At 67.3% G+C, this 56,372-nt stretch carries 49 protein-coding genes (2 of these 49 cut by a window edge); 23 read left to right on the top strand and 26 right to left on the bottom strand.

The features are described 5' to 3' along the window. The 3 genes in view from ACSQ2F_RS16655 to ACSQ2F_RS16645 are tightly spaced (at most 58 nt apart) and all read right to left on the bottom strand, a layout consistent with a single transcriptional unit that may run on beyond the window. A protein-coding gene (locus ACSQ2F_RS16655) for an ABC transporter substrate-binding protein (protein WP_436024801.1) crosses the window boundary here: on the bottom strand, positions 1–635 show its beginning. The gene continues 1,057 nt to the left of window position 1, outside the view; 635 of the gene's 1,692 nt are visible here — the first part of the coding sequence; its start codon is at positions 633–635; the stop codon falls past the left edge of the window. Between the two features lie 58 nt (positions 636–693). Next, on the bottom strand, positions 694–1,614 hold the full coding sequence (locus tag ACSQ2F_RS16650) for an ABC transporter permease (RefSeq protein WP_436024799.1): 921 nt from the start codon (positions 1,612–1,614) through the stop codon (positions 694–696). Positions 1,615–1,616: 2 nt separating this feature from the next. Further along, entirely contained in the window at positions 1,617–2,573 is a 957-nt protein-coding gene (locus tag ACSQ2F_RS16645; RefSeq protein ID WP_436024797.1) for an ABC transporter permease, read from the bottom strand. Positions 2,574–2,897: 324 nt separating this feature from the next. Between ACSQ2F_RS16645 and ACSQ2F_RS16640 the strand changes: the two genes are divergently transcribed. Then, positions 2,898–4,130, top strand: coding sequence for an acyl-CoA dehydrogenase family protein (locus tag ACSQ2F_RS16640; RefSeq protein WP_436024795.1), 1,233 nt, complete (start codon positions 2,898–2,900; stop codon positions 4,128–4,130). Between the two features lie 16 nt (positions 4,131–4,146). Here ACSQ2F_RS16640 and ACSQ2F_RS16635 read toward each other — a convergent pair whose 3' ends face one another. After that, positions 4,147–5,046, bottom strand: coding sequence for an SDR family NAD(P)-dependent oxidoreductase (locus tag ACSQ2F_RS16635; RefSeq protein ID WP_436024793.1), 900 nt, complete (start codon positions 5,044–5,046; stop codon positions 4,147–4,149). Positions 5,047–5,201: 155 nt separating this feature from the next. On the opposite strand from ACSQ2F_RS16635, the gene ACSQ2F_RS16630 reads away from it, so the two are divergent. From ACSQ2F_RS16630 to ACSQ2F_RS16620, 3 genes are all read left to right on the top strand, one after another. Next, positions 5,202–5,969, top strand: coding sequence for an SDR family oxidoreductase (locus ACSQ2F_RS16630; protein ID WP_436024791.1), 768 nt, complete (start codon positions 5,202–5,204; stop codon positions 5,967–5,969). A gap of 106 nt (positions 5,970–6,075) precedes the next feature. After that, positions 6,076–7,836 (top strand): class I adenylate-forming enzyme family protein, encoded by a 1,761-nt coding sequence (locus ACSQ2F_RS16625; RefSeq protein ID WP_436024789.1) that lies wholly within the window; start codon positions 6,076–6,078, stop codon positions 7,834–7,836. Continuing rightward, positions 7,833–8,900: an alpha/beta fold hydrolase gene (locus ACSQ2F_RS16620; RefSeq protein WP_436024787.1), complete on the top strand. Its 1,068-nt coding sequence runs from the start codon at positions 7,833–7,835 to the stop codon at positions 8,898–8,900. Before ACSQ2F_RS16625 ends, ACSQ2F_RS16620 begins: the two co-directional genes overlap by 4 nt. Here ACSQ2F_RS16620 and ACSQ2F_RS16615 read toward each other — a convergent pair. The 6 genes from ACSQ2F_RS16615 to ACSQ2F_RS16590 all read right to left on the bottom strand — a co-directional run bounded on the left by ACSQ2F_RS16615 (position 8,887) and on the right by ACSQ2F_RS16590 (position 15,198). Beyond that, positions 8,887–9,876: a tripartite tricarboxylate transporter substrate binding protein gene (locus ACSQ2F_RS16615; protein WP_436024785.1), complete on the bottom strand. Its 990-nt coding sequence runs from the start codon at positions 9,874–9,876 to the stop codon at positions 8,887–8,889. The genes ACSQ2F_RS16620 and ACSQ2F_RS16615 overlap by 14 nt on opposite strands. Positions 9,877–10,532: 656 nt before the next feature. Further along, positions 10,533–11,696 (bottom strand): ABC transporter substrate-binding protein, encoded by a 1,164-nt coding sequence (locus tag ACSQ2F_RS16610; RefSeq protein ID WP_436024783.1) that lies wholly within the window; start codon positions 11,694–11,696, stop codon positions 10,533–10,535. A gap of 141 nt (positions 11,697–11,837) precedes the next feature. Continuing rightward, a complete protein-coding gene (locus ACSQ2F_RS16605; protein ID WP_436024781.1) occupies positions 11,838–12,545 on the bottom strand; it encodes an ABC transporter ATP-binding protein in 708 nt (235 codons plus the stop codon). Further along, on the bottom strand, positions 12,532–13,296 hold the full coding sequence (locus tag ACSQ2F_RS16600; protein ID WP_436024779.1) for an ABC transporter ATP-binding protein: 765 nt from the start codon (positions 13,294–13,296) through the stop codon (positions 12,532–12,534). The genes ACSQ2F_RS16605 and ACSQ2F_RS16600 overlap by 14 nt, the downstream gene beginning before the upstream one ends. Then, on the bottom strand, positions 13,289–14,323 hold the full coding sequence (locus ACSQ2F_RS16595) for a branched-chain amino acid ABC transporter permease (RefSeq protein WP_436024777.1): 1,035 nt from the start codon (positions 14,321–14,323) through the stop codon (positions 13,289–13,291). Before ACSQ2F_RS16595 ends, ACSQ2F_RS16600 begins: the two co-directional genes overlap by 8 nt. A 2-nt stretch (positions 14,324–14,325) precedes the next feature. After that, positions 14,326–15,198 (bottom strand): branched-chain amino acid ABC transporter permease, encoded by an 873-nt coding sequence (locus ACSQ2F_RS16590; RefSeq protein WP_436024775.1) that lies wholly within the window; start codon positions 15,196–15,198, stop codon positions 14,326–14,328. Positions 15,199–15,794: 596 nt separating this feature from the next. On the opposite strand from ACSQ2F_RS16590, the gene ACSQ2F_RS16585 reads away from it, so the two are divergent. The 6 genes from ACSQ2F_RS16585 to ACSQ2F_RS16560 are packed head-to-tail and all read left to right on the top strand — an operon-like array spanning position 15,795 to position 21,896. Further along, complete coding sequence (locus tag ACSQ2F_RS16585) at positions 15,795–16,544, top strand: electron transfer flavoprotein subunit beta/FixA family protein (RefSeq protein WP_436021323.1); 750 nt, start codon at positions 15,795–15,797, stop codon at positions 16,542–16,544. Between the two features lie 49 nt (positions 16,545–16,593). After that, a complete protein-coding gene (locus ACSQ2F_RS16580; protein WP_436024773.1) occupies positions 16,594–17,526 on the top strand; it encodes an electron transfer flavoprotein subunit alpha/FixB family protein in 933 nt (310 codons plus the stop codon). Positions 17,527–17,562: 36 nt separating this feature from the next. Continuing rightward, on the top strand, positions 17,563–18,333 hold the full coding sequence (locus tag ACSQ2F_RS16575) for a class II aldolase/adducin family protein (protein ID WP_436024771.1): 771 nt from the start codon (positions 17,563–17,565) through the stop codon (positions 18,331–18,333). Positions 18,334–18,347: 14 nt separating this feature from the next. Next, entirely contained in the window at positions 18,348–19,274 is a 927-nt protein-coding gene (locus ACSQ2F_RS16570) for a 2-hydroxyacid dehydrogenase (RefSeq protein ID WP_436024769.1), read from the top strand. Between the two features lie 3 nt (positions 19,275–19,277). After that, the gene (locus ACSQ2F_RS16565; protein ID WP_436024767.1) at positions 19,278–20,339 is read left to right on the top strand and encodes a cyclase family protein; all 1,062 of its coding nucleotides are present in this window, start codon (positions 19,278–19,280) and stop codon (positions 20,337–20,339) included. Positions 20,340–20,360: 21 nt separating this feature from the next. Then, entirely contained in the window at positions 20,361–21,896 is a 1,536-nt protein-coding gene (locus tag ACSQ2F_RS16560) for a class I adenylate-forming enzyme family protein (RefSeq protein ID WP_436024765.1), read from the top strand. Between the two features lie 4 nt (positions 21,897–21,900). Here the strand turns inward: ACSQ2F_RS16560 and ACSQ2F_RS16555 are convergent, their stop codons facing one another. Beyond that, on the bottom strand, positions 21,901–22,218 hold the full coding sequence (locus tag ACSQ2F_RS16555; RefSeq protein WP_436024763.1) for a c-type cytochrome: 318 nt from the start codon (positions 22,216–22,218) through the stop codon (positions 21,901–21,903). After that, complete coding sequence (locus tag ACSQ2F_RS16550; RefSeq protein ID WP_436024761.1) at positions 22,218–23,417, bottom strand: sulfite oxidase; 1,200 nt, start codon at positions 23,415–23,417, stop codon at positions 22,218–22,220. The genes ACSQ2F_RS16555 and ACSQ2F_RS16550 overlap by 1 nt, the downstream gene beginning before the upstream one ends. 254 nt (positions 23,418–23,671) lie before the next feature. On the opposite strand from ACSQ2F_RS16550, the gene ACSQ2F_RS16545 reads away from it, so the two are divergent. Then, positions 23,672–24,817 carry a rhodanese-like domain-containing protein gene (locus tag ACSQ2F_RS16545; RefSeq protein ID WP_436024759.1) on the top strand — a complete coding sequence of 382 codons (1,146 nt, stop codon included), beginning with the start codon at positions 23,672–23,674 and terminating at the stop codon, positions 24,815–24,817. A gap of 93 nt (positions 24,818–24,910) precedes the next feature. Here the strand turns inward: ACSQ2F_RS16545 and ACSQ2F_RS16540 are convergent, their stop codons facing one another. From ACSQ2F_RS16540 to ACSQ2F_RS16510, 7 genes are all read right to left on the bottom strand, one after another. Further along, entirely contained in the window at positions 24,911–25,888 is a 978-nt protein-coding gene (locus ACSQ2F_RS16540; RefSeq protein WP_436024757.1) for a Bug family tripartite tricarboxylate transporter substrate binding protein, read from the bottom strand. A 131-nt stretch (positions 25,889–26,019) separates the two neighbouring features. Further along, positions 26,020–27,696: a long-chain fatty acid--CoA ligase gene (locus ACSQ2F_RS16535; RefSeq protein WP_436024755.1), complete on the bottom strand. Its 1,677-nt coding sequence runs from the start codon at positions 27,694–27,696 to the stop codon at positions 26,020–26,022. A gap of 152 nt (positions 27,697–27,848) precedes the next feature. After that, the gene (locus tag ACSQ2F_RS16530) at positions 27,849–29,075 is read right to left on the bottom strand and encodes an acyl-CoA dehydrogenase family protein (RefSeq protein ID WP_436024753.1); all 1,227 of its coding nucleotides are present in this window, start codon (positions 29,073–29,075) and stop codon (positions 27,849–27,851) included. Between the two features lie 29 nt (positions 29,076–29,104). Beyond that, positions 29,105–30,190 carry a phosphotransferase gene (locus ACSQ2F_RS16525; protein ID WP_436024751.1) on the bottom strand — a complete coding sequence of 362 codons (1,086 nt, stop codon included), beginning with the start codon at positions 30,188–30,190 and terminating at the stop codon, positions 29,105–29,107. 32 nt (positions 30,191–30,222) lie between these two features. Next, positions 30,223–30,996: an SDR family oxidoreductase gene (locus ACSQ2F_RS16520; protein WP_436024749.1), complete on the bottom strand. Its 774-nt coding sequence runs from the start codon at positions 30,994–30,996 to the stop codon at positions 30,223–30,225. A gap of 61 nt (positions 30,997–31,057) precedes the next feature. After that, positions 31,058–32,236 carry an acetyl-CoA C-acyltransferase gene (locus ACSQ2F_RS16515; protein ID WP_436024747.1) on the bottom strand — a complete coding sequence of 393 codons (1,179 nt, stop codon included), beginning with the start codon at positions 32,234–32,236 and terminating at the stop codon, positions 31,058–31,060. A 94-nt stretch (positions 32,237–32,330) separates the two neighbouring features. Beyond that, positions 32,331–34,430: a 3-hydroxyacyl-CoA dehydrogenase NAD-binding domain-containing protein gene (locus ACSQ2F_RS16510; RefSeq protein WP_436024745.1), complete on the bottom strand. Its 2,100-nt coding sequence runs from the start codon at positions 34,428–34,430 to the stop codon at positions 32,331–32,333. Positions 34,431–34,744: 314 nt separating this feature from the next. Here ACSQ2F_RS16510 and ACSQ2F_RS16505 point away from each other — a divergent pair, with 314 nt between their 5' ends. Genes ACSQ2F_RS16505 through ACSQ2F_RS16485 form a run of 5 tightly spaced genes read left to right on the top strand, consistent with a single transcriptional unit; the run spans position 34,745 to position 40,203 of the window. Then, positions 34,745–35,965: an acyl-CoA dehydrogenase family protein gene (locus tag ACSQ2F_RS16505; protein WP_436024743.1), complete on the top strand. Its 1,221-nt coding sequence runs from the start codon at positions 34,745–34,747 to the stop codon at positions 35,963–35,965. A 26-nt stretch (positions 35,966–35,991) separates the two neighbouring features. Next, positions 35,992–37,134 carry an acyl-CoA dehydrogenase family protein gene (locus tag ACSQ2F_RS16500; RefSeq protein ID WP_436024741.1) on the top strand — a complete coding sequence of 381 codons (1,143 nt, stop codon included), beginning with the start codon at positions 35,992–35,994 and terminating at the stop codon, positions 37,132–37,134. Between the two features lie 60 nt (positions 37,135–37,194). Beyond that, on the top strand, positions 37,195–38,994 hold the full coding sequence (locus ACSQ2F_RS16495) for an acyl-CoA dehydrogenase (RefSeq protein ID WP_436024739.1): 1,800 nt from the start codon (positions 37,195–37,197) through the stop codon (positions 38,992–38,994). An 11-nt stretch (positions 38,995–39,005) separates the two neighbouring features. Further along, positions 39,006–39,458: a PaaI family thioesterase gene (locus tag ACSQ2F_RS16490; RefSeq protein WP_436024737.1), complete on the top strand. Its 453-nt coding sequence runs from the start codon at positions 39,006–39,008 to the stop codon at positions 39,456–39,458. A gap of 13 nt (positions 39,459–39,471) precedes the next feature. Continuing rightward, complete coding sequence (locus ACSQ2F_RS16485) at positions 39,472–40,203, top strand: 2-phosphosulfolactate phosphatase (RefSeq protein ID WP_436024735.1); 732 nt, start codon at positions 39,472–39,474, stop codon at positions 40,201–40,203. Here ACSQ2F_RS16485 and ACSQ2F_RS16480 read toward each other — a convergent pair whose 3' ends face one another. Continuing rightward, on the bottom strand, positions 40,204–41,001 hold the full coding sequence (locus ACSQ2F_RS16480) for an IclR family transcriptional regulator (RefSeq protein ID WP_436024733.1): 798 nt from the start codon (positions 40,999–41,001) through the stop codon (positions 40,204–40,206). 291 nt (positions 41,002–41,292) lie between these two features. Between ACSQ2F_RS16480 and ACSQ2F_RS16475 the strand changes: the two genes are divergently transcribed. The 4 genes from ACSQ2F_RS16475 (at position 41,293) to ACSQ2F_RS16460 (ending at position 46,661) form a co-directional block, all read left to right on the top strand. After that, positions 41,293–42,816, top strand: coding sequence for a 3-hydroxyacyl-CoA dehydrogenase (locus ACSQ2F_RS16475; protein ID WP_436024731.1), 1,524 nt, complete (start codon positions 41,293–41,295; stop codon positions 42,814–42,816). Between the two features lie 15 nt (positions 42,817–42,831). Beyond that, on the top strand, positions 42,832–44,040 hold the full coding sequence (locus ACSQ2F_RS16470) for an acyl-CoA dehydrogenase family protein (protein ID WP_436024729.1): 1,209 nt from the start codon (positions 42,832–42,834) through the stop codon (positions 44,038–44,040). A gap of 9 nt (positions 44,041–44,049) precedes the next feature. Next, positions 44,050–45,210: an acyl-CoA dehydrogenase family protein gene (locus ACSQ2F_RS16465; protein ID WP_436024727.1), complete on the top strand. Its 1,161-nt coding sequence runs from the start codon at positions 44,050–44,052 to the stop codon at positions 45,208–45,210. Between the two features lie 140 nt (positions 45,211–45,350). Beyond that, entirely contained in the window at positions 45,351–46,661 is a 1,311-nt protein-coding gene (locus ACSQ2F_RS16460; protein WP_436024725.1) for an NAD(P)/FAD-dependent oxidoreductase, read from the top strand. A 48-nt stretch (positions 46,662–46,709) separates the two neighbouring features. On the opposite strand, the gene ACSQ2F_RS16455 is transcribed toward ACSQ2F_RS16460, so the two are convergent. The 3 genes from ACSQ2F_RS16455 to ACSQ2F_RS16445 form a co-directional block, all read right to left on the bottom strand. Further along, the gene (locus tag ACSQ2F_RS16455) at positions 46,710–48,260 is read right to left on the bottom strand and encodes a methyl-accepting chemotaxis protein (protein ID WP_436024723.1); all 1,551 of its coding nucleotides are present in this window, start codon (positions 48,258–48,260) and stop codon (positions 46,710–46,712) included. 158 nt (positions 48,261–48,418) lie between these two features. After that, complete coding sequence (locus tag ACSQ2F_RS16450) at positions 48,419–49,531, bottom strand: YbdK family carboxylate-amine ligase (RefSeq protein ID WP_436024721.1); 1,113 nt, start codon at positions 49,529–49,531, stop codon at positions 48,419–48,421. 1 nt (position 49,532) lies between these two features. Then, complete coding sequence (locus ACSQ2F_RS16445; protein WP_436024719.1) at positions 49,533–50,831, bottom strand: cation:proton antiporter; 1,299 nt, start codon at positions 50,829–50,831, stop codon at positions 49,533–49,535. A gap of 186 nt (positions 50,832–51,017) precedes the next feature. Between ACSQ2F_RS16445 and htpG the strand changes: the two genes are divergently transcribed. Then, the gene (gene htpG / locus ACSQ2F_RS16440) at positions 51,018–52,901 is read left to right on the top strand and encodes a molecular chaperone HtpG (protein ID WP_436024717.1); all 1,884 of its coding nucleotides are present in this window, start codon (positions 51,018–51,020) and stop codon (positions 52,899–52,901) included. A gap of 24 nt (positions 52,902–52,925) precedes the next feature. Here the strand turns inward: htpG and ACSQ2F_RS16435 are convergent, their stop codons facing one another. The 3 genes from ACSQ2F_RS16435 to ACSQ2F_RS16425 all read right to left on the bottom strand — a co-directional run bounded on the left by ACSQ2F_RS16435 (position 52,926) and on the right by ACSQ2F_RS16425 (position 55,631). Continuing rightward, positions 52,926–53,948, bottom strand: a complete 1,023-nt coding sequence (locus ACSQ2F_RS16435; protein WP_436024715.1) for a serine/threonine protein kinase — start codon at positions 53,946–53,948, stop codon at positions 52,926–52,928. 90 nt (positions 53,949–54,038) lie between these two features. Next, positions 54,039–54,821, bottom strand: a complete 783-nt coding sequence (locus ACSQ2F_RS16430) for a DUF2726 domain-containing protein (protein ID WP_436024713.1) — start codon at positions 54,819–54,821, stop codon at positions 54,039–54,041. Between the two features lie 150 nt (positions 54,822–54,971). Further along, positions 54,972–55,631 carry an N-acetyltransferase family protein gene (locus ACSQ2F_RS16425; RefSeq protein WP_436024711.1) on the bottom strand — a complete coding sequence of 220 codons (660 nt, stop codon included), beginning with the start codon at positions 55,629–55,631 and terminating at the stop codon, positions 54,972–54,974. Between the two features lie 281 nt (positions 55,632–55,912). Between ACSQ2F_RS16425 and rplM the strand changes: the two genes are divergently transcribed. Then, positions 55,913–56,341 (top strand): 50S ribosomal protein L13, encoded by a 429-nt coding sequence (gene rplM, locus ACSQ2F_RS16420; RefSeq protein WP_085749538.1) that lies wholly within the window; start codon positions 55,913–55,915, stop codon positions 56,339–56,341. Positions 56,342–56,350: 9 nt separating this feature from the next. Beyond that, positions 56,351–56,372 carry the 5' portion of a 30S ribosomal protein S9 gene (gene rpsI / locus ACSQ2F_RS16415; RefSeq protein ID WP_436024709.1) on the top strand. 371 nt of this gene lie beyond the right edge of the window, so only the first 22 of its 393 coding nucleotides appear in the window; its start codon is at positions 56,351–56,353; the stop codon falls past the right edge of the window.

Raw genomic sequence — 56,372 nt, 5'->3', positions numbered from 1 at the left:
GCGTTGCGCCAGTTGTTCGCCCCGGCGGCCACGACCTCCTTGGGCACGATCGCGGAGTAGTAGCCCCAGCCGAAGCGGTAGTCCCATTCGGCGTTGTAGCTGTTGAAGGTGAACACCACCGTGTGCTTGCCCGTCGCCTCCACCTTGTCGATATGGTCGAAGTAGCCGGCGATCTTCTTCGAGCTCTTGTTGAGCCGCTCGTAGCTGAAGACGACATCCTCGGCCGTCAGTTCGCGGGCCTCCATGACGCCCGCCTTGGCGGGGAACATGACGCCTTTGCGCAGCTGGATCTCCACCCGCAGCGGGTTCTGCTTCCACTCCCACTTCTCGGCCAGTTCACCGCGCAGCGCCTCCGGATGCAGCCAGGCGTCCGCGTAGAAGGGAAACTTGCCGCCATTGCGCTTGGACTTGCCGAGGTCGGCCGCGAAGAGCTGTTCGTACACCAACCCGGTGTCCACGTTGTGCTTCCAGTTGAAATCGGCGGGGTCCCATGACAGGGCGGTGAGCGTGATGTACGGCGTGCCGATGGTCAGCTGCCCGCCGTACTGCGGTGCGCCTTGAGCCGCGGCAGACCAGGGCAGGGCGACGAGCGCAAGTGCGGCGGTGAGGGTCTTCAGGGTCCAGCGCATTGACATCGGGGGCTCCTTATCGGGAAGGCGGAACGGGCGAGGCCGACAGCCGTCGGCCGACGGGTCAGCGGGCACCGCGCATGCGCGGGTCGAGCAGGTCACGCAAGGCGTCACCGAAGACGTTCGTGGCATAGACCACCACCGTGAGGCACAGGCCTGGCGCGAGCGCCAGCCAAGGCCCGTCGAACATGAACTGCCGTCCGGAGCCGGACAGCATGCCGCCCCAGGTGGGGGCCGGCGGCGGAACACCGAGGCCGAGGAAGGCGAGGCCCGACTCCGCCAGGATCACGGCGCCGATGCGCGTGGTGAAGAGCACGATCACCGGCGGCAGCACGTTCGGCACGATGTGCTTCCAGAGGATGCGCGGGGTCGAGGCACCAATCGACTGGGCGGCATGGACATACATGTTCTCGCGCACCGACACCACCGCGCTGCGCACGATGCGCGAGCCGCCGATGCCCAGCAGCAGCCCGAGCGTGCCGATGACGGTGCCCATGCCCGGCCCCATCACCGAGACGACTACGATGAGGATGACCAGATCGGGAAAGCTCATCCAGGCATCGACGAACCGCTGCACCAGCATGTCGACCTTGCCACCGAGGTAGCCGCTTACCACGCCGATCACGAGCGACACGACGGTGGCGAGGGTGGCGGCCGACAGGCTGATGATGACGGAGAGCTGCGCCCCGTACAGGCAGCGCGACAGAACGTCGCGGCCGAGGTTGTCCGTGCCGAACGGATACGCCCACGATGGCGCCTTGAGGCGGTCGATGGGATTGATGTCGTTCATGCCGTAGGGCGCCAGCACGTCGGCGAACACGCCGCAGAAGAGGAAGAGCAGGAAGATCGTGCCGCCGGCCGCGCCGAGGGGCTTCTCGCGGAACATGCGGGCGGTCAATCGCCAGATGCGCCAGGCCAGCCGAACGCCCGGGAAGACGCGGCGGCGGGGCGGGATGGCGAGGGTCGTGGGTGCTGCGGTGTCCATCGTCATCCTTGCCTCACGCGGGGATCGAGCAGGCCGTAGCTCAGGTCCACGGCCAGGTTGATGAGCATCACGCCCACGCCCACGACGAGAAACACTCCCGTGATCACCGGGTAGTCGCGCTGGGTCACGGCGTCGATCAGCATGAGCCCCATGCCGGGAATGACGAAGATCTGTTCGATGATCACGGCGCCTCCGATCAGCAAGGGCGCCTGCAGGCCGACCAGGGTCACGACCGGGATGAGCGCGTTGCGCATCGCATGGCGCCACACGACCCGACGCTCGTCGAGGCCCTTGGCCCATGCCGTGCGGATGTAGTCCTGGCGCAGCACCTCGAGCGTCATGGTGCGGGTCATGCGCATCGTGACGGCCGAAAGGCCCATGCCCAGCACGATTGCGGGCAGCAGCAGGTTCTTGAGGTTCAGCAGCGGATCCTCGGCGAAGCGGACGAAGTCGACGGGCGGCGACCATCCCCACCACAGTGAAGGGAAGACCATCACCATGGTGCCGACCCAGAAACTCGGCACGGCCAGCATCAGGATGGAGAACGAGCGGGTGACGTAGTCGCCCGTGGTGTCCTGACGGACGGCCGAGTACACGCCGATCGGCACGGCGAGCGCGAGCGCGAAGATGAGCGCCATGAGACCGAGCTCGAAACTGACCGGCAGCCGCCGTGCAAGCTCATCCCACACCGGCGTGCCTTCCCACAGCGAGTTGCCGAGATCGCCATGGAGCACGATGCCGCCCACCCATCGCAGGTACTGTTCCCACATCGGGCGGTCGAGGCCCAGGGTGGCCAGGAGCTGCTCGCGGGAGAGCTGGGCGGCCGAGATGTCGTTCTCGGCCAGCATCAGGTCGATGACGTCGCCTGGGATGAGGCGCACCGTCACGAACACGATGACGCTCGCGAAGAACAGCGTGGGAATCAGGCCGAGCAGGCGGCGCAGGATGTACGAGCTCATCGTTGGGCGTCCGGGTGGGCGGTGGCGTTCGGCGGGATGCGCTGTGCGGCGGCATACCCGTTCTTCGGTTCCTGGCGATCCCGAGTGCACGGCGCGTGGCGGTTGCGTGGCAGCGGCCGTCGCACAATGCGCCGACACATGATGTAGCAGCCGCGGGCATTCATTGCGAGGGCAAACACCTAGCTGCGCTGCAGCATCGTGCGGACCCTCGGGTAAGTCCATACCCGAGCTTCTAAAGCGTGTCACCAAGGTGCTGAAATGCAGGCTTCGTTCTGCTAACGTGTTCCTTGATGCGGCACGTCGCCGAAGCAACCGGGAAGAACCATGGACTTTTCAATGTCGGAGCGCCAGTCCCACTGGCAAGGGCGCGTCAAGGACTTCATGCAGCGCCACATCCTTCCGGCCGTGCCGGTGTATGCCGCCCAGATGAAGGGCTTCGGCGAGAACCGCTGGCAGGTGGTGCCGGTGGTCGAGGAATTGAAGGCGGTGGCCAAGGCGGAGGGGCTCTGGAACCTCTTCCTGCCACGTGACTCGCTGCCCGAGGACAGCCCGTTCAAGGGCGCGGGCCTCACGAACCTCGAGTACGCCCTGTGCGCCGAGGAAATGGGCAAGGTCGGCTTCGCATCCGAGGTGTTCAACTGCTCGGCGCCGGACACCGGGAACATGGAAGTGCTGAGCCGCTACGGCAACGACGAACACAAGCGCCAGTGGCTGCAGCCCCTGCTCGAGGGCCAGATCCGCTCGGCCTTCCTGATGACGGAGCCGGAGGTCGCCTCCAGCGACGCGACCAACATCGAGACCGAGATTCGCCGCGACGGCGATCACTACGTCATCAACGGCCGCAAGTGGTGGTCATCCGGCGTGGGTGACCCGCGTTGCAAGCTGGCCATCGTCATGGGCAAGACCAATCCGGATGCGCCGCGCCACGCGCAGCAGTCGCAGATCCTCGTGCCGCTCGACACGCCGGGGGTCGAGATCGTCCGCATGCTGCCGGTGTTCGGCTTCGACGACGCACCCCACGGCCATGCCGAGGTGGTCTTCCGCGACGTGCGCGTGCCGGCGGCCAACCTGCTGCTGGGTGAAGGCCGCGGCTTCGAGATCGCCCAGGGCCGGCTGGGCCCGGGCCGCATCCATCACTGCATGCGTTCCATCGGCAGCGCGGAGGTGGCGCTGGAGAAGCTGGTGCGGCGGCTGCATTCGCGCGTCGCCTTCGGCAAGCGCCTGTCTGAACACTCGCTGTGGGAGGAGCGGGTGGCCACCGCCCGCATCGACATCGAGATGACCCGACTGCTGTGCCTGAAGGCCGCCGACATGATGGACAAGGTCGGCAACAAGGTGGCGCGGCTCGAGATCGCGATGATCAAGGTGCAGGCGCCGCGCATGGCGTTGAAGATCATCGACGACGCCATCCAGGCCTTTGGCGCGGCCGGTGTGTCGGCCGACGCGGGCCTGGCCAAGCAGTACGCCAGCATGCGCACGATGCGCATCGCCGACGGCCCGGACGAGGTGCACAACCGCACCATCGCCCGGCTCGAGTACGACAAGTACCGGGGCTGATCGCCCCGTCGGAGCATCAGCCTTGCTGCAGCGCCTTGCCGACCTCGATGCGCCCCTGGGCGCTGCCCGACTCGGGCACGGTCTCGTCGTCACGGGCCGAGATGGCGTCAAACTGCTCGGCGACGCGCTCTGGCGTGTCGTCGGCAAGGCCGAGGTGCACGCCCTGCGTGAGCGTCACATAGGCGCGTTCGAAGGAGCCCGCGCCGGCGCACAGGATGGCGCGGGTGGGCGCGTCCTCGGACACGAGGTACAGCAGGCCCGGCGAGACCGCCTCCGGCTTGAGCTTTTCCAGCACGGCCGCCGGCATCAGGCCTTCGGTCATGGCGGTGGCGGCCGTCGGTGCGAGGCAGTTCACCCGGATGTTGTCCTTGGCGCCTTCGATCGACAGCGTCTGCATCAGGCCGACGAGGGCCATCTTGGCCGCTCCGTAGTTCGACTGGCCGAAGTTGCCGTAGAGGCCGGACGACGAGGTGGTCATCACGATGCGCCCGTAGCCCTGCGATTTCATCAGGTCCCACACGGCCTTGGTGCAGATGGCCGAGCCCATGAGGTGCACGTCAACGACGAGGCGGAAGTCGTCGATCGACATCTTTGTGAAGCTCTTGTCGCGCAGGATGCCGGCGTTGTTCACGAGGATGTCGACGCGGCCCCATGCGGCCACCGTTTCCCGGACCATGGACTCCACCGCCGTCACGTCAGTGACCGATGCGTTGTTGGCCCGCGCTTCCCCGCCCGCGGCAACGATCTCGCGCACCACCGCCTCGGCCGGGGTCTCGCCCCCTTCGGCAGCCGCGCGCCCCAGGTCGTTCACCACGACTTTCGCGCCGCGAGCGGCCAGGGCAAGCGCGTGCTGCCGTCCGAGCCCGCCGCCCGCTCCGGTCACGATGGCCACCTTGCCGTCAAAACGAATGCTCATGTCTCTTCACCTTCAGTCAGTCTGATATGTTTTCCAAGCCCCGGTCAGCCGCGGCCGTGGGGACTCCACCCTAGCAGATGCGCGCCGCGCCGCCGGCGTCCGGCGCCCATTCCGATTCCCTTGCGTCCCTTCTTCAACCTTCACAGGATCGAACCATGACCTCTCTCTTCTCCCTTTCCGGCAAGGTGGCCATCATCACCGGCTCGTCCCGCGGCATCGGCCGTGCCATCGCCCAGCGCATGGCCGAGCAGGGCGCCAAGGTGGTGATCTCCTCCCGCAAGCCCGAGCCCTGCGCCGAGGTGGCGGCCGAGATCAACGCGGCGCACGGCGCCGGCTCGGCGATCTCGATCCCCGCCAACATCTCGTCCAAGGACGACCTCAAGCACCTGGTCGACGAGACGACCCGCCAGCTTGGCAAGGTGGACATCGTCGTGTGCAATGCGGCATCCAATCCCTACTACGGCCCGATGGCCGGCATCGAGGATGACCAGTTCCGCAAGATCCTCGAGAACAACGTCATCGCCAACCACTGGCTGATCAACTTCGCCGTGCCGCAGATGGTCGAGCGCAAGGATGGCGCGATCATCATCGTCTCCAGCATCGGCGGCCTGCGCGGCTCGCCGGTCATCGGTGCCTACAACATCTCGAAGGCGGCTGACTTCCAGCTGGCGCGCAACCTCGCGGTCGAGTACGGCCCCCACAACGTGCGCGTGAACTGCATCGCCCCGGGCCTCATCAAGACCGACTTCGCCAAGGCGCTGTGGGAGAACCCCGAGACGCTCAAGCGCGCCACCTCGACCACGCCGCTGCGTCGCATCGGCGAGCCTGACGAGATCGCGGGCGCAGCGGTGTTCCTGGCTTCGCCGGCGGGCTCCTTCATGACCGGCCAGAGCCTGGTCGTGGACGGCGGCACGACGATCTGAACGCGCGACAGCCGCGGCTCGGTCCGCCGTCCTCGCGGCGGGTTTGCCCGGCGCCCTTCCTCCTCGGCCTGCCCGCGGCTCCTGGCCGCTCTTCGGAACTGCTCCCATGAACGATCCCAAGCCCTGGCCCGTGATGTCGATCGAGCGAGCCCACGCCCTGATGACGGCGCCTGGCAGCGCCTTCGAAATGGAGGAGCTGGAGATCCGCGGCGTGCGGCTGCGCGTCTGGAAGCACGCGCCGCCCACGCTGAGGGAGGTATTCCTGGCCGGCCGAAGCCATGGCGCTGCCACCTTCCTTGTCTTCGAGAACGACCGGGCCAGCTTCGAGGCCTTCGCCCGCGCCACGTTGGTGCTTGCAGAGCGCCTGGTGGCCGATGGCGTGGTGAAGGGCGACCGCGTCGCGATCGCGATGCGCAACATTCCGGAGTGGCCGGTGGCCTATTTCGCCGCCGTGCTGGTCGGGGCCATCGCGACACCGCTCAATGCGTGGGGCACCGGGCACGAACTGGAGTTCGGCTTGACCGACTCCGGCGCCAAGGTGGCCTTGCTCGATGCAGAGCGCTGGGACCGGATCGCGCCGCACCTTGCCGCCTGTCCGGCCCTGGAGAAGGTGTATGTGGCCCGCGGTGCCGCGGCTCATCCCGTGGCACCGGGCCTCGGCCGCCTCGGCGTCGCGTCGCTCGCCGACTTGCTCGGTCCGGTGAACCAGTGGCATGAACTTCCGGAGCGGCCGCTGCCTGACCTGTCCCTGCTGCCGGAGGACGACGCCACCTTGTTCTACACCTCGGGCACCACCGGCCGACAGAAGGGAGCGCTCGGCACGCATCGGGCGTCGACGAGCACGGTGCTGGCCGGCAGCTTCTCCGCGCAGCGCAGCTTCTGGCGCAGGGGCGAGCCGGTGCCCAAGCCGGAGGATCGCAAGTTCCAGCGGGCCGTGTTGCTGGCCATTCCCTTCTTCCACACGACCGGCTGCCAGGCCATCCTGTGCGCCGCCGTGTATGCCGGCACCAAGATCGTCTGCATGCACCGGTGGGACGTCGAGCATGCGATGAGCCTCATCGAACGCGAGCGCTGCACCCAGGCGGGCGGTGTGCCGACCATCGCATGGCAGATCGTCGAGCATCCCGCGCGCGAGCGCTACGACCTGTCGAGCCTGGAGTCGGTCTCCTATGGCGGCGCCCCGGCCTCGCCGGAGCTGGTTCGCCGCATCAAGGAGGTCTTCCCGCAGTCGTCGCCCGGCCTCGGCTGGGGCATGACCGAGACCTCCGCCACCTTCTCCAGCCATGGCGGTGAAGACTATGTTCGCCGCCCCGACAGCAGCGGGCCGGCCCTGCCCATCTGCGACATGCGCATTGCCGATGACCAGGGGCAAGCCCTGCCGCCTCACCAGGTGGGCGAGCTGTGGGCGCGTGGCCCCAACGTGGTCAAGGGCTACTGGAACAACCCGGAGGCGACCGCAGCGACCTTCGTCGACGGCTGGGTGAAAACAGGCGACCTCGCCTACATGGACGAGGAGGGCTTCCTCTTCATCGTCGACCGCAAGAAGGACATGCTCATCCGCGGCGGAGAGAACATCTATTGCTCGGAGGTGGAGGCGGCGCTCTATGAGCATCCGTCCGTCGTCGATGCCGGGGTGGTGGGCCGGCCGCACCGCACCTTGGGCGAGGAGCCGGTCGCGGCGGTCACGCTCAAGGCGGGCCACACGGCCACTGAGGCCGAACTGCGGGCCTTCGTGGCCGAGCGCCTGGCGGCGTTCAAGGTGCCCGTGGCCATCCTGTTCAGCACCGAGATGCTCCCCCGCAACGTGAACGGCAAGCTCATGAAGGCCGAACTCAAGCGGCTGGTCGTGCAGGCGGCTGCCGCATGAGCGCGCGTCACGAGGCGGCCGGCACGGTCGACGCCGGCCGGCCGGAGGCTGCCGTGCAACCTGCGCCCACCGAGAACATGCGGGCGCCGCTGGCTGCGCTGGGCGGCATGCCGCCAGCGCGCCCGCCCTGGTTCGACGCCGCCCTGGCGCAGGCGCCGCAGCGCACGACGGTGCACGTCCACGGGGCGGACATCGAGACCTTGGCCTGGGGTGACATCGGTCAGCCCGGCCTGCTGCTGCTGCATGGCAACCGTGCGCACGCCGACTGGTGGAGCTTCATCGCGCCCTTCTTCGCCGCGGAGCGCCGCGTGGTGGCGATGTCGTGGTCGGGCATGGGCGGCTCGGGTTGGCGCGAACGCTATTCGATGGACCTGCTGGTGGACGAGATGGATGCGGTGGCCGAGGCCACGGGTCTCTTCGCCGCCGGCCGGCCTCCGGTGGCCGTCGCCCATTCCTTCGGGGCCTTCGTCGCGCTTCGCTACGCCGCTGACCGCGGGCGGCGGCTCTCGGGCGTGGTCACCGTCGACATGCCGCTACAGCGTCGTGAGCGCGGCGATCGGCCGCGGGAGTCGGGTGAGTCGAGCCTTCGCGAGAATGCGGTGTACCCGGACATCGCATCGGCGCTGGCCCGCTATCGCTTCGCGCCACTGCAGCCCTGCGAGAACCTCTTCATCGCAGATCACCTCGCACGCCTCTCCCTCAAGCCCGCACCGGGCCCGCAAGGTGATGGCGCCGGGGTGACCTGGCGCTTCGATCCCTTTCTCTGGCGGCACCTGCGCATCGGCAGCCCCGCCCAGGACATGCTGGCGAGCCAGTGCCCGGTGGCCGTGATGTGGGGCGCCGACTCCGTGCTGATCGACCGCGACATGATTGCGCGTATCCGAACGAAGTACCCGTCGGGCATGCCCTGGATCGAGGTTCCCGCTGCCGGCCACCATGTCATGGTGGACCAACCCTTGGCCTTCGTCGCGGCATTGCGGGGCCTGCTTGCGGCTTGGCCTCGGGCCGGACGTTCGCCCGGGTCGGCCGTGGTCGAGCCGCCGACCCCCGTCAATCCAGCGTGACCTTGGCCCGGCGGATCACATCTCCCCACTTGCGCGTTTCCTCGCCGATGAAGCGTTCGAACTCCTCGGGTGAGTTGCCGACGGGCACCGTGCCCATGCCTTCCAGGCGGGCGCGCACATCGTCCTGACGGACGATCTGCCCGATCTCGTCGGCCATCCGCTTCACCACGTCGCGCGGCGTGCCGGCGGGCGCGAGCATCCCGGCCCAGGTGCTGCCGGTGAAGCCGGTGATGCCCTGCTCGATGAAGGTGGGCACGTCGGGCGCCGCAGGCAGGCGCTCGTCGCTCGCCACGCCGATCAGCCGCACCTTGCCCGCCTTGCCGGGTGCAAGCAGGCCGGATGCGGCATCGAAGAACAGTTCCACTTGGCCGCCCATCAGGTCGGTGAGCGCCGGGGCCGCACCGCGGTAGGGGATGTGAACCATGTAGGCGCCGGTACGGGCCTTCAGCAGTTCCGTCGTGAGGTGGGCAGCCGACCCGTTGCCGCTGGACGCGAAGCTGACCTTGCCGGGGTTGCGGCGGGCATGCTCCACCAGTTCCTTCGCGGTCTTGAAGGGTGCGTTCGGGTTCACCGCGGCCACGAGCGGAGACAGCCCGATGAGCGAGACGGGCGCCAGGTCCTTCTGCGGGTCGTAGGGTAGCTTGGCGTACAGCGTCGTGTTGGCGGCATAGGCCGCGATGACGACGCCGAAGGTATAGCCGTCGGGCGCTGCCTTGGCCACGGCGTCGGTACCGATGATGCCGTTGGCACCCGGGCGGTTGTCCACCGTGACCGGTTGGCCGAGCCGCTCCTGCAGCTTCTGCGCGATGAGCCGCGCCGTGACGTCCGTGAAGCCCCCGGGGGGGTAGGGCACGACGATGCGGATGGGCCGCGCTGGCCACGATTGCGCATGAGCCTGCGGGGCCCTGGCCGCCGCTGCAGCGGCGGCCAGGGCCGCGAGGAGGACCTGGCGGCGGGAACGAGTGCGTGTGTTCATGGGAGTCCTTCGGTTGTACGAGTCGAGGAGCGTGGCGCGGGCCTGTTGTCGGTGCAGCATTGACAGGGATTGCGACGGCGAGGAAAAACCGGGCGCAGCCGCCGGCGCCCTGGCACAGGTCGGGCCAGCCTCGTTGGCGGGGACGGCATGGCGGACGATCGATCACCTTGGTGGCCAGCGAGCTTTCTGCGTGGAGCCGGAGCCCTGAGCCCTGAGCCCAGAGCCCCCGGGCCGCAGGCCGCAGTTGGAATCAGCGCCTGACGTTTCGGCCCAAGAGCCTTGTGCCTTGCGCCCTGTGCCCTGTGCCCTGTGCCCTGTGCCCTGTGCCCTGTGCCTTGTGCCGTGAGCCGTGAGCCATGAGCCATGAGCCATGAGCCATGAGCCATGAGCCATGAGCCAATATCAATGAGCCAAGGACCTCGGACGCTAGCCGAGCCGCCGGACCCACCGGCGCACGTGCCTCGTGCCAGTGGCTGCCTGTTTGCTGACCCACCAGGGAAGGGGCGGTGCGTTGGTGCTGCAACGCCCTTGAGTCCGCGATCGCCGCCCGCTGTTCCCTCCGCATTCGTCATGAAGCCGCATGCGGAAACAAAAAGGCCGGTGCACTTGCGCGCACCGGCCCGGTCGGAAAGGCGGTGGTCGACCGCCGGTGCGCCTTACTTCAGCGAGCTGAGCTTGACTTCCTTGACCTTGCCAGCCTCGATGACGGCGACGCGGGTGTCAGCCAGCGTGCCGCCCTTTTCGTCAACGCCATCGAGGCTGTTGGGATTGCGTGCCGGCGGCAGGGCCTTCATGGCCTTGTCGAGGTTGGCGCGGATGGCGGTGGCATCGGTCACCGTGCCGGCCAGCTTCATGGCGATGGCGGTGGCATGAACGGCGGTGTAGTTCAGCGAGACTTCCGAGCTCGGGTCACGGCCGGGATAGGCTTGCTTGAAGCGGCCGACGAAGGCCTTGGCGTCCGCAGTGCCGTCTTCGATCAGCGGCAGCACGCCGATGGAGCCTTCCAGCGGCTGGTAGCCGCCGGTGATCTTGCCGATCTCGTCCATCTTGGCCTGGTCGATGATCACGAAGCCGCCCTTGAAGCCCAGTTCACGCGCCTGCTTGATCACGAGGCCGGTGGGCTCGGACGCACCGCCGATGAACATGACGTCCGGCTTGGCGGCGAGCGCGCGGCTCACACCGCTGTAGAAGTCGGCCGCACGGTTGTACGACATGGGATTCTCGATGACGACCTTGCCGCCCGCGGCCTCCCAGGCCGGCTTGAACGCGGCGGTCCAGGCCTTGGCGTAGTCGTGGTCGCCGTGGGCGAACGCGAGGTTCTTGCCGTACTTGCCCATCGCATGCTTGACGAAGGCCGGCACGTAGGAGGTGAATTCCGGCGGAATGCGCAGCGTCAGCTTGTTGCCGCGGGCGGTGACCTGCGGCACGCTGGTGTACGACAGCAGCAGGTACTTGTTCTGCTCGTTGTTCACCTGCAGTGCCAGGCTGCCACCGGAGTGCGGCACGAGGATGGCCGGGGTCTTGTGTTCCTGGACCAGACGCTGGGCGTTGATGGCAGTCTCGGAGGGGTTGTACTTGTCGTCCAGTGCGACGATCTCGAGCTTGTACTTCTTCCCTCCCACTTCCAGGCCTTGGGCGTTGATCTCGCTGACTGCGAGTTGCATGCCGTCGAGGACGTTCTTGCCGTACAGGGCCGCACCGCCGCTGAGCGGTCCGGAGAAGCCGATCTTCACGACCTCCTGGGCGGAGGCGTGGCCGACGAATGCCATGCCCAGCGCGACCGCAGCCGAGATCTGCTTCATGTTGGATTTCAAGTTCATCTCTCTATCTCCTGTTATGTGACGGTCTGACGGGATCGAAGGTCCGACGAGCAACGTCCCTCTGCCAACGGTAGTGTGGCGGGGGGCGTTGACGCCGCGGTATGAGGGGAACTGCTAGGGAACCAGCGATTCAGCGCGGACTCAGGCGCCGATGTAGGCGCGCCGGACGGCCTCGTTGTTGAGCAGGCTGTCGCGGTCGCCCTCCATCACGATGCGCCCGCCTTCGAGCACGTAGGCGCGGTGGGCGATCTTCAAGGCGGCGAAGGCGTTCTGCTCGGCCAGCAGCACGGTGGTGCCGGTGCGGTTGATCTGCTGAATGACCTCGAACACCTGCTTCACCACGAGCGGGGCCAGGCCCAGCGACGGTTCGTCGAGGAGGAGCGCCTTCGGGCGGCTCATCATGGCCCGGCCGATGGCGACCATCTGCTGCTGGCCGCCGCTCAGCGAACCGGCCGGGTCGTCCTTCTTCTGGTCGAGGATGGGAAAGAGGGCCATCACCTCCTCGAGCCGGCGCTTGTTGCCTGCCGAATCACGGCGATGAACGTAAGCGCCGAGCATGAGGTTCTTCAGCACGCTCATGCCGGGGAAGAGCTTGCGGCCTTCCGGGCACTGCACGACACCGCTCTGCACGATCTGCGCGGCCCGCATGCCGACGAGCTCCTGATTGTGGAAGCGGATGCTGCCGCCCGCGGCGCGATGGATGCCGCTCGTCGTCAGGAAGATCGAGCTCTTGCCCGCACCGTTGGCGCCGAGCAGGACCACGAGTTCGCCTTCCTTGGCGTTCAGGCTCACGCCATCGAGGGCCTGGAAGCTGCCATAGCGCAGCGAGACGTTCTCAAGCGTCAGCATGTTCGCTCCCCAGGTAGGCGTCGATCACCGCGGGGTTCGCGCGGATCTCTGCAGGGCTGCCCTCGGCGATCTTCTCGCCGTAGTTCAGCACCATGATCTTGTCAGCGAGGCTCATGATCATGTTCATCTTGTGTTCGATCAGGCACACGGTGAGGCCGTGCTTGACCATCTTGCGGATCAGGTCGGCCAGCCCCACGGTCTCGTCGGGGTTCACGCCACCGGCCGGCTCGTCGAGCAGCACGACCTTGGGGTCGGTGGCCAGGGCCAGCGCAAAGGCCACACGCTTGCGCTCTTCCTGGGAGATGTCGCCCGCCATGCGGTTGGCCATGTGCGACAGGCCGACGAAGTCGAGCGCCTCGCGTGCCTTCTCCCGGCAGATGCGTTCCTCTTCCTTCAGGCGAGCCGAACCGATGAGCACGTCCCAGAGGCCGGCGTGGGTGCGCAGGCGATGGCCGACGATGAGGTTGTCGAGCACCGTGGCCATGTCGAAGAGGGCTGTGGTCTGGAAGGTGCGGGACACCCCGAGCCGGGCCACTTCGTCGGTGCGCAGTTGCGTGACGTCACGGCCTTCGAGCAGGATGCGGCCGGAGGTCGGCTTGTGCACGCCGCTGATCAGGTTGAAGAACGTCGTCTTGCCGGCGCCGTTGGGGCCGATGATCGCGTTGATCTTGCCCTTCTCGATGACGGTGCTGACATCGTTGACGGCCGCCAGGCCGCCGAAGCGCTTGCTCAGGTTTTCGATCTTAAGCATGGGTCGCACCTCCTTGCGGGGAGGCCGGATGGGTGGACGCGGGGCCGCTCGCAGGCGCCGGCTTGGCCAGCGCCTTGGCGGCGTTGGAATTGCGGCGGGCCTTCCAGCCCAGGTAGCTGCCGACGATGCCGTTGGGCACGAAGATGACCAGCACGATCAGCAGCGGACCGAAGACGACGTAGCGGTATTCCTGCAGGAACTGCAGGTGCTGCGAGAGCCAGGGCACGGTGAGCGCGCCCAGCAGGGGACCGAGGATGGTGCCGATGCCGCCGATCAGCATGTACATGGTCATTTCGAAGGTGTGGTGCGCACCGGCCAGGTCGGGCCCGAGGAAGCGCACGAAGCCGGCGTAGAGGCCGCCCGCCAGGCCGGCATAGAACACCGACAGCAGGAAGGACAGCAGCTTGTTGCGGCTGAGGTTGATGCCGAGGGATTCCGCGAGCTCGTCGCTGTTGCGGATGGCCATGAAGGTGCGACCGAGCAGCGAGCTGACGATGCGGTGCATCACCCACGCGCCGACCACCAGGAAGCCGAACACGAGGAAGTACAGCGCTCGCGGGGAATCGAAGACGAAACCGCCGAAGCCGGTGGGCGCGGGAATGCCGATGATGCCCACCGTGCCATGGGTGAGCGACTCCCACTTCTCGATCACGAGGAACATGATGTAGCCCACGCAGAGCGTGAAGATCGAGAAGTAGTGGCCCTTCAGGCGCAGCGAGACGATGCCGAGCGGCAGCCCGATGAGCACCGTGACGACGCCCGAGAGGGCGAAGGCGATCCAGAACGGCACCTGATGGTCCACCGTGAGGATGCCCACCACATAGGCACCGACGGCCATGAAGCCGCTGTGCGCGAGGTTGAACTGGCCGGTGTAGCCTGTGATGAGGTTCAGGCCGAGGGTGGCGAGCGCGAAGATGTAGGCCGTGGACATCACCGTGAGGTGATAGTCGTTGCCGGTGAGGAAGGGGAAGATGAGGCCGGCGAGGACGAGCAGCGTCCAGCCGATGCGGCCTTCGATGTACTTCATGGTCAGCGCACTCCCTTGGTGAACAGGCCCTGCGGGCGCACGGACAGGATCACCACCAGCAGCACGAAGGCGATGATGTCCTTGTAGTCGGACGAGATGTAGAAGGCGCCGAAGCTCTCCGCGAAGCCGATGATCAAGCCGCCCACGATGGCGCCGGGAACGCTGCCCATGCCGCCGAGGATGATGATCACGAACGCCTTGGTGATCACCAGGTTGCCCATCGCGGGGTACACGAGGTTGATCGGGGCGTAGAGCGTGGCGGCGATGGCTGCCAGCGCGCCGGAGATGGCGAAGGTGAGCATCGCCACGCGGTTGGCATCGATGCCGACCAGGGAGGCGCCGTCACGGTTCTGCGCCATCGCGATGATGGTGGACCCGGTCACCGTCTTCTTGAGGAAGAGGTGCAGGACGACCATCATGACGAAGGCGGCGGCGATGATGAGCAGGCGCTGGGCCGGCGCGGTCAGGCCGCCGAGTTCGACGAGCCCGGTGTAGGGCGACTGCATGCGATGGAAGTCGGCACCCCAGATCAGCTGAGCGGTCGCTTCGAGGAACAGCATCATGCCGATGGCCGCGATCATCGGATGCAGGCCCTGGTGGTGGCGCAGCGGATGGAAGACGAGCCGCTCGGCCAGCGTGGACAGGACTGCCACCACCGCAGCGGAGCCGACCATGGCCAACCAGTAGTTGACGTTGTAGCGCGTCATCAGGTGGAACGAGAAGAACGCACCCGCCATGTAGAAGGCGCCGTGCGCGAAGTTCGGCACGTGGAGGATGCCGTAGACCAGCGTGAGCCCGAGGGCCACGAGGCTGTAGATGCCGCCGAGCGTGAGCCCGTTGAGCACCTGTTGCATGAATTGCTGGAAGAAGTCCATCGATCAGTCCTTGAGGCCGGCGTGCCCTGCGTAACGGCAGGACGAAGGAGAGGGAGAGATCACGGGGGGCGTCTGCACGAGGCGAGGGCGGTGTCCCTTTCGGGCAGGCATGGGCATGTGTGTCACGCTCCTGTACTCACGAAAACAGAGAAGAGGGACCGGCTGGGTGCGGTCGCGGACGGCGGGCCGGGGTCGCGGCGGAGGCACGTTGCGCTCTGTAGAACGCGGACCGATCTTGCGGGGTGGCCGAACCACCGTCAACGCGCTTGTACTGCATTGCGGAACACTCAAGGGCAAACACTGAGAGGATTTTTCCGCCCCTGTCACCTCCGGGACCTGAGTATCGGTAACTACGTACCACCATCACCCTGCGTTCCCCATCGGGTAACGCCGTCCTTTGGCGAGGAGGGTGTACGCTAGGCAGCTGCATTCCACGTCGGACTTGCCCACCCCGAGCCTGCAGTTGTATATTCTGCTGTGCAGAAACGTGTTTTGCATTTGAAGCACGCAGGGCGGCGGGGTACAAGGGCCATCAACGGGCCCTTGCCGCGTCTCACGCGCCGTCGCGCGCTCCGTTCAACAACAAAGGTCGAGTCATGAAAGTGCTGGTGGCAGTCAAGCGGGTGGTGGACTACAACGTCAAGGTCCGCGTGAAGAGCGACGGCAGCGGTGTGGACATCGCGAACGTGAAGATGAGCATGAACCCGTTCGACGAGATTGCCGTCGAGGAAGCCGTGCGGCTGAAGGAGAAGGGCGTGGTCACGGAGGTGATCGCCGTCTCGTGCGGTCCGACGCAGTCGCAGGAGACGCTGCGCACGGCGATGGCCATCGGCGCTGACCGCGCGATCCTGGTGGAGAGCACCGATGAGCTGCAGCCGCTGGCGGTGGCCAAGCTGCTCAAGGCGCTGGTCGACAAGGAGCAGCCGGGCCTCGTGATCCTGGGCAAGCAGGCGATCGACGACGACTGCAACCAGACGGGCCAGATGCTCGCCGCGCTCGGCAAGCTGCCGCAGGCGACGTTCGCCAGCAAGGTGGAGCTCGCCGCCGACGGCGTGAGCGTCACCCGCGAGGTCGATGGTGGCCTGGAGACGCTCAAGCTCACGCTGCCGGCGGTCGTGACGACCGACCTGCGCCTGAACGAGCCGCGCTACGTGACCTTGCCCAACATCATGAAGGCCAAGAAGAAGCCGCTGGAAGTCGTGAAGCCGGCGGACCTGGGCGTGGACGTGGCCCCGCGCATCAAGACGCTCAAGGTGAGCGAGCCCCCGAAGCGCAGCGCCGGCATCAAGGTGCCCGATGTCGCCACGCTGGTGAGCAAGCTCAAGAACGACGCCAAGGTCATCTGACCGGCGCCCGACGAACAAGACCGAACAGAAGCACGAACAGGAACACGACATGTCCTCTCTCGTCATTGCAGAACACGACAACACCTCCATCAAGGGCGCCACGCTGAACACCGTGACGGCCGCCAGCCAACTGGGCGGCGACGTGCACGTGCTGGTCGCGGGCAGCAACGCGGCTGAAGCCGCCAAGGCCGCCGCCCAGATCGCCGGCGTGAGCAAGGTGATCCACGCCGACGCACCCGGCCTCGAGCACGGCCTCGCCGAGAACGTGGCCGCCCAGGTGCTGGCCATCACCGCCAACTACAGCCACATCGTCTTCCCGGCCACGGCCAGCGGCAAGAACGTGGCGCCGCGCGTGGCCGCACTGCTCGACGTCGGCCAGGTGAGCGACATCACCAAGGTGGTGAGCCCCGACACCTTCGAGCGCCCGATCTACGCCGGCAACGCGATCGCCACCGTGCAGTCGACCGACAAGGTGAAGGTGATCACCGTGCGCACGACCGGCTTCGACGCGGCAGCGGCCACCGGCGGCAGCGCCGCGGTCGAGAGCGCAGCGGCCACGGCCGACAACGGCAGCTCCACCTTCGTCGGCTCGGAGATCGCCCGGAACGACCGGCCCGAACTGACGGGCGCCAAGATCATCGTCTCGGGCGGCCGGGCGCTCGGCAGCAGCGACAAGTTCAACGAAGTGCTTACGCCGCTGGCCGACAAGCTGGGCGCAGCCCTCGGCGCGAGCCGCGCCGCGGTGGACGCCGGCTACGCGCCCAACGACTGGCAGGTCGGCCAGACCGGCAAGATCGTGGCGCCGCAGCTGTACATCGCCGCGGGCATCTCGGGCGCCATCCAGCACCTGGCCGGCATGAAGGACTCCAAGGTGATCGTGGCAATCAACAAGGACCCGGAAGCGCCCATCTTCAGCGTGGCCGACTACGGTCTCGAGGCGGATCTCTTCACCGCCGTGCCGGAGCTGGTCCAGGCGCTGTGAACCCGCTGCATTGATCCCTCACCTGGAGCGAACGAAATGAACAAGCCGTACGAGATTCCTTCTGTTCGCGACCAGGTGTCGCCCGATGAGTGGAAGACCCGTGTCGACCTCGCCGCCGCCTACCGGCTGGTGGCCCTCTTCGGCTGGGACGACCTGGTGTTCACCCACATCTCGGCCCGCGTGCCGGGCGAGGAGCACCAGTTCCTGATCAACCCCTACGGGCTGTTCTTCGAGGAGATCACCGCCTCCAGCCTCATCAAGGTCGACCACCACGGCACGCCGGTGATGCCTTCGCCGTTCCCGGTGAACCCGGCCGGCTTTGTCATCCACAGCGCGGTGCACGAGGCACGGCCCGAAGTGAACTGCGTGCTGCACACTCACACCCTGCATGGCGTGGCGGTGTCGGCACAGGAAGGCGGGCTGCTGCCCATCTCCCAACAATCGGGCTTCCCGCTGACCAACCTGGCGTACCACACCTATGAAGGTGTCGCCCTGCGCGAGGACGAGAAGGCGCGCCTGGTGGCAGACCTCGGTCGCGCCAACAACATGATCCTGCGCAACCACGGCCTGCTGACCTGCGGACGCACGGTCGCGGAGGCTTTCCAGGCGATGTACACCCTGGAAGCGGCCTGCCGCATCCAGATCCTGGCCCAGTCCGGCGGCACTCCGCTCACCCGAGTGCATCCGAGCATCCTCGAGACCATGGGGCAGCAGGCCCGCGAGGTGAGCAAGGGGCTCGGTGCCAACCTGGTGTGGCCCGGCCTGCTGCGCCGCCTTGACCGCCGCAACCCCGGCTACGACGCCTGAGGGACCGCGCAGCAATGGCGATCCTTGTTCTGTCGAACCCCCTGCCTTCCGCTCCCTTCGCTGAAGCCCTCCGGCGCGCCGCCCCCGACATCCCTGTCTGGACGGAGGCCGATGCGCCGCCGCCCGACCAGGTCGAGGCCATCCTTGCCTGGCGCATGAAGCCGGGCATCCTGCCGCGCTACCCCAACCTGCGGGTCCTCTGTTCCACCGGGGCCGGGGTGGACAAACTGCTGGTCGACGACCTGCCGGGCCACGTGCCACTCACCCGGGTCGTCGATCCGTCCCAGGGTGTCGAGATCGCGCAGTACGTGGTGGCCCAGACCCTGGCCTTCACGCGCGACCTTTCTCTTTACGCGCGCCAGCAGGCCGATGCCGTCTGGCGCAGGCACCCGGTTCGACTCGCTTCACAGTGCCGGGTCGGCATCATGGGGCTGGGCGCCGTGGGCCAGGCCATCGCTCGGGCGTTCGTCCCGCTCGGCTATCCCGTGGCCGGCTGGAGCCGCAGCGCGCGGCAACTGCCGGGCGTTCAATGCCACGCGGGTCCCGAGGGTCTCCCGACTTTCCTCTCGCATGCCGACATCCTCATTTGCGCGCTGCCGCTGACCGAGGAAACGCGCGGCCTGCTCGACCACAGCACGCTGTCGCAGCTGCCCGTCGGCGCTTTCGTCGTGAACGTCGGTCGTGGTGAACAACTGATCGAGGCCGACCTGCGCGCGTTGCTGGACGAAGGCCACCTGGCCGGTGCGGCCCTCGACGTCTTCGAGCGCGAGCCGCCGCCATCCGACAACTGGGTGTGGTCGCATCCGGCAGTCCGGGCGACGCCCCACATCGCGGCGCAGGCTTCCTTCGATGTGGTTGCGGCGCAGTGCGTGGGGGCGCTGCGCACCGTGCGGGCCGATGGCATTCCTGCCCTGGCCGTCGACCGGTCAGTCGGCTACTAGGCCATGGCAGCGCCTTCCGCGAACCCGCGGTGGGTACGGCGCCCCGCCGGCTCGACCTGGGGCGACTTCGGACCCGACGACCAGCTCGGCCGGCTCAACCTGCTGACGCCGGCCAGGCGCCGAGAAGCGGCCGCAGAGGTGGTCGAGGGCCTGGCCTTCGGCCTGAGCCTTCCGCTCGACTTTCCGGGCGGCGCCAAGCTGAATGCACGCCGCAAGCCGCCCGTCCTGCGCCCGACGGAGCTTCGCGGTCAGCCCTTCATGAATGCGCCGCTTCGCCAGTTCGACCCGCGCTTCACCGATGTGGTGTGCGACGACCAGGTCACCCTCACCCTGCAGTACTCCACCCAGTGGGACAGCTTCGCCCATGTCGGCGCCTGGTTCGACGCAGACGGCGACGGCGAGCCTGAGAAGGTGTACTACAACGGCTATCGGGCGCATGAGCACGTGCTCGGACCGGGCGACCTGCGGCTCGCCGCGTGCCCCTGCGGCGCAGAGGGCGGCTCCTACGCCCTGGCGCTTGGCATCGAGACGTTTGCGGCTCAACCCATCCAGGGCCGCGGCGTGCTGGTCGACCTTCACGCGCACGTCGGCCAGCGCCGTGAACTCGTCGATCACGCCCGATTGATGCACATCCTTCGCAGCGACGGCGTCGTGGTCGAGCCGGGCGACATGCTGGTGCTGCACACGGGCTTCGCGGACGTGGTGCTGTCGATGAACCGGGAGCCCGACATGGCGGTCCTCGACGCTTCATGTGCCGTGCTCGACGGTCGCGACCCGGCACTGCTGCAGTGGATCACCGACAGCGGCATCTCCGCCATCTGCGCCGACAACTACGCCGTCGAAGCGTTCCCTGCGCGAGAGCTCGCCGAGGCCGCCGGACCGGCGCTGCCCTTGCATGAACACTGCCTGTTCAAGCTCGGCGTCCCGCTGGGTGAACTGTGGTGGCTGCGAGAGCTGGCCATCTGGCTGCGCGCCCACGGGCGCCACCGATTCCTGTTGACCGCGCCGCCCCTGCGCCTGCCGGGAGCCGTGGGCTCGCCGGTGACGCCCGTGGCGACTGTCTGACCGTCTTCATCCGGAGCCCTGATGCAAGAACTCTTTGCCCGTGATTTCGGCGTCATCGCCGACCTCGTTCGATACCACGCCGAGCATTCCCCGGATCGCGCGGCGCTGGTGGACCCCTCGCAGACCCTCAGCTATGCCCGGCTTGATGCGCTGATGGATCAGGTGGCCGCAAGCCTGCAACGCGACGGCCTGAAGGCCGGCGATGCGATTGCCATCTGCGCCACCATGACGGTGCCGTATGCGGCCGTCTTCCTCGGCGCCTTGCGTGCCGGCGTCGTCGTGGCGCCGCTCGCCCCCGGTTCCACGCCCGCGAGTCTGGCACGCATGCAGGAGGATGCCTCCGCGCGGCTGCTCTTCGTCGACGCCTCCACGGTCGAAGCCACCGGGTCGGCAGGGCAGGGCGGCCCACGACGGATCCGGCTGGATGCCGACCTGGACGACTGGCTGATGCCGGAGGGCAGCAAGCCGGTGCCGGTTACACCCGAGCCTTCGTGGCCCTTCAACATCATCTACTCGTCGGGCACGACGGGTGACCCGAAGGGCATCGTGCAGGGCCATGGCATGCGATGGGCCCACGTGCGACGCGGCGCCACCTACCAGTACGGCGGTCCGGACGGCGTGACGCTGTTGTCCACGCCGCTGTACTCGAACACCACGCTGGTGGTGTTCTTCCCCACCATTGCCTGGGGCGGCACCGTCGTGCTGATGCCAAAGTTCGATGCCGGAGCCTACCTGCGGCTCGCCGAGCAGCACCGGGTCACCCACACCATGCTGGTGCCGGTGCAGTACCAGCGGCTCATGGCGCACCCGTCGTTCGACCAGCACGATCTGTCCGCCTTCAAGTTCAAGTTCAGCACCAGCGCGCCGTTCGGCGCGGCGCTCAAGGCCGATGTGCTCAAGCGCTGGCCGGGCGGCCTCGTCGAGTTCTACGGCATGACCGAGGGCGGCGGGACCTGCATCCTGGAGGCGCACCTGAACTCGACGAAGCTGCACACCGTCGGCCGGCCGGCGGAGGGCCACGACATCCGCCTGATCGACGAGCAGGGCCGCGAGGTTGCCGCCGGCGAGGCCGGCGAGGTGGTGGGCCATTCGCCCAGCATGATGACGGGCTACCACCGCCAGCCGGAGAAGACGCGCGAGGCCGAGTGGTTCGACCCCTCCGGCAAGCGCTTCATCCGCACGGGCGATGTCGGGCGGTTCGACGCGGAAGGGTTCCTCACGCTCTTCGATCGCAAGAAGGACATGATCATCAGCGGCGGCTTCAACATCTACCCGAGCGACCTCGAGGCGGTGCTTCGGCAACACGACAGCGTGGCAGATGCCGCCGTCGTGGGCGTGCCCTCGGTGCAATGGGGTGAGACGCCGGTGGCCTTCGTCGTGCGCCGCCCGGGAACTGTCATCGACACCGATGGCCTGCTCCAGTGGGTGAATGCGCAGGTCGGCAAGACGCAGCGCCTGGCCGCACTCGAATGGATCGACGAGCTGCCCCGCAGCGCGATCGGCAAGGTCCTCAAGCGCGAACTGCGCGACCGCTACGCGGTGCGCGGCGGCGCCTGAGTTCTCAGCGGCCCGCCACCGTGGAAACGTAGCGGGCCAGCGCGCGGATCTGGGCGTCGGTCAGGCTGTCCTTGTAGGACGGCATCAAGCCCACGCCGTTGCGCAGCGCCGTCATCACCCGCTCGGGGGACGGCTTGATCTCGTCCAGCACCGGACCGACCTCGCCGGTGCTGCCCGCATCCTTGAGGGTGTGGCACACCGCGCACGCAGGAGTCGCGCGTCCGGTGAACAAGGACTTGCCGAGTGCAAGTTCGTCGGCATCGCCGGCGGCCAGCGCGGAGCCGGCCGCCAGCGATGCAAGCATCGCCAGCAGGCCTCGCATCAGGCCACCGTGACCTTGACGCCGTGGTCGGCCCAGCTGTTGTTGCTGTAGCCGCTCTGGTTCTCCAGCCGGTGCTCCGGCTGCACGTTGCCCGCCGCATCGGTGGCCCGGCTGACCATCACGTAGTTGCCGGCGGGGATCTTGACGTGCAGTGCGAACTGCCGCCAGGCGAAGCGACCGAGGTCCGGGCCGACGAAGTGGGCGGCATGCCACGTTTTGCCGCCGTCGACGGAGACTTCCACCTTCGTGACCGGCGTGGTGCCGCTGAAGGCCACGCCGTGGATCTGCATCTGCCCGGCTTTCAGGGTGCCACTCTCGGGATGAGGCGAGTTGATCCACGACTTGACGTTCATCTCGAGGACGGAGGCCTGCGTCGGGTCGGCCTTGCCCCCCAGCGGCGACATGCGGTAGCCGTGCTGCATGATCTTGGCGGTCGACTCGGTGGGCGTGAAGGCCAGGCGCTTCACGTACTTGATGTTGTTGACGCCGTTGTAGCCCGGCACGACCAGGCGAACCGGCCCGCCGTGAGCCAGCGACAGCGGGGCGCCGTTCATTTCCCACGCCAGCAGTGCATCGCCCATGGCCTTGAGCGGGACCGAGCGCTCCACGAGAACGCTGTCGACCGGAACGCCTTCGGGCAGCACTTCGCCGCCGGTACCGGTCATGTAGACCAAGGTGTCGCCGGCCACGCCGCCGAGGGCCTCGACCACGGAGCGCACGGGCACGCCGCTCCACACCACGCAACCGGCCGCGCCCACAGTCCATGGCGTGCCGCTTGGCTTGTGCGGGAAGAAGCCGCGGCCGTTACCGGAGCACTGGAGCACCGTGGCCACCGTTTCAAGGCCCATCGTCTTCAGCTCGCCCAGGGTCAATGTGCGGGGATTGCGCACGCCCTCGATCGAGACCTGCCACGCATCGCGGTTGTCGAGGACGGACGCCGGCGGAGCGGGCAGGTTGTTGCGGACATAGAGCTGGTCCGCGGGCGTGATGACGCTCGTGCCGAACGCTGACCGACGGGTCTCGATGGTGCTGCTGCTGTGAACGATGACGCTGTTGGCGTCCTTCCAGGCCGCGTACGAAGGCAGGGGCTTGGCTTGGGCCGCAGCGTGGCTTGACCAGGTTCCGAGGCCGGCTGCGGCCAATGCGCTGGCAGACCCGGCCAGCAGGTGACGGCGGTGAAGCGAAAGGCGGGAAGTCATGACGGGGGTCTCCATGGGATGGTGATCTGTTGTGAAAAGGCGAACCTGTTTCCGGGTCGTCAGCAAGTATTACATCCGGTACATGTGACGTCTGTTCGGGGTTCCGCCCAGGCATCGTCGCGTATCGGACTAATCGTGAAACATCTGGCTACGTTGCCGCGCTCAGCTTTTCATGAGGCCGCGACGAGATTGAAGCAGACTCGTCCTCATGCCGGCGGCGACCGGCTTTATCAAAATCAAGTTGGAGAGAAAAGATGAACAAGCTTCGTGTCCTCACGAGCATTGCGCTCGTCCTTGCGTCGGGGAACGCATTGGCGGAACTCTCGGCGATGATGGCCATCGAGCCGACATCCCGGAAGGAAGGGTTGATGATCTCGCGGTCCGGCATGGAGGCCGGACTCTCGAGAGCCATTGGCCAGGCGGTCACGGTGATCACGAGTGACGACCTGGCCGACGTGATGCGCTCGACCCGAAGTGGTGGTCACGACTTGTTCATCGCACCGGCCCAGGTGGCCGCTTCCGCGCTGGCCCGGGGCTACGAACTGGTGGGGTCCACGGCCCCTGCCGAGCAGTATGTGCTGGTGGGCCGGCACCGGTTCACCTCCGCCGAATCCGTGCGGGGCAACCGAATCTACCTGCCGCAGCAGGATTCCATCTACACCTACATGGCGCGCGGCATGCTCAATGCCACCGGCCTGTCCTTCAAGGACCTGAAGACGGTAGAGCATGCGCGCTACCCGCAGGCCGGACTGACGGCACTGAGCGTCGGTGTGTCCGACGCCACCGTGATCCGCCAGGCCGACTGGGCCGATTGGGAAAAGGAAAACCCCGGGGTCGCCCGCGTGCTGGCCACCTCCGGCGCGGTGCCCGGCGGATTCTCCGTCGTGATGAAGAGCGACCTGCCGGCGGATGTCCGCGCGCGCATCGCCAAGTGGTTCGCCGCACCCACGTCGCCGGGACTTCGCCCGGTCACCGAGCGGGTGGAGATGGCGGCCTACAAATCGGTCGCGCAGCTCGGGACCTTCACGCCGACCCACCTGCCCGGTGCGAAAGTGGTGACGGCGACCGAGGTCAAGCAATTGCTCGCCCAGGGCGCGGTGATGGTCGACACGCGCACCGAGAAGGAATACAAGGCCAAGCGCGTGCCCGGGGCGATCCTCGTGCCGTACGGGGAGAAGAGTCTGAAGGATGTGGCCTACGATGCGGGCCAGGACGACTTCAAGGGCCTGGGCCAGTTGGACAAGGGTCGGCCGACGGTCTTCGCGTGCAATGGCGCCGAATGCTGGAAATCGTACAAGGCCAGCCGCTCGGCACTGGCCGCGGGCTTCAAGCAGGTGTACTGGTTCCGCGGTGGCCTGCCCGAGTGGGATGCGGCCGGGCTGACCGTCGCCAAGGACTGATCTTCGCTCGTGCGGCGGCCACTGCGTCGGCAGCGCACGAAAGAAAGAAGGGCCGCATCGCTGCGGCCCTTCGTCCTTGCACTCAACCGGTCATCACTTCATGGCCAGGCCGAGACGTTCGATCAGGCGCTTGTCCTTCACGTAGGTCTCGCGCGCCCAGCGAGCGTAGTCCTCGCCGTTGCGGTACCAGATCTCCTGGTTGAGCTGAGCCAGCACCTCGGCATGCTTCGGGTCGTCAAGCGCCTTCTTGAAGGCGTCGTGCAGCACCTTCACCACTGCGGGGTCCATGCCCTTCGGGCCCACCAGGCCGTAAGGCGAGGTCGACACCACGTTGTAGCCCAGGTCCTTGGCGGTCGGCACCTGCGGCCAGCGCTTGGTGCGCTTTTCGCCGAAGGTCACCAGCAGGCGCATCTGGCCGTTGTCCACGAACTTGTCCCAGCCGGAGGCGTCGCTCTGCGCCATCACGTGTCCGCCCAGCAGCGCCTGCATCAAGTCGGCATTGCCCTTGAACGGGATGTGGTTCAGCTTCACGCCTGCGTTGGCGGAGACCTCTTCCATCAGCAGGTGCGGCGAGGTACCGATGCCGGTGGAACCGTAGTCCAGCTTGCCGGGATCCTTGCGGGCCGCTTCGATGTACTCCTTGAAGGTCTTGTACGGCGAATCCGCGCGGACCGTGAAGCCGAACGTGTAGCCCGAGGTGCCGATGATGTAGGTGAAGTCGGTCAGCGGGTTCCAGGGCACCTTCTGCATGTGCGGCACCCGCAGCATGCCCATCGGGAACTGGGAGATGGTGTAGCCATCGGGCTTGGCGTTCATGGCCATGCCACCGGGGCCGAGCGTGCCGCCGACGCCCGGCTTGTTCTCCACGATGATGTTCTGGCCCAGGTGCTTGCTGGCGATTTCGGCCAGGGCGCGATGGTGGCGGTCGGTGGAGCCACCGGCAGGCCACGGCACGATCAGCGTGATGGGCTTGCTCGGAAAGGCCTGGGCCTGGGCGAGACCGACGGGTGCCAGCACGGCAGCTCCGAGGGTGCCGAGCAGGACGCTGCGGCGAAGACGACGTTGATTCACTGAGCGATCTCCTGGTGTTGTGAGCGAGTCGGAGGCGTGTGCCCGGCTCGGTGAGAGCTTGCCGTTCGAGCTTGGTTCTAGGCTTCCCTGACCACAGTCTGCGCGGAGGTGTAAGGGATTGCTTCCCGGATTTACCCGGAGCGCTGGGCCTCTTTGTCTTGCAGTTCACGCCACATCACTTTTCCGGAGCCTGACTTCGGCAGCGACGTGACGAATTCGACGATGCGCGGGCTCTTGTAGACGGCCATGTGGTCGTGCGCCCAGCTGACGATGTCGGCTTCAGTGACCTGGCCGGCGTGCGAAGGGCGCAGCACGACGAGCGCCTTGACGGTCTCGCCGCGCTTGGCATCGCTCGCAGCGATCACGCAGACCTCCTGGATGGCCGGGTGCCGATACATGAGCCCTTCGACCTCGGCGGGCCACACCTTGAAGCCGGACGCGTTGATCATCCGCTTGAGCCGGTCGACCATGAAGAAGTAGCCGTCTTCGTCGACCTGCGCAAGATCGCCGGTGCGCAGGAAACGCTTGCCATCGAGCTCGACGAAGGATGAGCGTGTGGCGTCGTCGTTGTTCCAGTAGCCTCGCATCACCTGGGGGCCGTGAACGATGATCTCGCCGATCTCGCCGACGCCGAGCTCTTGCAGGGTGGAGGGGTCGACCACGCGCGCATCGACATCGAAGACCGGGATGCCGAGGCACTGCGGCTTGGGCCGATGGGGCGGGTTGATGTGGGTCGCCGCCATGGTCTCGGACATGCCGTAGCCCTCGACATAGCTCAGGCCGGTGCGCTCCTTGAGCTTGTGGGCGATGGCCTCCGGCATGGCCGCGCCTCCGCCCCGGATGCCATCGAGGCTCGAGATGTCGTAGGGCAAGACATCGTCGTTCGACAGGAAGTCGATCATCATGGTCGAGATGACCTGCCATGACGACACGCGATAGCGCTCGATCAGGCGGGCTGCGGCGACGCGATCCCAGCGCGGCAGCACCACCACCGTGCCGCCCGAGAACAGCGGCCCGTTCATGCCACCGGCCATGCCGGTCACGTGGAAGTAGGGCAGCACCGACAGGTACACCGTGTCCTGCGTGCGGGAGAACCACTGCAGGCCTCCGAGCAGGGTGCACATCACGCTGCGGTGGGTGTGCATGCAGCCCTTCGGGTTGCCCGTCGTGCCCGAGGTGTAGGGCATCACGCAGAGGTCCTCGGGGCCGGCGGTGAGCGGGCCCGGAATCAGCGATCGCGCCAGCATGTCGGTCCAGAGCGTGACCCCGGCGCCGGTGAGCTGCTGGCGGGGCGCCCGCACGAACTCGGGCGGGGAGAGGTCCGTCGGGGACACGAGGTAGTCGCTGTAGGCCGCAACGATGAGGTGGGCGAGGCCCTCGTCGGCGCCCGTGCCCAGAAGCGGGGCCGCCTCGGCATACAGGTCCTGAGGCACGAACATCGTCGTCGCGCCGCTGTCGTGCACATAGTGCGCGAGCTCGGCCGAGCGGTTCATGGGATTCACCGGCACGACGACGGCGTTGGCCCGCAGGATGCCGTAGTAGGCCAGCATCCATTGCGGACTGTTCTGCATGTAGAGCAGCACCCGGTCACCGGCCTTCACCCCGCACACCTCTTGCAGGTAGCCCGCGATCCGCTCGGTTTCCTCGTGGAACTGGCGGAAGGTGATGGCCGTGTCGTAGAACACGATGAACGGCTTGTGGGGGAAGCGCGCGGCCGAAACCACGGCGTTGTAGTAGACGTTGGTCTCCGGAAGCGTGAGGTGCTTCGGCAGACCCGGAGGCCAATGGGCGCGGTGGCGGTCTGACATAAGGCGGCTTTCAGGGGGCGGGCTTGTCACAAGCCGATGAACTCTGGAAAGGGTAGGTCAAAACAAAGACAACGGCAGCAGTAGGATCCACATTCGCCCGCCATGAAACGACTCCGCGGGCCGTAGCCCGCGGAATCGATGCCCAAGGGCGATCAGGCCTTCTTGAGGTAGCGGGCGAGCTCGTCCTTGGCAATCGCGTTGCGGTGGACTTCGTCCGGGCCGTCGGCGAAACGCAGCGAACGGGCGCTGGCGTAGGCGTGGGCAAGACCGAAGTCGTTGCTCATCGCGCCGCCACCGTGAACCTGCATGGCCCAGTCGATCACCTGGCAGGCCATCGAGGGCGCGGCGACCTTGATCATCGCGATTTCCTGACGGGCGTGCTTGTTGCCGACGGTGTCCATCTTGTGCGCAGCATTGAGCACGAGGAAACGCGCCTGGTCGATCATGATGCGGGCGTTGGCGATGCGTTCGCGGGTGACGCCCTGCTCGGCCAGCTTGCGGCCGAAGGCGGTGCGGTCGAGCGCACGACGGCACATCATCTCGAGCGCCCGCTCCGCACGACCGATCAGGCGCATGCAGTGGTGGATCCGGCCGGGGCCGAGGCGGCCCTGGGCGATCTCGAAACCGCGGCCCTCACCGAGCAGCATGTTGCTCGCCGGCACGCGCACGTTCTCGAACGTGATCTCGGCATGGCCGTGCGGTGCGTCGTCGAAGCCGAACACCGGCAGGTGGCGCAGCACTGTGACGCCCTTGGCCTCCATCGGCACGAGGATCATCGACTGCTGCTGGTGGCGGTTCTGATGGGTCGCGTCGGACTTGCCCATGAAGATCATGACCTTGCAGCGCGGGTCGTTCGCGCCGGAGGTCCACCACTTGCGGCCGTTCAGGACGTAGTGGTCGCCGTCACGCTGGATGCTGGCCTCGATGTTGGTCGCGTCGGACGAGGCCACGGCGGGCTCGGTCATGGCAAAGGCCGAACGGATGGTGCCTTCGAGCAGGGGCTTGAGCCACTGTTCCTGTTGCTCGGGCGAACCGTAGCGCACGAGCGTTTCCATGTTGCCGGTGTCGGGGGCCGAGCAGTTGAACGGCTCGGGACCGATGCCGGAGCGGCCCATGATCTCGGCGAGCGGGGCGTACTCGAGGTTGGTCAGGCCGGCGCCGTACTTCGACTCGGGCAGGAACAGGTTCCAGAGACCTGCGGCCTTGGCCTTTTCCTTCAGTTCCTCGATGACCGGGGCGGGCTGCCATGCGTTGCCTGCCTTGCGAAAGCCTTCGATCTGCTCTTCGAAGACGGGCTCGGCGGGATACACGTGCTCTTCCATGAACGCGGTGACGCGTTGCTGAAGGGCCTTGACCTTGTCGCTGTACTCGAAATCCATTCCTGACTCCTTGGTGTCGTCCCGCCGCGTCAGCGGGTGCTGACGATGGTTTGCGCCAGTTCCCAGGCCTGTTCGGCGAGGGGCCGGGTGCGCTTGCCCGCGGCCAGTGCTTCGGTGCTGGAGGCGTTGCCCTGCAGCGCGCGGGACGTGATGCCCTGCAGAATTCCCACCAGGCGGAACATGTTGAACACCAAATAGTAGGACCACTGATCCGGCGTGACAGTCTCCAAGGTGCCACGGCCTGTGCGATTCATGTAGGCCTTGACGTAGTCGGACTCGCTCGGGATGCCAAGTGCGGCGATGTCGATGCCGGCGAGGCCCCGCGACGCGTTCGCGGGCATGCGCCAGGTCATGCAGTGGTAGGCGAAATCGACCAGGGGATGGCCGAGCGTCGACAGTTCCCAGTCGAGCACGGCCAGCACACGCGGCTCGGTCGGGTGGAACACCATGTTGTCGAGGCGGTAGTCGCCGTGGACGATGCGCGTCTCGTCGCCCGGGGGGATGTGCTGGGGCAGCCAGTCGATCAGGTTGTCTGCGGCCTCGATCTTCTCGGTCTCCGCGGCCCGGTATTGCTTGGTCCAGCGTGCGACCTGACGTTCGATGTAGTTGCCGGGGCGGCCGTAGTCGCCCAGGCCGACGGCCACAGGATCTACGTTGTGCAGGGCGGCGATGACGCGGTTCATCTCGTCGAAGATGGCCGCGCGTTCGGCGTTGTCGCGGGCCTGCGGGAGGGACGGGTCCCACATGATGCGGCCGTCCACGCAGTCCATGATGTAGAACATGGTGCCGATGACGTCGGTGTCCTCGCACAGCGCATACGCGCGGGCCACGGGCACGTCAGTTCGGGCCAGTGCGCTGATCACGCGGAACTCGCGGTCCACCGCATGCGCTGAAGGCAGCAGCACGCCCTTGGGCTTGCGGCGCATGACGTAGCGCTTGCCGCCCGCCGTCAGCCGGAACGTCGGGTTGGACTGGCCCCCCTTGAACTGCTCCACGGTGAGGTCGCCGCTGAAGCCTTCCACATGCTCGCGCATGTAGGCGGCCAGCCGCTCGACGTCGAAAGCCTGGGCCTCGGAAACAGGGCGGGTGCCGACGAACTTGTCCGTGTCGCTCATGGTGTGGGTGTGCCGATGTTCAGGGGAAGGGGTCAGACGATGCAGGAGCCACCGTCCACGGCCAGGGTCTGGCCCGTGATGTGGCGTGACGCTTCGCTGGCGAGGAAAACGACGGAGCCTTTCAGGTCTTCTTCGTTGCCGATGCGGTTGAGCGGGGTGCGGGCGAGCACGGCGTCCTGGATGCGGTCGAGCAGTCCGGCCGTCATCTTCGACTGGAAGTAGCCGGGGCAGATCGCGTTGACGTTGATGTTGTACTGGCCCCATTCGGAGGCCAGGGTGCGGGTGAAGTTGATCGCCGCCGCCTTGGAGGTGTTGTAGGCGATGGTGGTCACGCCCTTGGCCGTGCCCTTCAGGCCGCCGACCGAGGCGATGTTGATGATCTTGCCGCTGCGCCGCGGAATCATGCTGCGCCGGCCAACCTCGCGCGACAGGAAGAAGGGCGCGGTGACGTTGAGGTTCATCACCTTGTGCCAGGCCTCGTCGGGAAAGTCCTCGGCCGGCGCGGCCCAGTTTGCACCGGCGTTGTTGACGAGGATGTCGATCTGGCCGTGGCGGGCGAGCACCTCGTCCACGAGGCCGGGAATGCCGTCGAACTTCTGAAGGTCGTTGACGACCGTCATGACCTCGATGCCGAGGGCCTCGAGGTGGGCACGGGCTTCCTTCAGTTCATCGGCCTTGCGGGCCGTGATGACGAGCTTGCAGCCCATCTCGCCCAGGGCCTCGGCCATCTGGAGGCCAAGGCCCCGCGAGCCACCGGTGACGAGGGCGATCTTGCCGTCGAGCTGGAACAGGTTCTTGACGCTCATGGAACTCGCTGTGGCGTGGAGACGGGCCATGGGGCGGACGCCCCATGGCCGGGGACCGGAATCAGACCACCTCGAACAGGCCGGCTGCACCCTGGCCGCCGCCGATGCACATCGTCACGACGACGTACTTGGCGCCGCGGCGCTTGCCTTCGATGAGGGCGTGGCCGGTGAGGCGCGCGCCGGTGACGCCGTACGGGTGGCCGACGGCAATGGCGCCGCCGTTCACGTTCAGCCGGTCGTCCGGGATGCCGAGCTTGTCGCGGCAGTAGATGACCTGCACGGCGAAGGCTTCGTTGAGTTCCCAGAGGCCGATGTCGGAGACCTTGAGGCCCGCCTGCTTGAGCAGCTTCGGGATGGCGAAGACCGGGCCGATGCCCATCTCGTCCGGCTCGCAGCCGGCCACGGCGAAGCCGCGGAAGATGCCCAGCGGCTTGATGCCGCGCTGCTCGGCGAGCTTGCCGTTCATCACCACCACGGCGGACGAACCGTCCGAGAACTGGCTGGCGTTGCCGGCGGTGATCACGCCGCCCGGCAGTGCGGAGCGGATCTTCGCCACGCCTTCCAGCGTGGTGTCGGCGCGGATGCCTTCGTCGGAGGAGATGGTCACCTCCTTCGTCGTCAGCCGGCCCGACTCCTTGTCGACGACGCCCATGGTGGTGGTCATCGGGACGATCTCGTCGTTGAACTTGCCGGCCGCCTGGGCGGCAGCGGCGCGCTGCTGGCTGCGCACACCGTATTCGTCCTGGGCTTCCTTGGAGATCTTGTAGCGCGAGGCGACCTGCTCGGCGGTTTGCAGCATGCTCCAGTAGATCTCGGGCTTGTGCTCGATCAGCCACGGGTCGGCGCGCATGTGGCGGTTGGTCTCGTTCTGCACGCACGAGATGGACTCGACGCCGCCGCCGACCACCACCTGGGCGCCGTCGACGATGACGCTGTGGGCGGCCATCGCGATGGCCTGCAGGCCGGACGAGCAGAACCGGTTGATCGTGACGCCGGCCGTCGTGACGGGCAGGCCGGCGCGCAGGGCGATGGCGCGGGCGACGTTGCCGCCGGTGGTGCCTTCGGACAGCGAGCCGCCGATGAAGACGTCCTCGACCTCGGCCGGGTCGATGCCGGCGCGGGCGACGGCGTGCTGGACCGCGTGGGCACCGAGCGTGGCACCGTAGGTCATGTTGAAGGAACCCTTCCAGCTCTTGGCCAGGCCGGTGCGGGCGGTGGAGACGATCACTGCATCAGTCATGATGAATATCCTTGTGTATGGCTTGCATCGTGCAGCCCGGCACGCGGGGCCGGGTCTGCATGCGGCCCGGCATCGTGCCGAGCCACGGGGCGTGTCAGTTGAACGTCTTGCCTTCGGCCGCGAGCTTCTCGAGCAGGGGCGCGGGCGTCCAGAACTTGGCGTCCGAACCCGGTTCGGCGGCGAATCGCTTCAGCGCCCGGATGACGTTGGGCAGGCCCACCTGGTCGGCGTACAGCATCGGGCCGCCGCGGTGTGCCGGGAAGCCATAGCCGTTCAGGTACACGATGTCGATGTCGGAGGCACGCTGGGCGATGCCTTCTTCCAAGATGCGGGCGCCCTCGTTGACCATGGCGAACACCGCACGCTCGACGATCTCCTCGTCGCTGACCTTGCGGGCCGTGATGCCGCGCTCCTTGCGAAAGTCGGTGATCATCTGGTCGACGACCGGATCGGGAATGGGGTCACGCTTGCCGGCTTCATAGCGGTAGAAGCCCGCGCCGGTCTTCTGCCCGAAGCGGCCGGCCTCGGCCAGGCGGTCGGCGACGATGGGAATGTAGGCCTCCGGATTGGCTTCCTTGCGGCGCTTGCGGCCGGCGTAGCCGATGTCGAGGCCGGCCAGGTCGCCCATGCGGTAGATGCCCATGGCAAAGCCGAACTTCTCGAGCGCCTTGTCGATCTGCTGCGGGGAAGCGCCTGCGTTCAGGGCCTCGTTGGCGGCCGCGCCGTAGCGGGCGACGATGCGGTTGCCGATGAAGCCGTCGCACACACCCGACACCACGGCGATCTTCTTGATCTTCTTGGCCAGCTGCATGGAGGTGGCCAGCACGTCCTTGCCGGTCTTGGCGCCGCGCACCACCTCGAGCAGGCGCATCACGTTGGCCGGGCTGAAGAAGTGCAGGCCGATGACGTCCTGCGGGCGCTTGGTGAAGGCGGCGATCTGGTCCAGGTTCAGCGCGGACGTGTTCGAGGCCAGGATGGCCCCCGGCTTCATCACTTCGTCGAGCGTCTTGAAGACCTGTTCCTTGACTTCGATGCTCTCGAAGACGGCCTCGATGGCCAGGTCGACATCGCGGAAGGCGTCGTAACTCAGTGTCGGCGTGATCAGGCCCATGCGCTCATCGAGCTTGGCTTGCGTGAGCTTGCCCTTTTTCAGCGAGTTCTCGTAGTTCTTGCGGATGGTGGCCAGGCCGCGGTCGAGTGCTTCCTGCTTCGCCTCGAGCAGCACGACCGGGATGCCCGCGTTGACGAAGCTCATCGCGATGCCGCCACCCATGGTGCCGGCGCCGATGATGCCGACGGACTTGATCTGGCGGATGGGGGTGTCGTCGCCAATGTCGGCGACCTTCGATGCGGCACGCTCGGCCTGGAAGATGTGGCGCAGGGCGCGCGACTCCGGCGTCTGCATCAGCCCAAGGAACAGCTCCCGCTCGGTCTTCAGGCCTTCATCGAACGACTTGCCCACCGATGCGGCAACCGCATCGACGCACTTCAGCGGCGCCGGGAAGTTCTTCGACATCGCGCCGACGGTGTTGCGGGCGAACTGGAGGAAGGCTTCGGCGTCGGACTGCTTGACCTTCAGGTCGCGCACGCGCTTGAGCGGCAGCTTGTCGGCGACGGCTTTCTCGGCAAACTTGACGGCGCCGTCGATCAAATCGCCTTCGATGATGGCGTCGAGCAGGGGCGAACCGGCGAACTTGGCGGCGGGCACGGGGGCGCCCGAGACGATCATGTTCAGGGCCGTTTCGAGGCCGACCAGGCGAGGCAGGCGTTGCGTGCCGCCGGCGCCGGGCAGCAGGCCGAGCTTGACCTCCGGCAGGCCGAGCTGGGCGTCGGGCTTGGCCACGCGGAAGTGGGCGCCGAGGGCCAGTTCCAGTCCGCCGCCGAGGGCGACACCGGCGATGGCCGCGACCACGGGCTTGGTCGAGTTCTCGACCGCCTTGATGACGACGCCGAGGTTGGGCTCGAAGCCGGACTTCGGCGTGCCGAACTCGCGCACGTCGGCGCCGCCCGAGAACGCGCGATCGGAGCCCGTCAGAACCACCGCCTGCACCTTCGGGTCGGCGAGGGCGCGATCCAGGCTGTCGACGATGCCGGCGCGCAGCGCGTGGCCCAGGCCGTTGACCGGCGGGTTGGCCAGCGTGATCACGGCGACGGTGCCGCGCACCTCGTACTGCGTGGAAGGTTGATTGCTCATGGTGGGGTTCCTCTGGGGCGGTGACGGGAATCGGGGGCTGCTGCCATGTCGCGGCTTGTCTCTGGTTCCGCTGTGCAGACCTGTATTTTGAAAAGTGGACTATCCTAGCCAGAGGCCCCTGCGTTGTAAACAAGGCGAATCCCCGGCTCTGCCACTTCGGAGCTCGGCAGTAGGTCGCAAACAATCGCGTCGCGCAATCACGAAGGCGACACGGAGGGTCTTTTCGGAAATCGGGAAAGTTCCAATTTCTAATTGCCAGTTTTGCGGTGCAGAATGCCGGACCGCTCACGTCACGTGCCCAGGAGACGACTCGCATGAACTTCGAATACACCCCTGAACAGCAGGCGTTCCGCAAGGAAGTCCGCGCCTTCCTCGAATCCGCCCTGCCGGCGGACATCAAGGACAAGCAGGCTTCCGGCAAGCGCCTGGCCAAGGACGACATCGTCCGCTGGCAGAAGATCCTCCACGCCAAGGGCTGGGGTGCCAGCAGCTGGCCGGAGCAGTACGGCGGCACGGGTTGGAATTCGGTGCAGCGCCACATCTTCGACGAGGAGTGCGCCGAGGTGGGCACGCCCATGCAATTGCCGTTCGGCCTGAAGATGGTCGCGCCGGTGATCATGCGATTCGCCAACGAGGCGCAGAAGGCCCACTTCCTGCCGCGCATCATCGCGGCCGACGACTGGTGGTGCCAGGGCTACTCCGAGCCGGGCGCCGGCTCCGACCTGGCCTCCCTCAAGACGCGCGCCGTGCGCGGCACCGATGCCGACGGCGAGCACTACATCGTCAACGGCCAGAAGACCTGGACCACGCTCGGTCAGTACGCTGACTGGATCTTCTGCCTGGTTCGCACCAGCACCGAGGGCCGCCAGCAGGAGGGCATTTCCTTCCTGCTCATCGACATGAAGACCCCCGGCATCACCGTGCGTCCCATCATCATGCTCGACGGCGAGCACGAGGTGAACGAGGTGTGGTTCGAGAACGTGCGGGTGCCGGTCGAGAACCGCGTGGGCGAGGAAAACAAGGGCTGGACCTATGCCAAGTTCCTGCTCGGGCACGAGCGCACCGGCATCGCCGGCGTCGGCCGCTCGAAGGCCAGCCTCAAGCGGCTGAAGGCGCTGGCGCGCCGCCAGCCGGGTGACAACGGCCGCCCCATCATCGAGGACCCGCGCTTCCGTGACCGCATCGCCCAGCTTGAACTCGAACTGATGGCGCTCGAGATCACCAACCTCAAGGTCATCGCCGGCGAGGACAAGCACCTGCCGCCGGGGCCTGAGGCTTCGATGCTGAAGATCAAGGGCTCCGAGATCCAGCAGACGCTCACCGAGCTGACGATGCAGGCCCTCGGCCCGTACGCGCTGCCCTACCTGCCCGAGGCGCTCGACCCGGCCTGGAACGGCGAGCCGCTCGCACCGCAGTACACCAAGCGCGACGTGGCCAGCACCGGCCACTACTTCAACTTCCGCAAGACCACCATCTACGGCGGCTCGAGCGAAGTGCAGAAGAACATCATCTCCCAGATGATCCTCGGCCTCTGATACCTGGACCCGCACGGAGAACACACATGGATTTCAATCTCAGCGAAGAACAAGTCGCGATCCAGGACAGCCTGCGTCGTTATCTCGCCAAGGACTACGGCTTCGAGCAGCGCCGCACCATCGCCAAGTCACCGGACGGTTTCAGCAAGGCGGCCTGGTCCACCTATGCCGAGCTCGGCCTGCTGGCCCTGCCGTTCTCGGAAGCGAACGGTGGTCTCGGCGGCAGTGCGGTCGACACGATGATCGTCATGGAGACGCTGGGTTCGCACCTGGCGCTCGAACCCTACCTGGCCACCGTGGTCGTCGCCGGCAGCCTGATCGCCGACATCGGCACCGACGCCCAGCGTGATCGCCTGCTGGGCGGCATCACCGGCGGCACGCTGATCGCCGCGCTCGCCCACCAGGAACCAGGCGCCCGCTACAACCGTGCCCACGTCGGCACCACGGCACGTCGCGAGGCCGATGGATTCGTGCTCAACGGGCACAAGGCGGTGGTGGTCGGTGCCCCGGGCGCCGACCAGCTGCTCGTCTCGGCCCGCACGTCGGGCGCCGGGGCGGATGCCCAGGGCGTCACCTTGTTCCTCGTCGACCCGAAGGCGGCCGGCGTCACGCTCACGGCCTATGCCACCCAGGACGCCCAGCGTGCGGCCGAGGTGAAGCTCGTGGACGTCAAGGTGGGTGCGGATGCGGTGATCGGGCCGGTGGACGGCGCGTTGCCGGCCATCGAGCGCGCGATCGACCGCGGCATTGCGGGCCTGTGCGCCGAGGCCGTCGGCATCATGGTGGCACTCAACGCGGCGACGCTCGAGTACCTCAAGACGCGCAAGCAGTTCGGCGTGCCGATCGGCAAGTTCCAGGCGCTCCAGCACCGCATGGCCGACATGGCGATTGCCACCGAGCAGTCGCGTTCGCTCGCGACCCTTGCGGCGCTGAAGGCCGATTCCGATGATGCGGCAGAGCGCAGCCGCGCGGTCTCGGGCGCCAAGGCCTACATCGGCCAGGCGGCCCGCACCGTGGGCCAGGGCGCGGTGCAGATGCACGGCGGCATGGGCGTGACGGACGAACTCATCGTCGCGCACTTCTTCAAGCGCCTGACGCTCATCAACGCCACGTTCGGTGACGCGGACCATCACCTGGCGCGCTTCAGCGACACGCTGCTCGCCGAGTGACCTGAGGCGGGCGGGCCTGGCGGCCCGCCTGCCGCCGATCCCCCTGAAGGACACAAGCCCGTGAGTGACATCATCAATCGCCGCGACCTGGACTTCCAGGTCTTCGAGGTCCATGAGGCCGAGTCGCTGACGCGCCGCGAGCGCCATGCGGACCACAGCCGCGAAACCTTCGCCGCCGCGCTCGACACGGCGCACGCGATCGCCGTCGAGAAGTTCGCGCCGCACAACCGCGAGTCCGACGAGAACGAACCGCAGTTCGACGGCCAGAAGGTCACCATGATCCCCGCGGTCAAGGAGGCCCTGCAGGCCTACTGCGCCGCCGGCATGATGTCGCCCACCAAGGACTACGAGATGGGCGGCATGCAGCTGCCCGTGCTCGTGGCCCAGGCCGCCTCGGCGATGTTCAAGAGCGCCAACGGGCCGACGCTGTCGTATGTCGGTCTGACGTCGGGCAACGCCAACGTCATCCAGAATTTCGGCACCGAGCGCCAGAAGAAGAAGTACCTGCAGTCGCTGCTGAGCGGGCGCTTCTTCGGCACCATGGCCCTGACCGAGCCGCAGGCCGGCTCGAGCCTGTCCGACCTGACGACGAGCGCCACGCCCAACGGCGATGGCACGTACTCGATCAAGGGCAACAAGATCTTCATCTCGGGCGGCGACCACGAGCTCACCGAGAACATCGTGCACCTGGTGCTCGCGCGCATCCCCGGGGCACCGGCCGGCGTGAAAGGCATCTCGCTCTTCACGGTTCCCAAGTACCACGTGAACGACGACGGGTCCCTCGGCGAGCGCAACGACGTCGCGCTCGCCGGACTCATCCACAAGATGGGCTGGCGCGGCACGACGTCAACCATGCTGTCGTTCGGCGAGAAAGGCCGGTGCATCGGCGAGCTGGTGGGCGAGGAGCACAAGGGCCTGGCCTGCATGTTCCAGATGATGAACGAGGCCCGCATCGGCGTCGGCATGGGCGCGGTGATGTACGGCTACCGGGGCTACCTGGCGTCGCTGGCGTACGCGCGCGAGCGGCCGCAGGGACGCCCGCCCGGCAACAAGAACCCGCTCGATCCGCAGGTTCCGCTCATCCAGCATGCCGACATCCGGCGCATGCTGCTCGCGCAGAAGGCGTATGTCGAAGGTGCGTTGTCGCTCGGGCTGTATGCCGCGCGTCTGGTCGACGACCAGCGCACGGGCGAGTCCGAGACGCAGCGCCAGGAGGCGGGTCTGCTGCTCGACCTACTGACGCCGATCGTGAAGTCCTGGCCCTCGCAGTGGTGCCTGGAAGCCAACAGCCTGGCCATCCAGATCCACGGCGGCTACGGCTACACCCGCGAGTACCCGGTGGAGCAGTACTACCGCGACAACCGCCTGAACATGATCCATGAAGGCACCCATGGCATCCAGGCGCTCGACCTGCTCGGGCGCAAGGTGATGATGCTCAAGGGCGCGCCGCTCGAACTGCTCGGACGCGAGATCCGCAAGACGGTGAACGAGGCGGCCGCGAGCGAAGGCCTGCGCCCTCACGGCGAGGCCCTGACCGCTGCGTGGAACGACATCCTCGAGACCGTGCGTCGCATTGGCGCGGTGCTGCCCGAAGACGGCGACCGCGCGCTGGCCAACGCCAGCGTGTTCCTCGAAGCGTTCGGTCACACCGTCATCGCCTGGACCTGGCTGCGCCAGGCCGTGGTGGCGGCCCGCGCGCTGCCATCGGTCGCGCATGACGACGAGCGCGACTTCTACCTCGGCAAGCTGCGGGCGTGCCAATGGTTCTTCCATTGGGAACTGCCGCGCAACGGGCCGCAGCACGCGCTCCTGCGCAGCCTGGACGACTCGACGCTGACGATGTCGCCGTCCTGGTTCTGACGCCGGACACCATGAGCGAGGCACCGGACCCGTCCGTCCCCGATGGCTTCTCGCCGCTCCAGCGCGGCGGGCCGTACTTCGCCCAGCTGGGGCCGCTCTACCACCGCAAGGAGGAGGACGGCACGGTGGTGCTCGGCTTGCGGGTCGAGTCCCGGCACGCCAACATGATCGGCATCACGCACGGCGGCATGCTGGTCACCTTCGCGGACGGTGCGCTCGGCATCAACCTGTCGATCGCACGGAACCAACCGCGCTCGGTGGTGACGGTGCACCTGTCGACTGATTTCATCGACTCCGCCCGGCCGGGCGACTGGCTCGAAGCCCACGTGCGCATCCGCAAGGTGGGGCGGCGCCTTGCCTTTGCCGACTGCGAACTGCGTGTCGGCGAGCGGGCGATACTCTCGTGCAGTGGCGTCTTCGCGTCCATCCAACCGCCCGGCGAACCGGTGCACAACGACGGCTGAATGCCGTGACTCCATGCAGAAAATCCACGTCCTGTTGAAGAAGGAAGAACTGGACGGGCAGCGCCTCGACAGCAAGGTGGTGATCGTCCTCGACATCCTGTTTGCCACCACCACGATCGTCGGGGTGCTGGCCGAGGGCGCCACCGCGGTCATTCCGATGCGGGACGGCGCCGCCGCCCAGGCGGAGGCAGCGCGTCATCCGGCCGGCTCCTGCCTGCTGGCGGGCGAGCTCAATGCCGAAACGCTGCCCGGCTTCCTGCATGCCGCTCCCGCCGCCTTGCTGGCCGAGGGCGTGAAGGGTCGCACGCTGGTCTATGCCACCACGAACGGGACGCCGGCCGTGCTCGCGTCGCGCGGCGCACATCATGTCTATGTCGCCGCCCTCACCAACGCCCAAGCCGTGGTGAACCGGGTGCTGCGCGATCACCCCGACCGTACGGTGCTGCTGGTCTGTGCCGGCTCGGCCGGTCGCTTCAATCTCGAGGATTTCTACGGCGCCGGCTACCTGGTCTCCTTGTTCCGGGCCGCTCCGGGGCAACGCGAGTACACCGACGCGGCAGTGGCTGCCGGCCTGCTGCATGCGCAGAACGAAGGCCAGCCCGACAACCGCCACAGCCTGTGGATGGCGCGCGTGGGGCGCCGCATGCTGTCCAAGGGACTCGAGAGCGAAGTGCGCTACGCCGCCCGCAAGAGCTGGCTCGATGTGGTGCCGTCATTCGACGGCGACCGCATCGCGCTGGACTGATCAGCGAAGCAGCGACGCCTCGAGCTTCGAGACCGTCTCGATCAGGCGCGGGCGAACTTCGTTCAGGAGGTAGTCCTTCGACAGGTTGAAGGACGGCCCGCCGCAGTTGATGGCCATGGGCGGGAGTCCGTTGCCCGGCTGGAAGGCGCGGGCGATGCCGTTGACGTCCTTCTGCCAATCGCCGAACGAGCAGGTCACGCCCAGGGTGCGGTAGTCCTCCACCGCGCGCTCGATCCCGTCGCGGATGTCGGGCCACGCCACTTCGTCGAGTTCCTGCACCCGCTCCATGAAATCGAGGCGCTCACGATCGGGAATCGCAGCGAGGTAGGCCCGGCCGATGGCCGAGGACGCCACCGGAATGCGCGAGCCGACATCGAGGCTCAAGGTGAGGGCGGCGGAGCTGCGGCAGTTCTCCACGTAGATCATCGAGAGACGGTCGCGCGTGCCCAGCGAGACCATCGACCGAGTGCTGTCCGCGAGTTCCTGCATCAGGGGCCGCGCAATCTGCCGGACGTCGAGGCGCGCGAGCATTGCGCTGCCCAGCGACAGCGTGGCCGTACCGAGGCGGTACTTGCCGCTTTCCTCGACCTGGATCAGGTAGTCAAGCTTGGTCAGCGTCGAGGTGAGGCGCGAGACCGTCGATTTGGGCAGCTTGCAGCGCTGCGCGATTTCCTGGTTTCCGAGCGCCTTGTCGCCGGAGCGGAAGCAGGCGAGCACCTCCAGCCCGCGCGCAAGTGCGGTGACGAAATGGCGGTCTTCCTTGGGGGCGGTCTTGCCGGTCTTGGCAACGGAGTTCATCGGTACGGGGTTCCTCGCTCGGTCGGTGCAGCCTGGATCGCAGGCTCACTGGATGGTGGAAAAGTGGAACACAAATCTGCAAAAGGCGCGTTGTGGGTATCCCGTGCCGGAGAGACCCCGCACGGCGCTATCCTGGATGCTTGGCCGATCCGGCCCGGCACGCGCCAACGTGCGGCGCTGAAGTTGACACCGGGTTCGCCAGCATCAACAATCTCCAACCCGCGTTGAAAGCGGAATATTGTTCTGCAATGCAGTCCTGATGTCCAGGGCGATGTGAATCTGGAGTGACAAATGGCACAAGTGGAGGCTCAGGGCGGACCGTTGCAGGTCATGGGCCTGGTCGGGGCTGGCGTCATGGGCATGGGCATCGCGCAGATCGCGGCGCAGGCCGGCCTCGACGTGCGCGTGTTCGATGTTCGCGACGGCGGCGCTGCGCAGGGCTGCGCCAAGCTGGGCGAGACCCTGGCGCGGCTTCAGGAGCGCGGCAAGCTGACGGCTGAACAGGCGAGCGCTGCGGCGTCCCGTGTGCGCCCGGTCGCGTCGTTGTCCGATCTGGCTGGCTGCGACCTGGTCGTCGAAGCGATCGTCGAGGACCTCAAGGCCAAGCAATCGCTGTTCGCCCAACTGGAGGCCATCGTCTCCGAGCGCTGCGTGCTGGCGAGCAACACCTCGTCCCTGTCGGTCACCGCCATCGCTGCCGGCCTCCAGCGTCCGGAGCGCGTGGCGGGCTTCCACTTCTTCAACCCGGTGCCGGTGATGAAGGTGGTGGAGGTGGTGGATGGCCTGCTGACCGACCGCGCTGTCACCGACCGGCTGCTCGCGCTCGGGCAGCGCATGGGGCACACGGCGGTGCGCGCCAAGGACACGCCCGGGTTCATCGTGAACCACGCCGGCCGCGGCTTCGGCACCGAGGCCCTGCGCCTGCTCGCCGAAGGCGTGTGCGAGTACCACGACGCCGACCGCGTGCTGCGTGAGGTGGCCGGGTTCATCATCGGCCCCTTCGAGCTGCTCGACATCACCGCGCTCGACGTCTCCCACCCGGTGATGGAATCCATCTACCACCAGTACTACGAGGAGCCGCGCTACCGGCCCAGTCCGCTGACCCGCCAGATGCTCTCGGCGGGCATCGTCGGCCGCAAGGTGGGCCGCGGCTTCTACCGCTACGAGAACGGCCAGCGTGTGGCGGTGCCGGAGGCCCCCGCGCCGACGGTGCTGCCCGTCTCGGTCTGGTTCGCGCCGGGCATGCCGGAGACCCTCGTGGCCCTGGCCGACAACGCCGGTGTGCGCGTCGATGCGGGCGCCCGCCCCGAGGTGCAGAGCCTGTGCGTGGTCGCACCGGTCGGGGATGACGCCACCACCCTGGCCTTGCAGCTGCAGCTCGACCCGGTCCGCACGGTCGCCATCGAGACCTTGTTCGACACGAGCCGCCGCCGTGTCGTCATGACCACACCTGCGACGGCGCCCCAGTGGCGCGATGCCGCGCATGCGCTCTTCAGTGCCGATGACAAGCCGGTGACCGTGATCCGCGACAGCGCCGGAATGGTGGCTCAGCGGGTGGTCGCGACGATCGTCAACATCGCGGCCGACATTGCCCAGCAGCGCATCGCCACGCCGGCCGACATCGACCGCGCCGTGGCCCTGGGCCTGAACTATCCCTTCCCCCCGCTCGCGTGGGGCGACCGCATCGGCGCCCGCACGGTGCTCACCATCCTCGAGCGCATGCACGCCTTCTATGGCGATGCCCGCTACCGCCCGAGCCCGTGGCTCAAGCGCCGGGCACTGCTCGGCCTGTCGCTGCTCACCGAAGAATCCTGACCTGCTGGGACCCCCATGGACCTGACCTTTACTCCTGAAGAACAAGCCTTCCGCGACGAGGTTCGCGCGTTCGTGCGCGACAAGCTCCCGCAGAGCATTCGCCACAAGGTGATGAACAGCCTGCGCCTCACGCGGGACGACCACGTGCTGTGGCAACGCACCCTGCACGAACGCGGCTGGGGCGGCCCGGGCTGGTCGAAGGAATTCGGTGGCCCCGGCTGGAACGCCGTGGAGCAGTACATCTTCGAAGAGGAATGCGCGGCCGGTGGCGCACCGCGCCTGATTCCGTTCGGCATCAAGATGGTTGCGCCGGTGATCATGGCGTTCGGCTCGCCCGCGCAGCAGCAGCGCTTTCTGCCCAAGCTGAGCAGCGCGGAGGAGTGGTGGTGCCAGGGCTATTCGGAACCGGGTTCGGGCTCCGACCTGGCCTCGCTCAAGATGCGCGCCGTGCGCGGCGTCGATGCGCAGGGCGACCACTACGTCGTCAATGGCCAGAAGACCTGGACCACGCTCGGGCAGTATGCCGACTGGATCTTCTGCCTCGTGCGAACCGATCCGCAGGCCAAGGCGCAACGCGGCATCAGCTTCCTGCTGATCGACATGAAGAGCCCCGGCATCACCGTGCGGCCCATCATCACGCTCGACGGCGCCCACGAGGTGAACGAGGTGTGGTTCGAGGACGTTCGCGTGCCGGCCGAGAACCTCGTCGGCGAGGAGAACAAGGGTTGGACCTACGCCAAGTTCCTGCTCGGCCACGAGCGAAGCAACATCGCGGGCATCGGCATCGCCAAGCGGGAACTCGCCCGCCTGAAGCGCGTGGCCGCCACCGAGAAGAAGCGCGGTCGGCCGCTGCTCGAGGACCCGCTCTTCTCCGCCAAGGTGGCCCAGGTCGAAGTGGACCTCACCGCGCTCGAGATGACCAACCTGCGCGTGCTGTCGGCCGAGAAGGACAAACGTGCGCCGGGCCCAGCCGCCTCCATCCTGAAGATCAAGGGCACCGAGATCCAGCAGGCCATCACGGAGCTGCTGCTGCAGGCCGTGGGACCGTACGCGCTGCCCTACATCCCGGAGGCGCTGGCCGCTGGCTACTCCGCGCCGTCGGTCGGACCGCAGTACGCCGCCTCGCTCGCCGCGCACTACTGCAACATGCGCAAGCTCTCGATCTACGGTGGGTCCAACGAGATCCAGAAGAACATCATCTCCCAGCAGCTGCTGGGCCTGTAAGGAACGCTCATGGACTTCAACTTCAGCGAAGAACAACTGCAGCTGCAGGATGCCATCACCCGCTTCGTGCAGGGCGACTACAGCTTCGAACAGCGCCGCGCCGTGCTGGGCACGGCCGAGGGCTGGAGCCGGGACGCCTGGAAAGGCCTGGCCGACCTCGGCGTGCTGGCGATGCTCGTTCCCGAGGACCAGGGCGGCCTGGGCTACGGGCCGATCGAGACCCAACTCGCCCTGCAGGCCACCGGTCCGGCACTGCTCGCCGAACCGCTGCTGACGAGCGGCGTCATCGCCACCGCGCTCGTTCGCGACTTCGCCACCGAGCCGGCACGGGCCGAGCTGCTGGGGCAGCTGGCAGCGGGGGAGCGCATCGTTGTCGTGGCACATCAGGAAGCAGCAGCCCGAGGCGAGGTCGGCTTCGTCGAGACCCGTGTGACGGCTGAAGGCGATGGTTTCGTGCTGAACGGTGCCAAGGCGGTGGTCTACCATGCGGCCGCCGCCGACGAGCTCATCGTGTCGGCACGCGCCAGCGGCGCCTCCACCGACCCCGCCGGCGTGTCGCTGTTCCGCGTGCCGAAGGATGCAGCGGGCCTCGAGCTGCGAAGCTACGCCACCATCGACGGCCAGCGCGCCGCCGAGGTGACGCTCAACCAGGTCAAGCTGCCGGCCTCGGCCCGCCTGGGTGCCGAAGGCGCTGGCCTGGCCGCCGTGGAACGTGCGCTCGACCTCGGCCTGGCGGCCGTGACGGCCGAGGCGGTCGGGATCATGGAGGCCACCGTCAATGCGACTGGCGAGTACCTCAAGACGCGCCAGCAGTTCGGCCAGCCCATCGGCCGCTTCCAGGCCCTGCAGCACCGCATGGCCGACATGCTCCTGCACCTGGAGCAGGCGCGCTCCATGAGCTACCTCGCCGCCATGGACTGCCAGAACGCCGATGACGACGTGCGGCGCAAGACGCTGTCGGCGGCCAAGGTGACCATCGGCCAGGCCTGCCGCTACATCGCCCAGCAGGCCGTTCAACTGCACGGCGGCATGGGCATGACCGACGAACTGGTGGTGAGCCATTGGTTCAAGCGGCTGCTTGCCATCGAACTCAGCTTCGGCGACACCGACCTGCACCTGCAGCGCTTTGCCGAGCTCAGCCAACGCGCCGCGTTGAAGGCAGCGGCCTGAGCTGGCGGCACCCCCCTCGACCCGCGGTCAGGGGGTGCCAGCGGTGACTGGCCGGAAACTGCACGGCCATCCTCGATAATCCCTCGCAAACGGGGCCCGTCTCGAACGGGCCGAACGTCAACAAAAGCAAGGGATGACAGATGCAGCGTATCGTGATCGTGGGTGGTGGCGCGGGTGGCCTGGCGTTGGCCACCCAGCTGGGCAAGCGACTGGGCCGAAAGGGGCTCGCCGAGATCACCCTCATCGATTCGGCACGTACGCACGTCTGGAAGCCGCTGCTGCACCAGCTCGCCGCCGGCAGTTTCGACACCCATGCCGAGGAGATCGAGTACCTGGCGCAGGCGCGCTGGAACCACTTCAAGTTCCGCCTCGGCACGCTGGTCGGCGTCGACCGTGCGAACAAGACCGTACAGCTCGCGGCCAGCTACGACGATACCGGCGGCGAGATCACGCCGGCGACCCAGCTGGCCTACGACACGCTCGTGATCTCGGTGGGCAGCCAGACCAACGACTTCGGCACCCTCGGCGCGGCGCAACACACGATCAAGCTCGACAGCCCCCAGGCCGCCAAGCTTTTCAACGACCGCCTCATCAACGCCTGCATTCGCGCGCAGAGCGTGCCGCGTGTCGCCGGCACCGGACGCCTCACCGTGGCCATCGTTGGCGGCGGGGCCACCGGCGTTGAACTGGCCGCGGAGCTGCATGCGGCCGCGCGCGTGCTTGCCAACTTCGGCTTCGACCACATTCACCCGGAAAAGGACCTGCAGATCGTGCTCGTGGAAGCCGCGCCCCGTCTGCTGTCGCAGCTGCCCGACCGGCTCAGCGAGTCGGCGGTGCGCGAGCTGCGCAAGCTCGCGATCGAGGTGCACACCAACGAGAAGGTGGTCGAGGTGACGGCCGACGGCCTGAAGATGGCCAGCGGCCGCGTCATCGGCTCGACGCTCACCGTGTGGGCCGCCGGTGTGAAGGCGGCGGATTTCCTGAAGGGCCTGGGCGGCGACACGCCGCTCGAAACCAACCGGCTGAACCAGCTCGTGGTCACGGGCAACCTGCAGACGACGCTTGACCCGTCCATCTTCGCCTTCGGCGACTGCGCGGCCTGCCCGCAGCCCGATGGCACCTGGGTGCCGCCGCGGGCGCAAGCGGCCTACCAGCAGGCGATGTACCTGGCCAAGGCGCTGCCGCGCATCGCGGCTGGGCAGACGGTGTCGCCCTTCATCTACCGCGACCAGGGATCGCTTGTCTCGCTGTCGGAGTATTCGTCAGTGGGCAGCCTCATGGGCAGCTTGACCCGCGGCAGCCTCTTCATCGAGGGCCGCATCGCCCAGTTCATGTACTGGTCGCTGCACAAGCAGCACCAGCTGGCCCTGGGCGGGTGGAAGAAGATGATCCTCATCACCTTGTCGGAGATGCTGGACCGCACCTACCGGCCTCGAATCAAGCTCCACTGACCGAACGGGTGCCAGCGCTTCGCTGGCAGGCCCGTTGCGCCGGGACGCTCACGCCAGGCGGAAGCGGGAGACCACCTCGGCCAGACCCGTTGCCTGGTGCTTCATGGATTCGGCGGCGGCGGCAGACTGCTCCACCAGGGCGGCGTTCTGCTGCGTCATCTGGTCGAGCTGGCTCACCGCGCTGCTGACCTGGCCAATGCCCACGCTCTGCGCGGAGGCGGTGGCAGTGATCTCGCTGATCACGCCCGTCACCCGCTCCACCGCCGCGACGATCTCGCTCATGGTGCTGCCGGCGTCCTGGACGAGGCGCGCGCCGCGGTCCACCTTGTCGACGCTGGCGCCGATCAGGCCCTTGATCTCCTTGGCCGCCAGCGCGCTGCGCTGGGCCAGGGTCCGCACTTCGCCGGCCACGACCGCGAAGCCGCGGCCCTGGTCGCCGGCGCGGGCCGCTTCCACGGCGGCATTCAGCGCGAGGATGTTGGTCTGGAAGGCGATGCCGTCGATGACGCCGACGATGTCGGCAATCTTCTGCGAGTCGGCGCTGATCTCCGTCATGGTGGAGACCACCTCGGCCACGGCCGTGCCGCCCCGATGGGCCACCGATGCCGCGGACGTCGCGAGGCTCTGCGCCTGGACGGCAGCGTCGGCGGACTGACGCACCGAGCTGCTCAGCGTCTCCATGGACGACGCGGTCTCCTGCAGGTTGGAGGCGGTCCGCTCGGTACGCACGCTCAGGTCCTGGTTGCCGGTGGCGATCTCGAACGACGCGGTCGTGATGCCGTCCGTGGCGGTGCGCACATGGGCCACCATGGCCTGGAGCTGGTCACGCATGCGGGCGAGACCCTCATGCAGGCGGGTCGCTTCGTCCGAGCCCGTGGGTTCGATGCGAGCCGACAAATCACCGGCACCGACCTGGTCGGCAAAGCGGGTGGCCTCGGTCAGCGGCAGCACCACCGATCGGCTCACGCGCCATCCGAGCACGCCCACCAGCACGATGGCCACGGTCACGATGACGCCGATGGCGGCGGTGATGGCCGCGTACAGGCCGTTGAGCTTGTCCATCACGATCTGGGTGAAGTTCTTCACCGTGCCGAGCGCCTCGGCCAGCTTGGCTTCGCCCTGGGCCAGGTGCTCGGCGGCCGGTGCGAGCGCGGTCTCCACCTCGGCGGCCGATGTGAAGCCGCCGGCGACCGCACGCTCCAGCACCGGGAGGGCGGTAGTCGCATAGGCCTTGAAGGCGTTGTCGACGAAGGCGATCTGCTGGATGGAATTGGCGTCGATGAGGCGCTGCTTCACGTCGTCGAGCAGTGCGGTCACGCGGGCCTGCTCGGCCTTCCATTGCGTGAGGGCAGCGGCGCCTTTCGCCGCGTCCCCCAGATGAACGATGAGGCGACGCTCCTGCTCGCGGGCCTGCAGCACGGCGACCCATGCCTCGGTTCCGGACTTCATGCTGAGCACCACGTGGTGGTTGTAGCGGTTGACCGACTGGTTCTGCAGGCGGGTGGTGTACCAGGCCGCGCCGCTCAGCAGGGCGACGAGCAACGCCATGAGCCCGAACGAAAGCATCAGGCGGGTCTGAACGGTCAGGCGGCGAAGCATGGGCGGGGGTCCGGCAGGCGCGCCGGGATGCGGCGCGGGTTCAACAGGGCGCATCCGGCCGGAGGGCGTGGCCTCCGTCGAACACAGGTACGGCCCTGTTTTCGGCAGATCGTCAGGAAACTTGACCTGCCGTCCGCCTGCGCCGACTGAACGCCCGGTCAGCCCATCCAGCGTGCGGTGGCCGCCTCGACGACCGCCGACAGCGGCAGGCCCTGGCTCTTCTGCTTGCGCAACCAGGTGGCGTCGTTGCCTTCGAAGAGGCTGTCGCGCAGCAGGTTGCTTGCATCGAGTGCCTTCAGGTCGAGGGCGTGTTCGTCGATACGGGCAAGCGTGCGGATGATGTCGTCGCGCAGCTTGGAGCGCTGCTTCGTCTTGGGGTCGACGATCTCGCCGTCGAGTCCGAAGCGGCAGGCCTGGAAGCGGTTGAAGGTGTAGACGAGGTAGTCGTCCTCGGCCGGCTCGAAGGGGCGCTCCTGCCGCAGGTAGCTGCACAGGCATTGCAGGTAGCACGCCAGCGCGGCCGCCTTGTCGACCGTCAGCGGCGTGTCGCACACCCGGAGCTCGATCGTGCCGAACTCGGGCTTGGGCCGGATGTCCCAGTAGAAGTCCTTCATCGACTTGACGACCCCGGTGCTCGTCATCTTGTCGAAGTACTGGCCGAACTCCTCCCAGCTGTGCACGAAGGGCGCCCGCCCGGAGAGGGGGAAGGCGAAGACCGAGTTCAGTCGGGCGGAATCGAAGCCCGTGTCGACCCCCTGCACGAACGGGGAGGAGGCGCTCAACGCGATGAAGTGCGGCACGTAGCGCGACAGCGCGTGCAGCAGCCAGAGCGCGCGATCGCCGTCCTCGCAGCCCACGTGGACGTGCTGACCGAAGACGGTGAACTGCTTGGCCAGGTAGCCATAGAGGTCGTTCAGGTACTCGAAGCGCTCGGTGGGAAAGATCTGCTGGTCGCTCCAGTGCTGGTAGGCATGGGTGCCGCCGCCAGCGATGCCGATGTTGAGCCGACGCGCGGCCTGCGAGAGCTGTTGCCGCAGGTCGGCGAGCTCGGCGCGCAGCGGGGCGTGCTCCCGCTGCACCGAGCTGCCGATCTCGATCATGCTGCGGGTGATCTCGGGCTTCACGTCCCAGGCGCCCGGGTGCTTGTCGAGCAGGCGCAGCAGGTCCTGGGCCTGGGGCGAGAGGTCGAAGTCGTGCGTGCTGACGAGCTGCAGTTCCAACTCGACGCCGAGGGTGAGCGGCTCGGACGGGGTGAAGTCGGCAAGGGACATGTCAGGCGTCCTTCCGGGGGGCATGGGGACATTCGTCCGCCAGTGAACGCAGCGACCACTGCGATAGAAGCGGGCCCACGAGGTGGAGGATGGTGGTGGCCACGAGCAGCGCCTGTAGCATGCGCGGGTCCACGCCGGGCAGCTGGCCGCTCCAGCCCAGTGTGTCCGCCGTCAGGAGCACCGCCAGGCTGCTCATCGGTTGCAGTGTCAGCGTGAGGGCCAGCGCCTGGCGACCGCTCAGGCCGCTCGGGCGGGCCAGCGCGGCCACCGCCACGCCCTTGCCCACGAACCGGGCGACGATGAGCGCCAGCACCAGCGGCCACAGCTGCAACAGGTCATCGAGGGTGAACAGCATGCCGAGCGAGATGAAGAGCAGCACGCTGAGCGCGGCACCGGCCGACCCCAGGTGCGGTTCCACGGTAAGGGCATGGCCCATCTTGCGGCGGGCGGTCATGCCGGCCACCAGCAGGGCGAGCAACGGCGACAGCGTCCACTGCGCCGCCAGCATCGCCGCCAGGATGACGACGGCGATCTGCAGCACCGGCGTGGCGTCCACGCCCCGGATGGCCTCCGTCAGCTTGGCCAGCAGCCAACCGGCAGCCACCCCCAGCAGCAGCGAGCCGCTCACGACGAAGATGGCACTGGCGGCGGCGGTGAGGAGTTCGTCGCTCCAGCTGGGCGCGTCGGCAGCGGCGAGCACGCGCCATGCCTTGATGGCCACCATGGTGAGCACGCAGTTGATGGCCGTGGTCATGAGCAGCCGCTCGGTCACCTGGCCGCGCGGGCGCATCTCGTGGACGAGCCCCAGCGTGATCACCGGTGAGGTGGACATGGCCACGGCCCCGGCCAGCACGGCGGTGACGAGGGGGACGCCCATCGCATGGAGGGCCAGCGTGACGCAGATGCCCGCGAGGGCCCCTTCCAGCACGCAGGTCAGCGCGAGCCAGGGGTTGTCGACCAGCCAGCGCGGGCGGATGCGGCTGCCCAGTTCGAACACCAGCACGCCGATGGCGAGGTCGAGCAGGGGCTTCCAGGGATCGAGGTCGGTGCGTTCGAGCAGCCGGAAGGCGAGCGGGCTGGCCAGCGCGCCGGTGACCATGTGGCCCACCATGCGGGGCAGGTGCAGGCGGCGATGGAAGGCCTCTCCGAGCACCACGGCCAGGAGCAGGACGATGGCGAAGCCGAGCACCGGGTCGGCGCCGCGCAGGCCGTCGAGCGTCCACAGGGCAGCGCTCGACGGGCCCGACGCCGCTTGGGCGGCGGGCGCAAGCCAGTTCTCGAGGGCAGGGGTGTTGGGCATGGAATGGGATGGGTCGTCTTCCAGGAGCGGCGCATCGTAGCCGACGCTCGGCCGGGCCCGTACCTCAGGGAACCGGGTTCACGGGTCTTTATGATGCGCCTCTTGAAATGCCGGACAGCGTCCCGACATGTGCCGGGCCCATCGCGGAGCGCGGGCTCCGCGGCGCCATCGCATCACAAGACGACCATGGACAAACAAACACTTTCCTTCCAGGCCGAGGTCAAGCAGATCCTGCACCTCGTGACGCACTCCCTGTACTCGAACAAGGAGATCTTCCTGCGCGAGCTGGTGTCGAACGCCTCCGATGCCTGCGACAAGCTGCGCTTCGAGGCGCTGAACGACGCCGCCCTGTACGAAGACGCGCCCAACCTCGAAGTGCGGGTGAGCTTCGACCCCGAGGCGCGCACCATCACCATCCGCGACAACGGCATCGGCATGAGCGCCGAAGAGGCGATGGCCAACCTCGGCACCATCGCCAAGAGCGGCACGCGCGAGTTCATGAGCCGCCTCGAAGGCGATCAGAAGAAGGACGCGCAACTGATCGGCCAGTTCGGCGTGGGCTTCTATTCGGGCTTCATCGTGGCCGACCGCATCACGGTGGAAACGCGGCGTGCCGGCGCCAAGCCGGAAGAGGGCGTGCGCTGGTCTTCCGAAGGCACGGGCGAGTTCGAGATCGAGAACATCACGCGCGCCGAGCGCGGCACCGACGTCATCCTGCACCTGCGCGAGGGCGAGGAGGAGTACCTGAGCGGCTGGAAGCTCAAGTCCATCATCGCCAAATACTCCGACCACATCTCGCTGCCGATCCTCATGCAGAAGGAGGAGTGGGATGCCGAAGCCCAGAAGCAGGTCAAGCAGGACGAGTGGGCGCCGGTCAACAAGGCGGCGGCCCTCTGGACCCGCAGCAAGACCGACATCACCCCCGAGCAATACGCCGAGTTCTACAAGCAGATCAGCCACGACACCGAAGCACCGCTGGCGTACACCCACAACCGGGTCGAGGGTCGCAGCGAGTACACCCAGCTGCTGTACGTCCCGGCCAAGGCGCCGTTCGACCTGTGGAACCGTGACAAGCGCGGGGGCGTGAAGCTCTACGTCAAGCGCGTGTTCATCATGGACGACGCCGAGGCGCTGATGCCGGTGTACCTGCGGTTCGTGAAGGGCGTGATCGACAGCGCCGACCTGCCCCTCAACGTCTCGCGTGAACTGCTGCAGGAAAGCCGCGACGTGAAGGTCATCCGCGAAGGCTCCACCAAGCGGGTGCTGGGCATGCTCGAGTCGCTGGCCAACAGCGAGGACGAGGCCGAGCGCGCCAAGTACGCCGCCTTCTGGAAGGACTTCGGCGTGGTGCTCAAGGAGGGCATCGGCGAAGACCACGCGAACCATGAGCGCCTCACCAAGCTGCTGCGCTTTGCCTCGACGCAGGCGGACGAAGGCGTCTCCTTCGCCGACTACATCGGCCGCATGAAGGAGGGCCAGGAGGCCATCTACTACATCACGGCCGACAGCCTGCCGGCCGCGCGCAACAGCCCGCAGCTCGAGATCTTCCGCAAGAAGGGCATCGAGGTGCTGCTGCTGACCGACCGGGTGGACGAGTGGATGCTGAGCCACCTCTACGAGGTTGAGGGCAAGCCGCTGCAGAGCGTCGCGAAAGGGGCGGTCGACCTCGGCTCGCTGCAGGATGAAGCCGAGAAGAAGCAGGCCGAGGAAGCCGCCACGGCGTTCAAGCCGGTGCTCGATCGCCTGAAGGAATCCCTCAAGGACCGGGTCAAGGACGTTCGCGTGACGACGCGTCTCGTGGACTCGCCCGCCTGCCTGGTGGTGGAAGAGGGCGACGTCAGCGCCCATCTGGCCCGGATGCTCAAGCAGGCCGGCCAGACGGCCCCGAAGTCGTTGCCCACGCTCGAGGTCAACGCGGAACATGTGCTGGTCAAGAAGCTGGACGGCAACAGCCACTTCGACGACCTGGCCCACATCCTCTTCGACCAGGCGCTGCTGGCCGAAGGGGGCCAGCTGGAAGACCCGGCCGCCTACGTGCGCCGGGTCAACGCACTGCTCACCGCGGTCTGAACCGGCGGGCGACGCGCCCGGGGATCACGGCATCCCCGGGTGGCTCGCAGCGTCACGCAAGGCGTTGAGCTGCTCGTGCAGGCGCGTGGCCTGCTCGTTCCAGTAGCCCCGCCCGCCGAACCACGGAAACGCCACCGGGAACGCCGGGTCGTTCCAGCGTCGGGCGATCCAGGCGCTGTAGTGGATCATGCGCAGGGTGCGCAGGGCCTCGATCAGGCGCAGCTGGCGCCAATCGAATTCCATGAAGTCCTCGTAGCCCGCCAGCAGCGCGCCGAGCTGGCTGCGCAGTGCCACCGGTTCGCCCGATAGCAGCATCCAGAAGTCCTGCACCGCCGGGCCGTTGAGCGCGTCGTCCAGGTCCACGAAGTGCGGGCCGGCGTCGGTCCACAGCACATTGCCGGTGTGGCAGTCACCGTGCAGGCGCAGACTGCGAAAAGGCCCGACCGCGTCGAAACAGGCCTGCACTTCCTCGAGCACGGCATCCACCGCCTGCTTCCAGGTCGATTCCGCATCGAGCGGGATCATCTCCGAGGCCAGCAGCCAGTCACGCGGTCCGGTGCCATAGGTGGCGATGTCCAGGCTCAACCGGTGGTTGAAGGGTCGCTTCATGCCGACGGCGTGGATGCGGCCGATGAAGCGGCCGATCCATTCCAGCACCGAGGGGTCCTCGAGCTCCGGCGCCCGGCCCGAGCGACGGGCCGCGACGCTGAAGCGGTAGGTCTGACCGCCGGCGTCGAACCGGGCGAGCGTGCCGCCGCCTTCAAGCAGCAAGGGCGCTGCGACCGGAATCTCGGCCTCCTGCAGTTCGAGGGCGAAGCCGTGTTCCTCGAGGATCTGGTCATCGGTCCAGCGTCCGGGGCGATAGAACTTCGGAACGACCACCGTGCCGTCCTCCAGGAATACCTGGAAGACCCGGTTCTCATAGGAGTTCAGCTGGATGAGCCGGCCGTCGCCGCGAAGGCCGACGGAGTCAAGCGCGTCGAGGACCGCCTCGGGGGTGAGGCCGCTGTAGGGCGTGTCGGCGGAAGCGGGAAGGGATGAGGACATGACCGCATCGTACGCCGGCCCGCGGATGGGTCTCGCAGCAAGCGCGCCGGCGGGCACTTGAGCGCCGCCGCGCCGCGGCGTGCGCCCGGCTCAGCGCAGGCGGCTGTTGGAAAAGCGCGGATCCTCGTCGTCCACCACACCCCCCACGTCGCTCCCGAATCCCGACGAGCGGGGACCGACCGACCTGGCTTCGGTCCGGTCGACGGTGTCGATCCCGACAAAGTTGGAGTCCATGCGGCTGTCCATCGCGAAGAAGGAGTCCTGGAAGAGACTGGAGTCCTGCCAGAGCGCGGACCGCTCGGCCCGACGGTGGGCCACCGTGTTCGCGAGGGTGTCCCTCGCCTGGTGAAGGGAGGGCGGCGGCAGCGGGGCGCGGGCGGTGGCACCGCTTTGCGGAACCAGCAACTGCAGCTCGGCGATGGACGGCAACTGGTCGACAGGGCAGACGAGGTAACGCACACGGCACGCTTCGAGTACGGCCTGCTTGATCTTCAGCACGCGGCTGGAGTGGCCGCGCTCGGAGTCGAGGTCGATCGCGGCCAGCACCCGGCCGTTGGCGCTGCACACGGCGAAGGTGACGTGGTTGGCCCCGAGGAGGTCATACCAGTAGCGCACGGCCGTCGCGTCCGTCGGTTGGCAGAAGCGCACGAGCGGCAGCTTGGACAGGATGATGTGGTGAGGGAGCGCCTCGCGCAGCAGGCGGTAGATGCGGCGCTCGTCGGCCGTGAAGACCGGACGCCCGGTCAGCGCCCACTCGGTGGGCAGCGGCTTGGGCGCCGCCGGCTTGCGCCCGCGCAACGCGAGGATCGTCAGCAGCGGCATGATGACCGCGACAGCGACAACGACGATCCAGGGCAGTACTTGTTGATTCACGATGCGGACTCGAAGGCCCGCCAGACCGTGGGGCATGGCGGAGGGCAGGGGCTCGGACCGATGCTAACGCCGGTGAACCAACTGCTTACATCCCCGACATGGGTGTGCCCGAAAGGGGGTCTTTCGGCCGACGGAGCGCGCGGCGCCGCCTCATTCCGAGGCGATGCGGCCCTTCTCGGAAATGTGGTCGCCAACATCACGCACCATGCCCATCAGGCGGTTCATGCGGTGGGCGTGCACCTTGAAGCGAAAATCCAACTCCGCCGCCTGCTGGCTGACGAGTTCGTCCACCCGCGAGGCGAGGTCGTCCGGCGGAAGCTTGAGCCAGGCCTCGGATTCCGGGCCGTCGCGTTGAACGGTGGCGCCAGCGTTGGCCGCGATCTTGAGCATGGCCGAGTTCTCGCTCAGGGCGTGAATGAACAGCCGGTCGCAGCCCCGGTTGCGGGCATGCAGCATGGCCCGGTCGAAGAGCCGGGCGCCGTAGCCGCGACCACGGGCCTGCTTCAGGACCGACACGCCGAACTCGGCGGTGCGCCGCTGCTCGGGGGTCTTGGCCTCGGGGGCATAGGCCAGGTGGGCCATCGCGATGAGGACGAGCTTGCGGTTGAAGATGCCGAAGAGCTCATCGCGCTCGAAGTCGAGGCCGTCGACGTAGCGGCGCACCTGCTCGTCCGTCGCGGCGTAGCCGAAGCGGAGGTAGCGGTCCCGGGGCTCCAGTGCCAGCAGATGCTGGGCCGCTCGTTCGCGGTGGCGCGGGGCGAGCGATCGGATGGGAACCCATTGGAAAAGGGCGTTGTCGGCGGTGGTCATGGCTTCTAGGTAGAAATCCCAATACACTTTATCACGCGTTGTGCGCTGCACAAACGCGAAGTCGTGTCGAAATGCCGCTGGAAATCGTGCTGTTCGGCCGACACCAGTTCGGATACACTAGAAGGCTTTCCCGACTGGGCTCTGGGAAAGAAGGCGGCGTGCCTCGCGATCTGCGTGGTGCCTGCAACGATGGACAAGTACGTGAGAGGCTGCCGCTTCGCATGAGCAGCACCGAACGCTCCGCGCCCATCCTGTTTTTGAGCCTGCATCGAAAGAACCTCATGAAGACCTTCAGCGCCAAGCCGGCCGAAGTGACGCACGAGTGGTTTGTGATTGACGCCACCGACAAGGTGCTCGGACGAGTAGCCAGCGAAGTTGCTCTCCGTTTGCGCGGCAAACACAAGGCCATTTACACGCCTCACGTCGATACTGGCGATTTCATCGTCGTCGTCAACGCAGACAAGATCCGCGTGACCGGCAACAAGGCCACCGACAAGGTGTACTACCGTCACACGGGCTTCCCGGGCGGCATCTACGGCACCAAGTTCAAGGACATGCAAGCCAAGCACCCCGGCCGCGCGCTGGAAAAGGCTGTCAAGGGCATGCTGCCCAAGGGCCCGCTCGGTTTCGCCATGGTGAAGAAGCTGAAGGTGTATGCAGGTGCCACGCACCCGCACACCGCCCAGCAGCCCAAGGCGCTGGAAATCTAAGGAGCGGTGATGATCGGAAATTGGAACTACG

Origin of the sequence: Rhizobacter sp. LjRoot28 (genome assembly GCF_964253025.1) — a bacterium.
Lineage (GTDB): Bacteria > Pseudomonadota > Gammaproteobacteria > Burkholderiales > Burkholderiaceae_C > Rhizobacter.
This window is presented reverse-complemented; position numbering and strand designations above follow the sequence as displayed.

Excerpts from the sequence above, each read along its gene's own strand:
- ACSQ2F_RS16650 (WP_436024799.1), bottom strand. The coding sequence starts at position 1,614 with ATGGACACCGCAGCACCCACGACCCTCGCCATCCCGCCCCGCCGCCGC.
- ACSQ2F_RS16645 (WP_436024797.1), bottom strand. The coding sequence starts at position 2,573 with ATGAGCTCGTACATCCTGCGCCGCCTGCTCGGCCTGATTCCCACGCTG.
- ACSQ2F_RS16640 (WP_436024795.1), top strand. The coding sequence starts at position 2,898 with ATGGACTTTTCAATGTCGGAGCGCCAGTCCCACTGGCAAGGGCGCGTC.
- ACSQ2F_RS16635 (WP_436024793.1), bottom strand. The coding sequence starts at position 5,046 with ATGAGCATTCGTTTTGACGGCAAGGTGGCCATCGTGACCGGAGCGGGC.
- ACSQ2F_RS16630 (WP_436024791.1), top strand. The coding sequence starts at position 5,202 with ATGACCTCTCTCTTCTCCCTTTCCGGCAAGGTGGCCATCATCACCGGC.
- ACSQ2F_RS16625 (WP_436024789.1), top strand. The coding sequence starts at position 6,076 with ATGAACGATCCCAAGCCCTGGCCCGTGATGTCGATCGAGCGAGCCCAC.
- ACSQ2F_RS16620 (WP_436024787.1), top strand. The coding sequence starts at position 7,833 with ATGAGCGCGCGTCACGAGGCGGCCGGCACGGTCGACGCCGGCCGGCCG.
- ACSQ2F_RS16615 (WP_436024785.1), bottom strand. The coding sequence starts at position 9,876 with ATGAACACACGCACTCGTTCCCGCCGCCAGGTCCTCCTCGCGGCCCTG.
- ACSQ2F_RS16610 (WP_436024783.1), bottom strand. The coding sequence starts at position 11,696 with ATGAACTTGAAATCCAACATGAAGCAGATCTCGGCTGCGGTCGCGCTG.
- ACSQ2F_RS16605 (WP_436024781.1), bottom strand. The coding sequence starts at position 12,545 with ATGCTGACGCTTGAGAACGTCTCGCTGCGCTATGGCAGCTTCCAGGCC.
- ACSQ2F_RS16600 (WP_436024779.1), bottom strand. The coding sequence starts at position 13,296 with ATGCTTAAGATCGAAAACCTGAGCAAGCGCTTCGGCGGCCTGGCGGCC.
- ACSQ2F_RS16595 (WP_436024777.1), bottom strand. The coding sequence starts at position 14,323 with ATGAAGTACATCGAAGGCCGCATCGGCTGGACGCTGCTCGTCCTCGCC.
- ACSQ2F_RS16590 (WP_436024775.1), bottom strand. The coding sequence starts at position 15,198 with ATGGACTTCTTCCAGCAATTCATGCAACAGGTGCTCAACGGGCTCACG.
- ACSQ2F_RS16585 (WP_436021323.1), top strand. The coding sequence starts at position 15,795 with ATGAAAGTGCTGGTGGCAGTCAAGCGGGTGGTGGACTACAACGTCAAG.
- ACSQ2F_RS16580 (WP_436024773.1), top strand. The coding sequence starts at position 16,594 with ATGTCCTCTCTCGTCATTGCAGAACACGACAACACCTCCATCAAGGGC.
- ACSQ2F_RS16575 (WP_436024771.1), top strand. The coding sequence starts at position 17,563 with ATGAACAAGCCGTACGAGATTCCTTCTGTTCGCGACCAGGTGTCGCCC.
- ACSQ2F_RS16570 (WP_436024769.1), top strand. The coding sequence starts at position 18,348 with ATGGCGATCCTTGTTCTGTCGAACCCCCTGCCTTCCGCTCCCTTCGCT.
- ACSQ2F_RS16565 (WP_436024767.1), top strand. The coding sequence starts at position 19,278 with ATGGCAGCGCCTTCCGCGAACCCGCGGTGGGTACGGCGCCCCGCCGGC.
- ACSQ2F_RS16560 (WP_436024765.1), top strand. The coding sequence starts at position 20,361 with ATGCAAGAACTCTTTGCCCGTGATTTCGGCGTCATCGCCGACCTCGTT.
- ACSQ2F_RS16555 (WP_436024763.1), bottom strand. The coding sequence starts at position 22,218 with ATGCGAGGCCTGCTGGCGATGCTTGCATCGCTGGCGGCCGGCTCCGCG.
- ACSQ2F_RS16550 (WP_436024761.1), bottom strand. The coding sequence starts at position 23,417 with ATGACTTCCCGCCTTTCGCTTCACCGCCGTCACCTGCTGGCCGGGTCT.
- ACSQ2F_RS16545 (WP_436024759.1), top strand. The coding sequence starts at position 23,672 with ATGAACAAGCTTCGTGTCCTCACGAGCATTGCGCTCGTCCTTGCGTCG.
- ACSQ2F_RS16535 (WP_436024755.1), bottom strand. The coding sequence starts at position 27,696 with ATGTCAGACCGCCACCGCGCCCATTGGCCTCCGGGTCTGCCGAAGCAC.
- ACSQ2F_RS16530 (WP_436024753.1), bottom strand. The coding sequence starts at position 29,075 with ATGGATTTCGAGTACAGCGACAAGGTCAAGGCCCTTCAGCAACGCGTC.
- ACSQ2F_RS16525 (WP_436024751.1), bottom strand. The coding sequence starts at position 30,190 with ATGAGCGACACGGACAAGTTCGTCGGCACCCGCCCTGTTTCCGAGGCC.
- ACSQ2F_RS16520 (WP_436024749.1), bottom strand. The coding sequence starts at position 30,996 with ATGAGCGTCAAGAACCTGTTCCAGCTCGACGGCAAGATCGCCCTCGTC.
- ACSQ2F_RS16515 (WP_436024747.1), bottom strand. The coding sequence starts at position 32,236 with ATGACTGATGCAGTGATCGTCTCCACCGCCCGCACCGGCCTGGCCAAG.
- ACSQ2F_RS16510 (WP_436024745.1), bottom strand. The coding sequence starts at position 34,430 with ATGAGCAATCAACCTTCCACGCAGTACGAGGTGCGCGGCACCGTCGCC.
- ACSQ2F_RS16505 (WP_436024743.1), top strand. The coding sequence starts at position 34,745 with ATGAACTTCGAATACACCCCTGAACAGCAGGCGTTCCGCAAGGAAGTC.
- ACSQ2F_RS16500 (WP_436024741.1), top strand. The coding sequence starts at position 35,992 with ATGGATTTCAATCTCAGCGAAGAACAAGTCGCGATCCAGGACAGCCTG.
- ACSQ2F_RS16490 (WP_436024737.1), top strand. The coding sequence starts at position 39,006 with ATGAGCGAGGCACCGGACCCGTCCGTCCCCGATGGCTTCTCGCCGCTC.
- ACSQ2F_RS16485 (WP_436024735.1), top strand. The coding sequence starts at position 39,472 with ATGCAGAAAATCCACGTCCTGTTGAAGAAGGAAGAACTGGACGGGCAG.
- ACSQ2F_RS16480 (WP_436024733.1), bottom strand. The coding sequence starts at position 41,001 with ATGAACTCCGTTGCCAAGACCGGCAAGACCGCCCCCAAGGAAGACCGC.
- ACSQ2F_RS16475 (WP_436024731.1), top strand. The coding sequence starts at position 41,293 with ATGGCACAAGTGGAGGCTCAGGGCGGACCGTTGCAGGTCATGGGCCTG.
- ACSQ2F_RS16470 (WP_436024729.1), top strand. The coding sequence starts at position 42,832 with ATGGACCTGACCTTTACTCCTGAAGAACAAGCCTTCCGCGACGAGGTT.
- ACSQ2F_RS16465 (WP_436024727.1), top strand. The coding sequence starts at position 44,050 with ATGGACTTCAACTTCAGCGAAGAACAACTGCAGCTGCAGGATGCCATC.
- ACSQ2F_RS16460 (WP_436024725.1), top strand. The coding sequence starts at position 45,351 with ATGCAGCGTATCGTGATCGTGGGTGGTGGCGCGGGTGGCCTGGCGTTG.
- ACSQ2F_RS16455 (WP_436024723.1), bottom strand. The coding sequence starts at position 48,260 with ATGCTTCGCCGCCTGACCGTTCAGACCCGCCTGATGCTTTCGTTCGGG.
- ACSQ2F_RS16450 (WP_436024721.1), bottom strand. The coding sequence starts at position 49,531 with ATGTCCCTTGCCGACTTCACCCCGTCCGAGCCGCTCACCCTCGGCGTC.
- ACSQ2F_RS16445 (WP_436024719.1), bottom strand. The coding sequence starts at position 50,831 with ATGCCCAACACCCCTGCCCTCGAGAACTGGCTTGCGCCCGCCGCCCAA.
- htpG (WP_436024717.1), top strand. The coding sequence starts at position 51,018 with ATGGACAAACAAACACTTTCCTTCCAGGCCGAGGTCAAGCAGATCCTG.
- ACSQ2F_RS16435 (WP_436024715.1), bottom strand. The coding sequence starts at position 53,948 with ATGTCCTCATCCCTTCCCGCTTCCGCCGACACGCCCTACAGCGGCCTC.
- ACSQ2F_RS16425 (WP_436024711.1), bottom strand. The coding sequence starts at position 55,631 with ATGACCACCGCCGACAACGCCCTTTTCCAATGGGTTCCCATCCGATCG.
- rplM (WP_085749538.1), top strand. The coding sequence starts at position 55,913 with ATGAAGACCTTCAGCGCCAAGCCGGCCGAAGTGACGCACGAGTGGTTT.